This window comes from Mesorhizobium sp. M0184 (assembly GCF_040322215.1).
Taxonomy (GTDB): domain Bacteria; phylum Pseudomonadota; class Alphaproteobacteria; order Rhizobiales; family Rhizobiaceae; genus Mesorhizobium.
On record NZ_JAMYSZ010000011.1, the window covers coordinates 162,881 to 207,950 of the forward strand.

General features: G+C 60.2%; 43 protein-coding genes (1 of these 43 only partly in view). 8 read left to right on the forward strand and 35 right to left on the reverse strand.

Going from position 1 to position 45,070, the window contains the following annotated elements; translation table 11 throughout:
• The 4 genes in view from NKJ23_RS16205 to NKJ23_RS16220 are tightly spaced (at most 11 nt apart) and all read right to left on the reverse strand, a layout consistent with a single transcriptional unit that may run on beyond the window.
• Positions 1-1,748 carry the 5' portion of an SGNH/GDSL hydrolase family protein gene (locus NKJ23_RS16205; protein ID WP_352681046.1) on the reverse strand. Its footprint begins 1,003 nt before the window's first position, so only the first 1,748 of its 2,751 coding nucleotides appear in the window; its start codon is at positions 1,746-1,748; its stop codon lies off the left edge, out of view.
• A gap of 11 nt (positions 1,749-1,759) precedes the next feature.
• A complete protein-coding gene (locus NKJ23_RS16210; protein WP_352681048.1) occupies positions 1,760-2,449 on the reverse strand; it encodes a hypothetical protein in 690 nt (229 codons plus the stop codon).
• On the reverse strand, positions 2,446-2,724 hold the full coding sequence (locus tag NKJ23_RS16215; RefSeq protein WP_352633498.1) for a hypothetical protein: 279 nt from the start codon (positions 2,722-2,724) through the stop codon (positions 2,446-2,448). Before NKJ23_RS16215 ends, NKJ23_RS16210 begins: the two co-directional genes overlap by 4 nt.
• Positions 2,724-3,245, reverse strand: coding sequence for a peptidoglycan recognition protein family protein (locus NKJ23_RS16220; protein WP_352681050.1), 522 nt, complete (start codon positions 3,243-3,245; stop codon positions 2,724-2,726). Before NKJ23_RS16220 ends, NKJ23_RS16215 begins: the two co-directional genes overlap by 1 nt.
• A gap of 17 nt (positions 3,246-3,262) precedes the next feature.
• Here NKJ23_RS16220 and NKJ23_RS16225 point away from each other — a divergent pair, with 17 nt between their 5' ends.
• Positions 3,263-3,460, forward strand: coding sequence for a hypothetical protein (locus NKJ23_RS16225; protein ID WP_352681052.1), 198 nt, complete (start codon positions 3,263-3,265; stop codon positions 3,458-3,460).
• A 52-nt stretch (positions 3,461-3,512) separates the two neighbouring features.
• Here the strand turns inward: NKJ23_RS16225 and NKJ23_RS16230 are convergent, their stop codons facing one another.
• The 27 genes from NKJ23_RS16230 to NKJ23_RS16360 form a co-directional block, all read right to left on the reverse strand.
• Positions 3,513-4,172, reverse strand: a complete 660-nt coding sequence (locus NKJ23_RS16230; protein WP_352681054.1) for a hypothetical protein — start codon at positions 4,170-4,172, stop codon at positions 3,513-3,515.
• Entirely contained in the window at positions 4,172-5,104 is a 933-nt protein-coding gene (locus NKJ23_RS16235; protein ID WP_352681056.1) for a hypothetical protein, read from the reverse strand. Before NKJ23_RS16235 ends, NKJ23_RS16230 begins: the two co-directional genes overlap by 1 nt.
• Positions 5,105-5,109: 5 nt before the next feature.
• Entirely contained in the window at positions 5,110-5,493 is a 384-nt protein-coding gene (locus NKJ23_RS16240; protein ID WP_352681058.1) for a phage tail fiber protein, read from the reverse strand.
• 21 nt (positions 5,494-5,514) lie between these two features.
• Positions 5,515-7,779: a phage tail protein gene (locus tag NKJ23_RS16245; protein WP_352681061.1), complete on the reverse strand. Its 2,265-nt coding sequence runs from the start codon at positions 7,777-7,779 to the stop codon at positions 5,515-5,517.
• 160 nt (positions 7,780-7,939) lie between these two features.
• Positions 7,940-8,149, reverse strand: coding sequence for a hypothetical protein (locus tag NKJ23_RS16250; protein WP_352681063.1), 210 nt, complete (start codon positions 8,147-8,149; stop codon positions 7,940-7,942).
• Positions 8,146-8,388 (reverse strand): hypothetical protein, encoded by a 243-nt coding sequence (locus NKJ23_RS16255; protein ID WP_352681066.1) that lies wholly within the window; start codon positions 8,386-8,388, stop codon positions 8,146-8,148. The genes NKJ23_RS16250 and NKJ23_RS16255 overlap by 4 nt, the downstream gene beginning before the upstream one ends.
• Before the next feature lie 50 nt (positions 8,389-8,438).
• Positions 8,439-9,347: a phage BR0599 family protein gene (locus NKJ23_RS16260; RefSeq protein ID WP_352681068.1), complete on the reverse strand. Its 909-nt coding sequence runs from the start codon at positions 9,345-9,347 to the stop codon at positions 8,439-8,441.
• 14 nt (positions 9,348-9,361) lie between these two features.
• Positions 9,362-10,933: a hypothetical protein gene (locus NKJ23_RS16265; RefSeq protein ID WP_352681069.1), complete on the reverse strand. Its 1,572-nt coding sequence runs from the start codon at positions 10,931-10,933 to the stop codon at positions 9,362-9,364.
• Positions 10,933-12,852, reverse strand: coding sequence for a phage tail protein (locus NKJ23_RS16270; protein WP_352681071.1), 1,920 nt, complete (start codon positions 12,850-12,852; stop codon positions 10,933-10,935). Before NKJ23_RS16270 ends, NKJ23_RS16265 begins: the two co-directional genes overlap by 1 nt.
• A 1-nt stretch (position 12,853) precedes the next feature.
• Positions 12,854-14,155 carry a hypothetical protein gene (locus NKJ23_RS16275; protein ID WP_352681073.1) on the reverse strand — a complete coding sequence of 434 codons (1,302 nt, stop codon included), beginning with the start codon at positions 14,153-14,155 and terminating at the stop codon, positions 12,854-12,856.
• Between the two features lie 55 nt (positions 14,156-14,210).
• Positions 14,211-18,011, reverse strand: a complete 3,801-nt coding sequence (locus tag NKJ23_RS16280; RefSeq protein ID WP_352681075.1) for a phage tail length tape measure family protein — start codon at positions 18,009-18,011, stop codon at positions 14,211-14,213.
• Positions 18,001-18,234, reverse strand: coding sequence for a hypothetical protein (locus NKJ23_RS16285; protein ID WP_352633525.1), 234 nt, complete (start codon positions 18,232-18,234; stop codon positions 18,001-18,003). The genes NKJ23_RS16280 and NKJ23_RS16285 overlap by 11 nt, the downstream gene beginning before the upstream one ends.
• Positions 18,235-18,263: 29 nt before the next feature.
• A complete protein-coding gene (locus NKJ23_RS16290) occupies positions 18,264-18,680 on the reverse strand; it encodes a phage pre-tape measure protein (RefSeq protein ID WP_352681077.1) in 417 nt (138 codons plus the stop codon).
• A 9-nt stretch (positions 18,681-18,689) separates the two neighbouring features.
• The gene (locus NKJ23_RS16295) at positions 18,690-19,481 is read right to left on the reverse strand and encodes a phage tail tube protein (protein ID WP_352681079.1); all 792 of its coding nucleotides are present in this window, start codon (positions 19,479-19,481) and stop codon (positions 18,690-18,692) included.
• Between the two features lie 47 nt (positions 19,482-19,528).
• On the reverse strand, positions 19,529-20,056 hold the full coding sequence (locus tag NKJ23_RS16300; RefSeq protein WP_352681081.1) for a hypothetical protein: 528 nt from the start codon (positions 20,054-20,056) through the stop codon (positions 19,529-19,531).
• On the reverse strand, positions 20,049-20,663 hold the full coding sequence (locus tag NKJ23_RS16305) for a hypothetical protein (RefSeq protein ID WP_352681083.1): 615 nt from the start codon (positions 20,661-20,663) through the stop codon (positions 20,049-20,051). The genes NKJ23_RS16300 and NKJ23_RS16305 overlap by 8 nt, the downstream gene beginning before the upstream one ends.
• Positions 20,660-20,962, reverse strand: coding sequence for a hypothetical protein (locus tag NKJ23_RS16310; RefSeq protein ID WP_352681084.1), 303 nt, complete (start codon positions 20,960-20,962; stop codon positions 20,660-20,662). Before NKJ23_RS16310 ends, NKJ23_RS16305 begins: the two co-directional genes overlap by 4 nt.
• A 98-nt stretch (positions 20,963-21,060) precedes the next feature.
• Complete coding sequence (locus NKJ23_RS16315; RefSeq protein ID WP_352681086.1) at positions 21,061-21,441, reverse strand: hypothetical protein; 381 nt, start codon at positions 21,439-21,441, stop codon at positions 21,061-21,063.
• A 77-nt stretch (positions 21,442-21,518) separates the two neighbouring features.
• Complete coding sequence (locus NKJ23_RS16320; RefSeq protein WP_352681088.1) at positions 21,519-22,613, reverse strand: major capsid protein; 1,095 nt, start codon at positions 22,611-22,613, stop codon at positions 21,519-21,521.
• Between the two features lie 51 nt (positions 22,614-22,664).
• The gene (locus tag NKJ23_RS16325; RefSeq protein WP_352681090.1) at positions 22,665-23,093 is read right to left on the reverse strand and encodes a hypothetical protein; all 429 of its coding nucleotides are present in this window, start codon (positions 23,091-23,093) and stop codon (positions 22,665-22,667) included.
• Between the two features lie 43 nt (positions 23,094-23,136).
• Complete coding sequence (locus NKJ23_RS16330) at positions 23,137-24,405, reverse strand: S49 family peptidase (protein ID WP_352681092.1); 1,269 nt, start codon at positions 24,403-24,405, stop codon at positions 23,137-23,139.
• A complete protein-coding gene (locus NKJ23_RS16335; protein WP_352681094.1) occupies positions 24,402-26,078 on the reverse strand; it encodes a phage portal protein in 1,677 nt (558 codons plus the stop codon). The genes NKJ23_RS16330 and NKJ23_RS16335 overlap by 4 nt, the downstream gene beginning before the upstream one ends.
• Positions 26,075-26,293: a gpW family head-tail joining protein gene (gene gpW, locus NKJ23_RS16340; RefSeq protein ID WP_352681097.1), complete on the reverse strand. Its 219-nt coding sequence runs from the start codon at positions 26,291-26,293 to the stop codon at positions 26,075-26,077. The genes NKJ23_RS16335 and gpW overlap by 4 nt, the downstream gene beginning before the upstream one ends.
• Positions 26,294-26,379: 86 nt before the next feature.
• Entirely contained in the window at positions 26,380-28,521 is a 2,142-nt protein-coding gene (locus NKJ23_RS16345; RefSeq protein WP_352681099.1) for a terminase gpA endonuclease subunit, read from the reverse strand.
• A gap of 23 nt (positions 28,522-28,544) precedes the next feature.
• Positions 28,545-29,237, reverse strand: a complete 693-nt coding sequence (locus tag NKJ23_RS16350; RefSeq protein WP_352681101.1) for a DUF1441 family protein — start codon at positions 29,235-29,237, stop codon at positions 28,545-28,547.
• On the reverse strand, positions 29,234-29,407 hold the full coding sequence (locus tag NKJ23_RS16355) for a hypothetical protein (RefSeq protein WP_352681103.1): 174 nt from the start codon (positions 29,405-29,407) through the stop codon (positions 29,234-29,236). Before NKJ23_RS16355 ends, NKJ23_RS16350 begins: the two co-directional genes overlap by 4 nt.
• A gap of 4 nt (positions 29,408-29,411) precedes the next feature.
• Positions 29,412-29,594: a helix-turn-helix transcriptional regulator gene (locus NKJ23_RS16360; protein ID WP_352681105.1), complete on the reverse strand. Its 183-nt coding sequence runs from the start codon at positions 29,592-29,594 to the stop codon at positions 29,412-29,414.
• Positions 29,595-29,835: 241 nt separating this feature from the next.
• Between NKJ23_RS16360 and NKJ23_RS16365 the strand changes: the two genes are divergently transcribed.
• Positions 29,836-30,093, forward strand: a complete 258-nt coding sequence (locus tag NKJ23_RS16365; RefSeq protein WP_352681107.1) for a hypothetical protein — start codon at positions 29,836-29,838, stop codon at positions 30,091-30,093.
• Here NKJ23_RS16365 and NKJ23_RS16370 read toward each other — a convergent pair.
• Together NKJ23_RS16370 and NKJ23_RS16375 are read right to left on the reverse strand one after the other, a co-directional pair.
• Entirely contained in the window at positions 30,077-31,858 is a 1,782-nt protein-coding gene (locus NKJ23_RS16370; protein ID WP_352681109.1) for a recombinase family protein, read from the reverse strand. The two genes, NKJ23_RS16365 and NKJ23_RS16370, sit on opposite strands and share 17 nt — an antisense overlap.
• Positions 31,859-31,882: 24 nt before the next feature.
• Complete coding sequence (locus NKJ23_RS16375; protein ID WP_352681111.1) at positions 31,883-32,110, reverse strand: hypothetical protein; 228 nt, start codon at positions 32,108-32,110, stop codon at positions 31,883-31,885.
• Positions 32,111-32,152: 42 nt separating this feature from the next.
• Between NKJ23_RS16375 and NKJ23_RS16380 the strand changes: the two genes are divergently transcribed.
• Both NKJ23_RS16380 and NKJ23_RS16385 read left to right on the forward strand, forming a co-directional pair.
• Complete coding sequence (locus NKJ23_RS16380; protein ID WP_352681113.1) at positions 32,153-32,731, forward strand: putative toxin-antitoxin system toxin component, PIN family; 579 nt, start codon at positions 32,153-32,155, stop codon at positions 32,729-32,731.
• Complete coding sequence (locus tag NKJ23_RS16385; RefSeq protein ID WP_352681115.1) at positions 32,728-32,979, forward strand: toxin-antitoxin system HicB family antitoxin; 252 nt, start codon at positions 32,728-32,730, stop codon at positions 32,977-32,979. The genes NKJ23_RS16380 and NKJ23_RS16385 overlap by 4 nt, the downstream gene beginning before the upstream one ends.
• Positions 32,980-33,280: 301 nt before the next feature.
• Here the strand turns inward: NKJ23_RS16385 and NKJ23_RS34665 are convergent, their stop codons facing one another.
• Both NKJ23_RS34665 and NKJ23_RS16390 read right to left on the reverse strand, forming a co-directional pair.
• The gene (locus NKJ23_RS34665) at positions 33,281-33,616 is read right to left on the reverse strand and encodes a Y4oE-related protein (protein ID WP_502902540.1); all 336 of its coding nucleotides are present in this window, start codon (positions 33,614-33,616) and stop codon (positions 33,281-33,283) included.
• Positions 33,617-33,719: 103 nt separating this feature from the next.
• Positions 33,720-34,226, reverse strand: coding sequence for a hypothetical protein (locus NKJ23_RS16390; protein ID WP_352681117.1), 507 nt, complete (start codon positions 34,224-34,226; stop codon positions 33,720-33,722).
• 267 nt (positions 34,227-34,493) lie between these two features.
• Between NKJ23_RS16390 and NKJ23_RS16395 the strand changes: the two genes are divergently transcribed.
• The 4 genes from NKJ23_RS16395 to NKJ23_RS16410 all read left to right on the forward strand — a co-directional run bounded on the left by NKJ23_RS16395 (position 34,494) and on the right by NKJ23_RS16410 (position 44,493).
• The gene (locus NKJ23_RS16395) at positions 34,494-34,730 is read left to right on the forward strand and encodes a helix-turn-helix transcriptional regulator (RefSeq protein WP_352681119.1); all 237 of its coding nucleotides are present in this window, start codon (positions 34,494-34,496) and stop codon (positions 34,728-34,730) included.
• A 235-nt stretch (positions 34,731-34,965) separates the two neighbouring features.
• Positions 34,966-38,397: an adenylate/guanylate cyclase domain-containing protein gene (locus NKJ23_RS16400; RefSeq protein ID WP_352681121.1), complete on the forward strand. Its 3,432-nt coding sequence runs from the start codon at positions 34,966-34,968 to the stop codon at positions 38,395-38,397.
• Positions 38,398-38,489: 92 nt separating this feature from the next.
• Entirely contained in the window at positions 38,490-39,767 is a 1,278-nt protein-coding gene (locus tag NKJ23_RS16405; RefSeq protein WP_352681132.1) for an ABC transporter substrate-binding protein, read from the forward strand.
• A 211-nt stretch (positions 39,768-39,978) separates the two neighbouring features.
• Complete coding sequence (locus NKJ23_RS16410; RefSeq protein ID WP_352681123.1) at positions 39,979-44,493, forward strand: nSTAND1 domain-containing NTPase; 4,515 nt, start codon at positions 39,979-39,981, stop codon at positions 44,491-44,493.
• Positions 44,494-45,070 lie beyond the last annotated feature (577 nt).

Genomic DNA, 45,070 nt, shown 5'->3' on the forward strand with positions numbered 1-45,070 from the left:
TGCCAATTCGAGCGGTAAGCCGCGCTATTGAAGCCGCTCGAAAAGTCATTGACGTTGTGACAGAGAACGATATCCCGCGCGCTTGCCGCAAGCGGTGCAACGTCCGTATCAAAGCGGGCAAGGATAGTAGCCGAAGATTGACCGCCAATGGACGCGCAATAGATTGGGACGTTCAACAAGCCCTCGAACCAGCGCGGCCAGCCGCGACCAGAAGTCCACATGGCACCAATGCCAGCACCGCCGCCGCCGACGTCGATTGAAGTTCCAAGTGTGACGATGCCGGTTTTTTCGGTCTGGCTCGGCGCTTCCTCGATTTGCATTCCGCCGATGTAGATATCCATCGGGGCTGGTGTGATGCCGCCGAGCGGATAGTTTGCGTAATACCAGCCAAACGCAGTAGAGCTGGCAACCTGTGCTGAAAGACTAAGACGCGGATCGGCGACGACTTTAAACGTCGTTGACGTGTCTGCCTCGATCACAATTGAAATTCGGCGTGGAACCGGGCCAATCATTTTCGCGGCGCTGCCGAACGTGTTGCCGTTTGCGACAGATTGAAGCCACATGAAGCGGTTCCATGGACCCGCAATGCCTTCACTATCCGTTTCGATGAACGGTGCCCATGCCACGACAGACGCGATGTAGCGTTTGCCTGGGATCAAAGGATAATCGGATGCTCGCAAATCACGAATGCGGCAAGAGCCATAGCCACCCGTATTGGTGATGCGCTGGAGCGTGATTCCCTGCCATTTGACAGTATCACCCGCCACAAGGGTGAGCGTGTCCTTGGCATAGTGTACGTCGGTTAGGTCTTCCGACTTACTATTCCAATTGACCTGCCGCCCATAGTAAGGTGACCGAGGGACAATCGCGTTGAATGTATCGATGACTTCCGGGGGAGCTTCAAATGGCCTCTCGTTTAGTGCCTTATTGATTGCACTTTGTTCATTCGACGAGAGATTGACCCGCTTGTAGGCACCATTAACAGCTATATTGGGCGAGATATAAGTGTACTCTTCGGTGAGGTCTGCTTTTGACCTTTGGGTATCAACGGTGGCATCCCATTCGTAAAAGCCCTCTTTGCCGACATCGTTCCGATAGACGATTGGAAACGTTGCCGTGTTGAGTGCCTTAATAGCGGCGATCGCCGCAGACGGGATCGTCGACGCTGTATAGCCTCCCGCAAAGAGCGCCGCCGCCTGCGCCTGCCATTCCTTAGAGGACTTCGTGCCGGCCCCACCAGGAAGCGTTCCTTCAGCCCATGTCTGAGCAAGCAGGGCCTTGGTCCCTGCGTTGGTCTCGCTGACCCCGGCCGCGTTCTTGGAGGCGAGCGCAGCAGCGGCTGAGCTTCCTGCGTTGGTCTCGGAGGCGAGCCCAGCAGCGGCTGAGCTTGCTGCGTTGGTCTCGCTGACCCCGGCCGCGTTCTTGGAGGCGAGCGCAGCAGTGGCTGAGCTTCCTGCGTTGGTCTCGCTGACCCCGGCCGCGTTCTTGGAGGCGAGCGCAGCAGCGGCTGAGCTTCCTGCGTTGGTCTCGCTGACCCCAGCCGCGTTCTTGGAGGCGAGCGCAGCAGCGGCTGAGCTTCCTGCGTTGGTCTCGCTGACCCCAGCCGCGTTCTTGGCGTCATTGGCTTCGCCGGCAAAACCCTCTGCATCCGAAACGGCAGTATCGAGCGTCGCCTTCCGGACATCGACGGCACCCGTAAGGGTGTTCACTGCAGTCGTGAGAGCGGCGATTTCAGCTTCTACGGTCATGATTTCAAATCCTATGAGAACGCCATGGCGTTGATGTAGCGGGTTTGCGAGTCGGTGAAGGAAGTCGCCATCTGAAGCATGGCGGTCTGAATAGAAGTGAGGGGTCCAACGGCGTCCGCTATGGTGGTGATGTTCGCCCCAACCGTGATCACCATGTCGATGTGCTCGGCAACGGTTGTGACTGGTTCGATGATGGCCTCGATCGCAGCCCTATCTGCCGCCACCGCCACGCGGTCGAGACCGGTCTGCACACGATCCCCTCCGATCGCGAGACGATCTGCGGCAACTAATGCCGCATCATCGTGCGCCTCCAGGGCGGCAGCTTGCGCCAGGATGACGGCCGTTCTGGCATCATCGACCTTCGACGGTGCAACCAGTTCTGAGATGGCCGTCAGATCGGCAGTGGTAGCGTCGGGTACGGCGACGACAAACGTGGCGTACCGATCGCGGTTCCACAACTCGGGCCCGACCGCGATGCTGCACCAATAGACAGTCCCCGCCCGGCCATCCACGTTCGGCCAGAGAGGGATGCTTATGTGTCCGGCCGGGTCTGTATCGACGCTCACCGGCGCCGGCAGCACGATGTTTGAGTCGTCGTAGTCTCGTTGCGTCAGCTTGAACGTGACGGTCGCCGGATAGCTCGGCGTGCCGTCAGGATTGAGGATCGTACCGGTGACAAGGCAGGTGTCCAAGGCGCTCATTGCACGTCGTCTCCTTGCGCCGGATCGGCGGGAACATCTGAGATGAAGGTGGAAGCGGTGCCCGGCAGCATGGCTTTGAGCATCTGCCTCAAATCCATATGTCCGATGCCCATGTAGGCGCCGCTGATAGCGAGGATGAGACCGATCGCGGTTGCTGCCACGTAGGCGGCCTGCGCATAAAGGATGGAGAGGAACACCGCTGCCCAGGCCAACGCCGTGTTGGCGATGACCATGCGCTTGGTAAACCGGCGCGACGAAGACTTCGGCGGGCTCATCAAAGCTTCGCCTTGACCTCGGCACGGAAGCGATCACCGCACTCACGCGCCGTGTCGAAGGCCGGATCGAATGGCAGCATGGCGATGTCCCATTTGCCGCGCTGCTGGATACCGAGATTTGCCTGGACCTCGGCGTGGGACAGCACTGTCCTCGGCCCAACGGGGATCGTGTAGCGGCGACAGAGTTGCGCAACGACGGTGGATGCCATGTCCCATTGCGTCTTCGTCAGCGGCTGTGTGCCTGCCTGGAACGGCCGCTCGATAGCGCCGGCCATGGCGCACAGGGAAACGCCGATCGAGCCGGTGTTGCAGTTGAGCGTGTGCGCGGCGTAACCGCTTTTCGCCTTGGGCAAGGTGTTGAGGTCGATCGTCGGAATGCCACGGATCAGCCGACCGTCGTCCTCGATCAGGACGTGGTAGTGCTTGCGGTCAAAGTCCGTCGCCTTGTGGGAGCCGGCCGTCCAGTGCAACACGACTCTCTGTATTGTTGCGTTCGGGAGCCAGTCGCCTGGAAGGTTCATTCTGCGATCCTTTTCGCTTGGCGGCGCCGCCAGTTGACAAGCTCGATCATGCAGTGGTTCGGCTCGACCAATCGGTGCATGACTTGGCAGAACAGGCATTGGGTTCCGTAGCCTTCGGCCATTCGAGCGCACAAAGTCTGATCGGCACGCCCGCCGAACAGCCGGTTCAACAGACCCGAGAGACGATGGAAGTTCATGCTGTCGACGCCTTGTGAGTTCAGGCAATCAATCGCACGTTTTTGCGTGACTATCAAGTTAAACGTGATTTCAACCGATCGGTGAAATTGCGTAGGTAAAGGCGACGCATTTGACGGACGACCCGAGTGTGAGAACGCCGGGGTCTTCGACCGAGGCCGTGGCTGTTTTCTCGGCCGATGAAACTCTGTAAAGATTGGTGGTGCTGGCACCGGTAAGGCCGTTGGAATATCCGCTCGAATAGGCCGATGCCGTTGTCGTGGGATAGTCGGCGCCAGCGATCCACAGATACTTCTTCGAGCCGCCAGCTGGTGTCAGCGATGGAGGATCGGGGTTAAGAGTGGTCGCCACCGTCGGGGTGCCGAATTCAATCACTCCAGACGTGGCGGAAATCTCACGCATAATCGAGCAGGTGGCGTTGTTACCATGAACAATCGTGACGCCAGTCTCGCCGCCAGCCGCAACCTTGTAGAAAATACCAACCGTCTGCGCCCCGCCGTTTGAGAGGTTGCCCGAAGCCCATAGCGTGTAGCCTGCCGGCGTCGTTGGGGCCGCTGCGTTGGTCTCGCAAACGAACTCAATGACGATAAGGTTTCCGGCTGTCGCAGCGGCCCATGTCAGCACAGTGGAGGTAGCGCGCGCAGCCGATCCTGAAGCGACTCGCTGCACCACGTTCGGTGCCGCCGAGGCACCCATGGCGGCCAATAGCGCCATTTGGCTGACGGAAGCCATTACGTGAGTCCTACGCCAGAGATTCGCCAGCGGGTCGCGGAGACCTTGAGCGCGGTAGCCTGGCCTCCTGACGCCAGGGTTCGCGAGCCTGTGCTTCCGGCTGCCCCGACCAGCACCAAAGTGTCGGTGTCGATGGCGATCGTAATGACGCCTGCGCCGATATCGTTGTCGAAGGTCAGTGCTGTTCCGTTCGGGTAAGGAACAGCGGCATTCGAGGGGATTGTGAAAATGCGCGCCGTCGCGTCGGCAGGCGGGTGATAGATCGCCTTACCCCCGTCGCTGAGTACAAGTCCATAAGCTGCGCTTTGGCTGTTGATCCGAATCAGCGACGAAAGCTGCGCATCGTACGCTTGAACGTTGGTGCCGATCACCAGACCGAGAAGCGTCCGCATGGCCGCATAGTCGGCGGCAGAGACTAGCGAACGGCCGTTGGCAGAGGCGTCGGTGATGTCGGCCACGGCTATTGCCAGGGCCACCTTTAGTGCGGCCGCGCTGATCGCACCAGAAAGCGCCGCGACAGACAGCACCGCTTCGGTCGGCGTGCGAAGCTCGACCCAATTTGCCAGTGTCGTCGCAGGCGCGGTCTTGAGGATGTAGGACTTGTTCAGGTCCGAGCGAACGGCGATGTCGCCGCGCTGCGCAGTCAGCGCCAGCATAGCGGCCTGAGACGCGACCTCGAAAGTATCCGTGATCGCCAGCGCCGGCAGGATCGCTTCATCGAGCAAGCCGCCCGCATCGAGCACCGGCACGTTTCCGGCGCCAGTGCCGGTGTTCTTCGTCGCAGCCGTCCCGATGTCTTCCGCGAGCTTGGCACTGTCAGCGAGGTTCTTGGCGATGGTGCGAATATCGGCTGGCGAGATGTCGCCGGTCGTGTTGTCGTTGAGATTGGTGTCGGCATCGCTGTTAAGCTGAGCCCTGGTGCGCACGGCCATAGCGTTTAATCCTGTCCCATGATGATGCTGCCGATCGGGAAGCTGATCGTGTCACCGTCGTTGATGACAATCGAACTGATGGCCTTCCATGCGAGCAGGTTGCCCGCCGTCAAGGCATCGAAAACACCGACATGGGTGATGGTGCCGAAGTTCGCACCGGTCGCCAGGAAGTCGATCAGGTTCGTATTCGCCATTGCCCCACCGGCAGCGGCTCCGAACGTCACCGCCTTGCGTGCATAGCCGCCGCCAGTGACCTGCGTGCCGCCGCCCGCGTCGGTGGGCGCTGCTGTGTAGAGCGCCAGATAGATGGTCGCGGGCGGCGTATAGGCAGTGTTCCGAAACACGTGATCGAGGATTTTGTTTTCGAGATAGTCGGAGAAATCAGCCATGTGCGTTGATCCTGATGGGGTTTAGCGGAAGCCTGCCGAGAAGCCCGACGTGAAGGCTCGCGCGCGTGACGCGGAAAGTGAACCGCCGCCCTGGAAGGACACCGAGCGGAGGATTTTCTTCCTGGGCGAGATGGTCATCGAGCCGGCGCCGTTTATCGTGGCGTCGCTGAAGAAGCGCGTGATCAGGTAGACGAGCAGACTCATTGCCTGAAGCGATTGAAGCCCGTCCCGCTCTGCCGTTACTGAGATGCGGGCGCGCCTGATGCCTGCCACGTCCGTGAGCGGAATGACCTTGGATGATCCTGCCAGCATCGAGTAAGTGACGATCGGCGCACCGGCTTCGGTGGTCACCATGACTTTCGAGGTCTGGCCCACTTCGCCGGCAACGCCCGAATCGTTCCACTTCATCGCCTGCGTGGACTCGAGCACCCGGTTGCGGTTCGCCCACGTCACAGTCAGTTCGGTTGCCTCGTTCGCGTCGACGATCCCGAAGCCCACGCCGTTCACTTGGACGTTCGCAGGCCGGTTCGGCAGATAGGGACGCTCGGTCAACGAGACATTGACCTGCGGCGTGTCTTCCAGGTCGAGTTGCCCGGATGTGGTTTTGGTCTGAATCCAGTAGGCGGTGTCCTCGAAGGCGGAACGGATCGTATCGTCGACTACAGGCACCGCTGGCGGGATGACGAAGGCTCGCGTGCCTACCGGCCAGTTGCGCGGGATCGTATCGAGCATTCCACGGTTGAGATGATATCCGTCTACGTCGATCGCCTGCACGGTGGCGATCTCGGTGTATTCGTCTGGACCCAGGCCGATCAGGATGAAACTGCCGGCGATCGGCTCGGGGCCGCGCAATCCGGTGAGTTCGGGTATCACGGTTTCCGATTCAGCGATCAAGCCGCTAAGGATTGCCCAGGTGCCGCGATAGGGGCCGCTTCCAAGAGATTCCCGCGTCGTGGTGCCGTTGACGTCGGTCACATTCGACACCAGGTCGTAGCCAACATCATCATCGCTGTCGGCGCCCACGGTCACCGCGCTCAGGACTTCCGGGTAGACCAGTTCAGACGGATCGCTGAGCGACAGCGCTGCCGCCGTCATGAACGCTGGTGCGGTGCCCAACTGGTAATAGGTCGCCGCCGTTGGTGGTAGCGATGGATTGACCCATGCGGTATCGCCAGGGACCAGGTAGCTCGCGTGATCGAGACCGAATATGTCCTCGTAGAGGGTTAGGTCGACCGTGTTCTCGCCCTTGTTAACCTCGGAGACGCGAAACACGATCTCGTCGATGTTGAACTGCGGCCAGGATACCTTCACCACGTCGTTGGCAACCGTGTCCCAAAAAGCGCGGGTGACGGTTGCCTCGCAGGTGGCAATGGGATTGACCATAGTGGCCAAATCGCGATCGGCTAGTTTGATGGCCAATGCCTCGGAGGCCACGCCATAGTAGTTTTGCGATGACGAGACGACGCCACCCTCGGCCGCGATGCCGGCGAGGTCTTGCGACGAGACTGTTGCTTCCTTGCCGGTCTCGGGGTTCGTGTAGGTGACGACGATTTCGTTGGAAATTTCACCCCAAGCCTTGCGCTTGAACGACGACAGTTTCGCATTGCTCGGATCGATGACTGGCAGCGCCTCAACATCGTAGTCGCCGCGCAGAAGCTTGAGCGTGTGCTTGCCGGTCGAAGGGTTGACGAACAACGCGGCTTGGATATGCGTGAGAATTTCGCCGATGAACTTGCCGACTTCGCTTTGACGGGTCCAGATCATGTTGAGGCCGAAGCCTTCGTTGTAGAGCGTCTGCGCGGCGGCCTCGAACGTCGGCTTGTCGATCGCACTCGGCAGTTCGCCCATGCCCCAACCGGTGTTGGTGAGGCATTCGTAGATCATGTGCGCGGGGTTCGAGGCGTACTGCTGGTTGCCCTTCGAATCATCCGGAATGCGAAGCATGGCAATGGCGGGATTCAGACCGATGGAGGGTCGTCGCACACGCGCTGACAATGCCCGCAGATAGGGATTGTTGGCGCCTAAATAGAAGCCGCCCTTGTTGTTGCCAGGGTTACCGGCAAGGCTCGATATAATGCCCGGTATCCACCACGGCGGACTGCTCGGCTCAGATGCTGCTTTCGTGCCGGTCAGAAAGATGCTGGTCAGCCCCCGGAAGCCAGGGCACGTTGCACTGGTCAGCCCAAGTTTCGTGGCCAAGGTCTCGGGCATGGCCTGGTCCGACTTGCCCGGCAACCACCAGACGAGACCCTTGACGCCGCCCTCTTTCTTGAGGCCGCCGAACAAGCTCGGCTTGTTGATGGGGAACACAGCCTGATCGGCCGCATCGCCGCGCCAGAATTCCTTCTCGCCGTATTTTAGAGCTATCAGGCTGAGCCCTTCGCCAGCGGCGCAGATGCCCACGTGCAGGGACATCGTGTATTCGTGGATTTCGACCTTGCTGGATTTACCGCCCATCGGATGCGCCCTTGGCACGGATGGATTCAACCACGCGATCGATCACCGCGTCATACCCGTAGCCGCGCAATTCCGATGCTTTGGCGCCCTCGCGGATGAACTTGGTGAAGTCCAGCCCTGCGGTCTCGAAACCCTTCTTAGCGCCCTTGACGCAGTAGAGCACGCGGATATCAGCAATGGTGAGATGGGGATCGTTCACGCCTTGATCTTCCGCGTCGTCGTTGCCTTGTCGCCGAACCAGACGATGTTGACGCCGGTCACTTCGATCTCGCCGAACACCACCGGAATGGGCCGGCCGCCTTCTGCGGTCGGACTGTCCATGTCGGTGACTTCATCGGTCTTCTCGCTCTTGGACTTCGGCATCAGCAGATAGCCGAGTGCCTGCAAGGCAATGCCGATGATGAGGTTGATCAACAGAGGGATTAGGAAGAACGGCATGGGGCAGACCTATCGCACAATATCACGTGTTTGTCACGTTAAACGTGATTTTAATAGAACTGGCTTTTCTGCGACAGCGGGTTTTCCAGGGGTATGAACGGTTGACCGCCGTAGTTGCGGATATTTGAGCCACCGGCCACGCTGTCGATGTGCTGATTGCAGCCGCTCATCTGACGATTGCAGCCACGGATCACCGACAAGGTTGTGCCAGGCGCAAGCCCTCTGCCGGCGCCACGGACTGTGATCACCAGCCCTGCGGGATGCACGGCCGAAATTGTCCGCAGTTCCTTCTGGCCCGTGTCGGAATTCGCCCATTCGAGCAGCCCACCAACGTATTGTGCGTAGGTCGCGCCGAGGCTGACATCCATCGTGATCACGTTGCGAACGACTGAAACCGTTTCCCGCGTCACAGTTGCGGCGGCCTTGCTCGCACCGCAACTGGTCGCGTCGTAGAGCGCGTGCGGACAGCCGAGTTGGTAATTGCGACGCAACCCCGGCCGCTTGATCGACGTGGAGACCGGCACGCACGACAAATCGAGTTCGTTGTCCTTGTAGGCACCGCTGGTGATGCGACCGAGCCAGACAGCGGGGAAATTCCCCACGGTCACGGCATCGCCCACATGGCCTTCGAAGATCGTCAGGTTGACCACCTGAGACGGCGGATAGGCGAGGAACAGTGTATCCATCTCCGAGCCGAGCGCCATCGACACCGTGAGGTCGGATTTGTCCAGCGTGCCGTCATGCGACAGGTCGCTCTTTTTGATCGGCCAAGGGTGAAAGGTCGTATCGACCGAGTTTCCTTCGCTGTCGAGAATCGGTCGAACGATATCGGTCTCACCGTCGCAAAAGGCGAACGGGCCGAGCGGCACATCAGCGGTTTCGTTTTCAGCACCCCGGATAAGATAGAGGGTGATTGGCGCGCCGCTGTAGCGACTGGATTCTCGGGTGTCGAACGTCATTGTCGAATTGATCCTTAAAGACTGTTCGGGATGGCAAAGATGTAATATCGCAGCCCTAGTGCCGGGTCATCAGGGTAGACCGGATTGGTGCCGCCACCATCCATATCGTAGGGGTTGCTGCCCGCCATGTAGAAATCCACGCTCGTCTCATGGAGGTTAGCCCACGAGCTTCTGGCCGTGCATCGGCCGGTCCATGAGCCGGCGTCGACGAAGACCTGATGCATTCCGTTATCGCTATTGGACACGACCCTGTTGGTTTCCGGGAACACCACAATTTGCTTGACGTATGGTTTGAATTTCGGATCGGGGTTGGCAAAAGAAACGGTGGCCATTCGCTCACCCTTATGGCGTGCACCGCTGGCGACCACGGTCGGAAAGTCAGTAGGCCAAACAAGCCACCCTTCCGCGATGATCGGCATATAGGCCAGACGCGTGTCGATGATGATGTCATTCAGGCCCGGCGCGAGATCGGACGAGCCTGGGCGCTTGATCTGGATGAAGTCTTGCACCCCATCGTTGCCCTTCAGGAGCACCTTCTTTCCGCCTGTCGTGTGAGCCTGGTCGTCGGAGGCGTGAATGACATAACGAACTGTGATCGCAGATTCCGCGAGGTTTGTGATCAGAATGCTCTGTGCCTGTACCTTGTAGGTGAACCCCAACTCTTGGTCTTCGCCCGTGCCAATGAAATAAGGCGGGTTCCAGAATTCAGCATCGGCTTGCCGTTTGACATGGAAATCCATGGAAGTCAGGATGCTGAGTGGCAGCGGCGTATTGATTGTCACCGTCCCGCCGAGCGCGATGTTTACGTCCCCAGCCGCCATGATTTTGGCCGGGATTTTGTCCTCGTGGAAGATGTAGTGGTTGGGGTCCGTGTCACTAACGTCGCGCCCCGGCAATGCGAGGCGGGCCGTCGTGGGGCTCAGAAGCAGCACCTGCTGACCAGAAACAGGTGTCGTTGAGTAATCTGTCAGAGGAACGTCGCGTATGGGCAGACGCCACACGGTTTCGACATAACTTTTGCCACTGGAAGTGAAAATCCTGTAGCATTCCCTGCGATAGTCATTCCAGTTTACGTTCCTAAACCCTACCGTCCAATTGGCGATTTTGCCATTCATGCTTACTATTTTGCCGCTATAATTACCAAGTGTTTTGTCAAGCAGCGGTCCCTTAAAAGTATCGGTCGTTCCTGCTTCAAGTTGTTTATACTCGACCAGCGGCATATACCCAAAGTCCCAGAATTCTTTGAATAGATGCTTAGACCAATTACCAACCTCGCCCTCGTTGTAAATTTGGCCTCCACAAGTATTTCCCATGACACCACCGGGGTTTGTGGTGATTGGCGTGGTCCAGTGAAAATCACCTGGATTAAAGAACCAAACACTCATGCCGTTCCAGCCACTGCCGCCGTAGGTTATGTGCAATTCGGTGATCATATATTCGATATGACTGAGCTTCGTGTTCTCGCTGTCGAACTGAAACTTGCCGACGTTGGAGGACGGCTCGGCACGCAAATCGGTCCCATTATCCAGCGCAATGCGCAGCGCTGGGTTGCCGTTGGCAAGAATTCCATATCCGAGTTTTGGCATCAGGGCACCGCAATGGAGATGAAGCCGGCGTCCAGGTCGATGATCATTGTGCCGGCAACGTTCTGCAAAAGGCCCGTCGTTACAGTTCCGAGATCAGCGGAGATCGCCGACAGAGCAGTGACATCCAATCTATCCGCAGTGACAGCGCCAGCCGCGAGCAGAAGGGTCGTGATCGAATTCGCCTTCATCTGAGCGGTATCGACCGAGCCAGTTTTGATGTGCGAGCCGTCGATGATCGTGCGACCATAGTCTGTCACGAGGTCCAGGCCGCCCTTGTAGGTGGCCAGCACAACACGATCGGCCTGGAACGCGGTGGCCACTGTCGTCGTCGCGGCGAGTATCGTGCCGCCCTTGACGTAATAGACGTACAGGGTGCCGGTGGTCCAAATTGCCGATGAGCCCGAGGCGATGTTGAACGTAGCGATATTGCCATCGTCGCCGATGTACTTGATCGTGCCTGCGGACCACGCGACGCGGTTGGTGGCCGGCTTGTTCGACTCGAATTCCAAGCCTTCGATGGTGAGTCCGCGCTGGCCGAAGACCGCCTTCTCGGCCGTCACACTGCCCACGGACAGCATAGCGCCGTCAATGTATGTGCCGCCACCGGCAATCCAGTTCGACAGATCGACGCCCGTTGAGATCGAGATGCTACCAGGCAGAATTTTCGTCGAACCGAGGTTCACGCCGGCTGCCGGGTTGTCGATCCTGTATGCGCCATTGACCAGTATCTCCCCGGTCATCGTGGTCCCAGCGATCAGCTTGGCCGCGTCGAGGTCTGTGATGTGAGCGTCTTCAATGACCGCGTTGGCGATCTGCGCAGAACCGGTGATGACAGCATCATCCGCGACCAACTGGTTTGCGCCGATCGTCTGCGCCAGGATGAGGCCGCCGTCCGTGAACGCCTTGCCGAGGACAAGCTGCAAATCTGTCCCGCCTCGGTAGATGGCGAGAATGACGGAGTCGTCGGCGTAGAGTTGGGTGAGCGAGGTCGTCGTGGTGATTTCGGTGGCGCCCGGCACATAGCAGACGTAGACCGTACCGCTGATCCAATCCACTTGTCCGCTCGGCAGCGCCTGGATTGTCGGCTCGTCACCCGACAGACCGAAACTGATGTTGCCAGCGGTCCATTCCAGGCGGTTGCCGGTGTCCTGCCCTGGCGCGAACGTCACTCCGATGAGCGCAACCTTGATTTCACCGCGCAGTTCTCCGGTCGTGGCGTTGGCGACCGTTGACCACGGCGAAACGTTCCCCGACGTGTCGACGGCGCGAACCCAAAACTTCAGCGCTGTTCCCATGTCCAATCCGGCCCGAACGAAATTGTTCGCCAGCGTCGTGTGCGAAGGCGTGGCGCTTTCGAGTGGCGTGGCATTGCTGGCGCTCTCGTAAAGCTCGTAGCGCGCCAGGTCGCTTTCCGTATTGGCAATCCAGGTGATCCAGATCGATTCGAGGCCGGCGTTGATCTGGATGCCGATCGGCATGGCAGGCGGAATGTCATCGGCCGCCGTGGTGTGCGTCACCGGAGCGCAGTACAAGGACGGATTGCCCGATTTATCGACGGCTCGGAGCCACGCGCTATACGCGACGTTTGGCTTGGCCGCCATCGTGTAGATTTCGGCGGACGTCTGAAGTCCGATCCAACTGCCGTCACCCTCTTTGACTTGGAAATCGTAATAAAGGAAGTCACCTTCGCTGTTGAAATCCCAGGCGATCGTCAGGATTGTAACGCCATCGACGATCTCGGACGTGAGCGTCAGACCTTCAGGAACGGCCGGTGGCGTGGTATCGATCAGCGCGGCGATATCCTCTGGCGTAACCGATCCGAGGGCACCAGTGGCGGCGCCTGCGATCAGCAGGTTCAACTTCTCCCTGATGCTGAGACCAGATTCGCCGTTCTCGATGGGGTTGATTACGACCGGCATCTCAATCCTGCCAAACCGAACCGTCTTGCCACTGGCCGTTGTCGCGCCACTGGCCGGTTGCAAGAATCCAGTTGTTGCCGAAACTATCCTCGGAGGCGAGGTTGGCCAGCGTGACAAAGGACAGCGAAATGTTGGCCACGCCGTTGCTGATCCACTGAATGGTGAACGCGTCCTGCGCGAAGCGCGCCACGAACATCCACGAGATCGACGCAATCTGATCTGCGGTGGTGCCGATCAGGTCGGTGGTGGCGATCAGCGTGTCACCGCTGTCGGTGGTCATGCCGGTAATTTCGTGAGGGATCAGGTCGCCGCTCTTGGTTCGGATCAACAGGGATCGGTGAGCGTTGTCCGCACCGTAGGCGTCGAAGAACTCTGTCCCGGTGACCCTGATGTTGTGGCCGGTCACGATTTCCACTGGCGGGAAGTCTTTGCCCCAAGTCGAGACGAAGATTTCGCCGGCCCGGCCTTTGGCGCGCATAAAGACATCGAGCATAGCCATGGCGTCTGCATGGGAGACTGCCAGGTAATTGGCCGTCAGCGTCCGCGAGATTGCCGGAACCGGGGTGAAGGTCTTCGTGACGCCACGGCCGTAGTCGACGGTCTCGAAGGCGAGGTTGAAGACCATTTGCGGCTGCTGCAGATAGTTCGGTTTCCGCAGAAGCACGTAGCGGCCATAGAAGATCGCGGCAGGGCCGAAAAACTGCGTGGTCTCGGCATTAGGACCGTCGTCGATCGGCAGCGGGTCCGGTGTGCGGACGACTGTGCCGGGCTCGACATCGAGCTTGAGAGCCGACGTGGCAGCGAGCGTAGTATAGATCGATAGCGTGGTGCTCTTGCCAAGCGACGCCGGCAGCAGCGGCAGAAGTTGCGCGCCATGGCCGACAGAGCCGACGACACCAGTGGTCAAGACAACCTGGTTGCCGGAGACGAAATCAACGATGATCTTGCGAGCCTGTCGGCCAGACAGAAGGGCGCAAGTCATGCTGCCCGTAAGCCAGGCAGGAACGCGATCCACGGTCAGAACTGTCCCGCCGTTTGCGACCGTTTCTATCAGGATCGCGCTGTCAGCCGAGAAGTCACTGATCTCAACTTTGCCGTCTCTTGCCAGGTGAAGCGCGTCGGAGAAGCCCCGAAGCCGGTCACCATCGAGCAGCACTGCGGCTTCGATCGAGCGGCGAGGCTGCACGCGCAAAGACCGACGTTGTTCACTGCCATCGCGGGTCGTGAAAACGTCGGTCTTGAACTCGTAGGTGTCCCGCACACCGTTCTGCCAGTTGGGGACGATGGGAAGAAATACGGCCATGCGTGTCTTTCACGTATATGCGTGAAAATACCCTCTAGCGTGATTTTTGCAAGCGCTAAGTGTTGTTGATCGCGGCCGCCACTTTCCGCGAATTCCTGGTGAGGAAATTCAGGAAGATGCGTTCACCGGCCACGTTCGAAAGAGCGTGTTCGAGCAAGTCGGCAGGATCGAAGAGGTTGATGTTTTTCAGGTTCACAGCCTGCCCTTGTCCTTGGCCTCTGCCGCCGCCACCAGCAACAGCGCCTCCATTGCTGACGTGGCGCGGATCGTCCCTCGTGATCACTTCTTCATCCTTGAGAGCGATAATCGGAACCTCGTTTGGCCCGAGGCCGGCGATGCCACCACCGTGGAAGCGTTGGGCGCCAGCAAAGATCATCGGATTGACGGCCTTGCTGCCCGAGCCTGACGAACTGCCGACGACACCGCCCCCGTGGAACAACGAAGTAATGAAGCCGCCAATCCCGCCGCTGCCGCCAGCGCCTGAGATGGCATTGAACAGCGCCTGCTTGATGATCGCCTTGCCGATCTCGATCAGGAATTCCGCTATCCCCTGAAGGAGCGCATTGAAGAATGCCTGTACTGCGTTCTCGCCATCGGCAATCGCCTGCGCGAACGCGCCGAATGCATTGGCGCCGATGTCCGCCAGTTCCTCGTTGATCTGTTGCGCCTGCGGCAGAAACTGCTTATCGAGCTTCTGCAGCATCTGGCCGATGCCGTCGTTGATAGCCCGTAGCTTTGCGATTTCCTGCTCGGCACCGCTGCCGCCGATCGCCTGCCAAAAGGCAATGGCGAGCGGAATGGCTTCTTTCAGCTTTTCTTCGACGCTGCCGATCTGGCCGATAACGTCCTGCACCTTGCCTTGATCACCGGCCGTTTGCGCAATCTGCAAGCTTTCGAACAGCGCTGTGCGCTGCGCGACCAGGCGATTCACCGCATCGTTCGCATGTTGAAGATCGAACTGCGCGGCGGCCTGTTGCTTTACCAGGTTGATCTGCTGCTGCGTAAGTTCGACACCGGCCTTTTTGGCGCGGACTTCTTCGTCGGTGAGAGCCTTCGCAATGAACGCTTCCCGATTTTCCTTCGTCTTGAAATCCAGTTCCGCTGCGGCAGCTTCGGCACGAGCGTTGAAATCCCTCTCGTATTCCTGCGTCTTCTTGGCCTGTTCAGCGATACCTGCATAGGCGGCAAGGACACCCTCGGCTTTCGCCTTGTGGGCATCCATCTGCTCGCTGACTTTATCGAGCACAGTGCCCGGCGTGCCACCGTTCCTTTCATCCGAAGCATTGATCTTGGATGCGCTGCCGGCGTTGATCGCTGCGTAAATCTGCAACAAGCTGTCGCCGGCTTTGACACCGGCATCACTGAGATACTTGCCAGCGGCTTCGACCTGAGCCTCGATTGACGAATTCTGGTTGACACCATACCTCGCCTGATTCTCGGGACTCATCTGGATAAGCCCAGCGTATTTGCCGCCCGCGCCACCCATGATAGCGGGGTTGAACGTGCCTTTTGTCTCGAAGGAAATCGCGGTCAGCAGGTCTTTGGCGCTGAGTTGCATCTTCTCGGCGAGCGCCGAAACGGCGGCCACCAGCGCAGCCATCTGCGCGCCCTGCGGCGTCCCGCGTTGCGCGGTGTATTGTGCCTCATAGTTGACGTGGGTTGCGTCAAATGCCATCCCCGCCTGATTGCGGATTTGCTTCGTCTGCTCGGCCGTGAGATCGAGTACGTCCTGGTTGAGCGCCTTGGCCTTTTCGAGCGCGGCATTCTTCGCCTTCAGCAATTCGGCTTCGATGTAACGCTCGCGATTCGTAAGCTCGGCCTGCTTGGTTTCGAGCAGAAGCGATTCACCCTGCTTGTCGATGACTTCCTGTATGTCCAGGCGAGCCTTCTTGTCGGCCTCGGTGAGCGCGCCTGCTTCTTGCTGCGCAAGGCTGCCATCCTTGATGGCCTCAAGCTCGGCGCGGCGCGCATCGACGATCTCCGCGAGCGCGGCGCGCTGCGCTTCCAATGCGCCGATATCGGCGTAGACGGTATGACCCTCCTCCAGGAGTGCTTTTTGCTCGGCAAGCGTCGCGTTGATCTCGACGAGCTTTGCGCGTGCAGCCTCTAGGTCGGGCGTACCACCCACCGCATTGGCGACATTGTTGGCGACATCCGCCACGGCCTTCACGTCTTGGGCAAACAGTTTCAGTTGCCGTGCCGCGAAGCCAAGGACGCCGGAACGCTCGATCGCGGTGACGAGATTATCCCAGGCTTCGGCCATCGCATCGGTCGCCTGAGTCCATTCGGACGCTTCCCCGGCAGATGCGGCCAGCTTGCCAGCCAGTGCTGCCTGCGCGAAGCTCATCGCACCCGTGGTGTCGCCGGCCTTTTCCATGGCCCGGATCGTTTCAAGCTGCGATGCGGTGAGGAAGTTGAGTTCCTTGTCGAGGTCCCTGACATCCTCGACCGTGCCAGAGAATGCGGTGGAGAGGCGTTTGCCGGCCTCACCAACGCCCTCGCCGGTTACGTCATCCAGTTGCTTCGCCAGCTTAGCAAGAGGCTCGAAATCCTTCTGCGAAATGCCGTCTTTGACAAACTGCTTGATGATGGTTCGGGCAGCATCGGTCGCAATGCCGAATTCACCCATCCTCTGAGTCGCGTTCGCCAGTTCCTCGGCGCTGTAACGGCTGCCGTCCGCCGAGAGCGCGAGTTCCCTTGAGAAAATCTGGATCGACTCGGACAACGCGTGCATCCGCATCGCAGCGGCGATGAACGGCGACAGCACAGCGGTCACGCCGGTTAGGATAGGGATCGAACGGGCGAGCGCCACCATGACGCCCGGCCAGATTTGCGCGAACTGTCCCGCCTGCTGGGCGAGAATCTGCAACGGCGCCTGGCCCATGGCGAGACCGGACACAACGTCGTTGACCTGGTAGCCGAGGTTGGTCAACTGCCACGGCTTGAGGCCGAAGACTTCAACGTCTTGCGCATCGCCCTTGGCACCGCCCTTGGCACCGCCCTTGGCACCGCCTCTGCCGCGTTGGCGGGTGAGCGATTCAGTTGCCGCGTCAGTCTTGGCCTTGAGCGCGCCCTGCGCGGTGGCCGCCGTTTTCGAGGCTGCCGTCAACTTGTTCAACTGTGTTGCAGCGTCCGCAACCGCCACGGCTTCCCTGTCTGCCGCTTCTGCGTTTCGGATGAACGCTGCGAAACCCGATTGCGTCGGATTATTCAGCCGCTCCTGAATCTGCGCCTTCAGCGCAGCGACTGCCGCTGCTTTTTCGTCGGCAGCCCGAACCCTGTTTATGGCATCGACATAGCGTGACCAGTGGGCGAAGCCAGACTGGACAACGGTGTTGAGTCGCTGCTGTATTTCCACCTTCCGTGCGGCGACCGCAGCAGCTCGTTCCTCGGCAGCAGCACTCGCAACCAGTGCGGTCTTAGCGGCGTCCGCAGCACCTGCCTCTCGCTGCATGGCGGTGGCGAGACGATCGAACGCGGCATAGCCGGTTGTTGCCGCACTGTTGATCTGGCCGAGCGCTGCGCGCTTCGTCTGAATGGCGGCAGCCGCCTCGCGCGAGCGGTCGCGGACAAGCTTGATGGTCTCGCCAAGCTCGCGCATCTCGGCCGCGCTCAGCGAGCCGGCCTTGGATGCATTGGCCTGGACGGCGCGGTAGCGTTCGACTTCGGAGGTCAGTCGCTTGTAATTGGCAACTGCGGCGTTGAGTTCGCCTTCTGCCACGCCGAGGACCGCCCGGCGACCCGAAGCCTTGGCAGCGGCGGACAGTCTGGTCTGCTGCTGCTCAAGGTTCTTCAGGACTTTGGAATATTCGTCGCGCGCCTTGACGGCGAATTCTACGACTCTTTCACGTGCCATCAATCATGCCCTTCAGGTGCTTGGTCAGTTCCTTGGCGGCTTTCTTGGTAGCGGCAGGCTTCACGCTCATGTTCGGGATGCTGGAGAGCGCCATCTGCAAGAGCGAGATTTCCGAGGCCATTTGAGCGTTGATGCGTCTGACCACGTAGCTCGCTTCTGCAAAAACCATCCACACTGGATAGGTGAGTGCGGTAGGGTGTCCGTGATCGAGCAATAGGCTCACTTGGCGGCGGACACCCTCTATCCAGAGACTCAGGTTTTCGGGAATGTCAGGCTTACCGCCCCCTGCATTGCCCCGGCGACGATCTCCATCAGTTTTTCCAGCCCACCCTCACCCACAAGCGTGAGCTTGAAGATTTTTTCGAGTGCTTCGGCCTGAACACGCAGCGGAAGCTTCGCGGCCGTCGCCGCGCTTTGCGGTGCGTCCATTCCGCAGGCGATGACCAGCGAAGCCAGCGGCACAAAATCACCGACCATCCTGATGGCGATGTCTTCGACGCTGCCTTGGAGCGTCCCAGCAATGGCCTGACTGTAGAGTTCGGCCAGCACTTGCTGATGCCCACGGACGATGAGGGCAATGTCGGGGAGGCAGAGGCCGCGAACCGCAATGGATTGCCCATTGAAGTCCACGGTCTCTGTCGGGAAAATCAGCGTCTCCAACTGATTCATGTTCGTGCCTTACGCCAGCACCCGGCCGTCGCGATAGGCGAGCGCCAGGATACCTTTCTTGAGGACGGTGATCGACAGCGGCAGTGTCTGGAAAGCCGTCGACTCGGGGTCGTTCAACATCGACATGTCACCGTTCGGCGCAAGGATCGCGCGCGGGATGGTGATGTCAGCCTGGGCGCCGATCGGATTGAAGGAGATAAACTTCAACTCACCTTCGATCTGCTGTTCGCCAGCAACCACCTGCTCGCGCGACGATGCCGCGACGTTGTATGTGACCTTGAGGGTGCCACCGATCGCAGCGCTGCCCACCGGAATCTCGACGATCCCGAGATCGGTGTCGATCAGGTAGTCGGTGCCGAGCACGCGAGGAACAGGCGTGCCTGCACCATCGGTCACGGCGGTCGTCGTCACCTTGCGATAACCGGACGGATTGGTGTCGCTGCGGCCGAGTTGGAAGGTGTCGCCGGCCTTGACCAGGAGGAACGTCTCGATGAGACCCGTCTGAATGGTCGTCGAGAGGGTCGTCGTATTGCCCAGGTACCAGTACGCCAGGTTCTCTGTCTTGATGTCGTCGGTGAGCACCGAACCGTTCATGGTCGAGGAAATGACAAGCTGCTTGTCCAGCACCTTGAGGCCCTGCTGTGAGCAATAGTGTTGCAAGGTCTCGGATTCGCGCGTCAGCGTGAATTCCGGGCAGTTGCCGAACTCACGGAAAGGGCCGGGCGTCTGCGTGCCGGCCAGGTACTTCGCGAAAAAAATCTTTCCGCGCGGGACCAAGAGGTTGTTGGAATTGAAGTCCATGCTGAAGCTCCTTCTTTGGTGATTATCACGTATAACGTGATTTTGTGTTAAGCGAAAGGTGTCTCCAAATTTTCTGCGAGCGTGAGCGTCACGGGCACCAGAAAATACGCGACGGCGGAAACATCGTCGTCAGGCGGACGATGCACTGGTTGCCCGATCGAGAGCCCCATAACGCAGGGGCCAGTGCCACCGAGGCCAAGCAGGTTGAAGCGCTCCTTTTTTCCGTCCACCAGGGCCTTGATGACCTCGGCGGAAAGATTGTAGGCAGGGTCCAGCGGATGAGTTTTGTCATCCTTCACGAAGCCCTGAATCAGGATGCGAAACTGATTGACGGCCGCGACCGAATTGCTGGTGCCATTCAGCGCGTCGGCTGGCCGAGGGTCTTCCAACACTGCCAGCATTGGGAGCGGGTCGTTGTCGCCGTAGATCGTGCGGCCTCGGAATACCCGCTCGGCAACGCGGCCCGCGCTGTCCGTGTAGTCGGACAGATCGCCGATGTAGCCGGCTGCCGGTGTGATCGACTTGAGGCGAGTGCAAACCGCCTTCATGACGCGCAGGCGGAAAGGGTCAGCCATTGTCCAGCAACTCCAGTTGGCGGTTGAATTCGTCTTCGAGAAAGTCCAGCATTTCGGGGGTCATATCTTCGAAAATGCCGCCGTCCACTGATGCCGCGCTCAGCGCCTGGTCAACGGACGGGCCGTAGAGCAGCCATAGGTTCTTGCCGATCGACTTCGGTTTATAGGCGCCGGCCGGCGCCGCGCCGTTGGTGCGAACGGCTAGGCCGATGTTGTTGTTTCGAAGGCGCAGCAAGAAGGCGCGGCTGATCGATTTGCGCTGGCCGGGCTTCACCATCACATTGACCTTGCCGCCCGTGTGACGCGCGCCACCTTGAAGCACCGTCTGCCGGCTGAACCGCGCGAGCGACGTCGGTGATCCACGCCCTTCGATGATCGTTGTGAACGCGCCCTTGCGAGCGCGGGTCTTCACCCACAGGCGCTTGCTCGATGGGGAGACGTAGGAGGCAGGGAAAGCGATCTGCTCGCGGGCAGCGCGGGCGGCGCGTGTGCGGCCACGGTCTGCGGCGCGGTTGAGCGCGCGTGTCAGCGCCATTTCAACCGTGTTGCTCATTTCAGGGATGAAAGAGAACTGGTCGAACTCGACCACGATCAGCGCCGCGCTCACAGCAAGATGCCTTCGAAGGCGGCAGAGGCAGTGTCGCTTTGGGCGAGCAGCGCAACAAGATCAGCTTTGGGAACCTTGGAGACTTCCACCGACAAGTAACCCTCACGCTCTATGCTCGGGCCGGTGATGTATGCTTCGGAGTTGCCAAAAATGACGTAGGCGTTGGCCAGAACTTCGCTCAGTTCATCTGTAATCTGGAAAACGATTCGAGTGGCAGTGTCGATCTGCGACGCTGACCAATCAGCACCTTGAACGTCGGAAACGATCGGGCGGCCATGCAGGCGCACATCGACGCGCATGGGAGTTCCGGCAGTGTGTGTGAGATACACTGCCGGAATCTCGAAGGTCCGGTGAATGGCACCGAAAGCCTTCCGCTTCTGATCGCGCCAACCGGCCATTAGACGAGTGCGTCCGCCTTCGCAGCTTCCTCGGCGGCCAGTTTCGCAGCTTCCGCCTCGGCCAGTTTCGCAGCTTCCGCCTCGGCGAGCTTGGCGAGCTTGGCGGCTTCCGCCTGGGCGAGCTTGGCGGCTTCCGCCTCGGCCTTCGCAGCGGCTTTCGCCTCGGCCTTGGTCTTTTCGGGTTTGCCCTGGACAATCGGAGCGGCTTCCTTCTTGAAGCCGGCGAGTGTGATTTCGTCGTCGGTGGCCTCGACCACCGCGCGGAGCGCGAGCATGGATTCCAATTCCTCGCCTTCCAGTTCGGCGATGCCGTTCGGATAGACAACAGGCGGCTTCGCGTCGTTGGCGCGCATGATCGTGTGAATTGCCTTGATGAACATCTATGTCTCCATCGTGTTTTGAGAAATCGGCCCGGCAGTGATTTGCCGGGCCGTGGGCCTTATTTCAGGGTCGTGGCCTAGGCCAGGACGCGGGCCTTGAACGTCCGGTTCGGGTAGAGCGGAACCGGAAGCGGCGAGGACTGGTGCATCAGGAACTGTTCGCCGGGGTCCTGGGTCGTGAACATCTTGGCGAACACGCGCTCGTTTTCGAGACCGTTCTTGATCGCTTCCACGTCGTAGATCGCGCCGTAACAACGAACGCCGTTGGCGCCCGGAGCAACGAGCAGCACGTCCTTCTCGTTGAACAGGTCGATCTTGGTCTTGCCGCCCGAACCGTTCGGGATGTCCACCGTGTCCTTGTAGGTCAGGACTTCCAGGCCGTTCGTCAATTGACCGATGCGGGTCAGCGGACGCTCGGTGCGCATGATGCCAAGGTCCATCTGCACCGAAGTGTTGCCACGGTAGTTCGTGTCCAACGCGGCCTTGATGCCGGTGTTCTTCCGGAAGACCGGGGCGACCTTCGCGCCCACGATAAGCTGCGCCGCAGAGCCGCCACCGTTGGCGAGATACATGGTGCTCATCCAGCCTTCGACATCGCCGAGAATGTCGGTTGCCGGATCGTCCCAGAAGTTCGCCGACTTGACGACGGTGTGACCCGCGTCACGGCCGAAATCGAGCAGGACGGATGGATGGTCGGTGCCCTGATCGCGGTCGTAGTTGATCTGCACTTTGCCGTCGATGAGCGCGCGAGCGGCCATCCAGGCTTCGCGGGTGTCGATCATGCGCAGGTGCCGCTGGGTGATCTCGGTCGTGCGCATGTCGAAGCGTTCCGCGATGGTTGGCTTGCGGCCGGCGTTGCGGAAAACCTCGGACGGACGGATGTTCTTCACATCGGTCGGACGCACCGCGTCCTTGAGCTTGATGTAAGGAACGGTGATGGCGTTGATCTTCTCGCCCCTGGTGCCCTGCGTCGGCTTGCCCTGCTCATAAGGCAGCACAAACGGCGCGAGGAAGCGATCCGCTTCGGGCAAGTCGCCGAAGCGGATTTCGCCGTCTTCGGAGTAGTGCGACAGTGTGAAGTACGTGTCGAGGAAGTATGACGGGATCGCCGCCATACGCGTGTCTTCGCGCAGAGCGAAAAGGTCTTTCGGAGTCCAGAGTTCGATGGCCATGGCAGTCTATCCTTGTTGATGTCGCGGTCGGATGCGAACGTGTTGTCGGGGTTACGGGGTTGCCACGGTCGCGCCGAAGTAGACTTCGCGAACGACAATGTTGGTGGGGGTGGCTGCGCCGTTGAACGCGTTGAGCTTCAGCGCATCCGTGTTGTAGGCGGCCGGCCAGGTGATCCGGTGCTTGGCGAGGCAACCCGCGCGCAGCACCGGGATGCCGATGTTGGCGGTCAAGCCGTCGATCGGATACAGGGTGATGCCGATAGCGGGAGTGCCCGGAGCAGCCACGACGAGCTTGCCGGCACCGTCGAGCATGACCGGGGAGTATGCGGCCAGGGCCGCGCCGTTAAGCGCGATCATGTCCACGGTCACGACCAGCGGGGATTCGCCGACGATGAGCCCTTCGAGCGCCGCGTCGATGGTGTCGTTCCACTGCGACGGAACACCGGCAGTGTGAGCGAGGTTTGGGGTAACAATAGCCACGTTGATGGCTCCTTCTGGGTTTGAGGTTTAGACGCGGGGCTTTTTAGTGGGCCGGGCCTTTGGTCATCAGAAGCGCCTTTTCGGCGCGGCTCATTTCGGACCCGTTGCCACTGGCATCGGCGTCGGCGCCGCCGCTGATTCCCGCGCCGCCGTTCTGCATGGCGGCCTTGAGCATCCCTTCGGGAGCGCCAACGTCAGCGACCGGAGCAACTTCGGCATTGAGATTGCCGAGGAACTTGCCGGCCTGTTCCGCTGACAAATCGGTTTCGAGGGCAGCCGCAAGAGCCGCCTTCGGGCGGTCCTTGGCGTTATCGTGGCCTAGGATGGCGACGACGCGGGCACGCTCGCCCGAGGCGCCTTCCTTGACGCCTTCGGCTTTGCCCTGCTCCTTGCCGGCAACCAAAGCGGCGGCCACGGCAGTATCGAAATCGGCCTGAGAAATTTCGGCCATCTGTTCATCTCCTTCTGAGAATGTGGCCTCAAAGGCCGTTATCGCGTCGTCCAGGGCGCCAACCTCGTCGGCCAACCCATTTTCGATCGCCTGTTGAGCCATGAACGTGTGGGCACCAGTCGCATCGACCGCCTTCACGTCCATTGACCGGTTTCTCGCCACCATTGCGACGAACTGCTTGTGGAACTCATCCACGCGCTCTTGAATCCGCTCGCGTGCCCCCTCGGACAGTTTCTCGTAGGGGTTGCCCTCCATCTTGCCGGGCTTGGAGCGGATGATATTGATTGCGATGCCCGCCTCATCGAACATCTTCGAATATTCGAAATGGGTGACAACCACGCCGATCGAGCCGACGCCGCCAGTGCGAGCCACGGTGCCGTGATCGGTTGCCGCAAAGATGTTGTAGGCCGCCGAGTACGCGTGCTCGGCGGCGAACGCACGGATCGGCTTGATGCCTCGAACCGAGAACATGCGGTCCACCAGGTCGAAGTTGCCGGCCACCATGCCGCCGCCCGAATTCACGATCAGAGCGATACCCTTGACCGTGGAGTCATCGACGCCGCGCTTGATCGCCTGCCAGATGTATTCGTAGCCTGTGGCGTAGCCGCCGAGGGCATAGGGGAAGTCGTTCAGCAGCACGCCCTTGACCGGAACATGCAGGATGCCGTTCTTCACGACATACGGACGATAGCGCGAACGATAGTCGTCATCGGAAAACCAGAAGCCGTCCGAGTCGCTACCGGCCTTCTCGATCTCACCGAGGCGTTCGGCCACGGCCGACAAGCAGCCTTCGAGCCAGGCACTGTGCCCTTCGTCGATGAGCGCCGGCTGGTCCTGAAAACGTGCGAGGATGGGGTTCATTCTTTACCTCCATCGCGCGGCGAGGCCGTCAGCGAATTTTCCATGTCCTTGGTGTCGGTGTCGTAGATCGACGGATTGCCGTAACTCTCGTCGAGATCGCGTTCGCGCTTGACCTGACGCGCGATCTTGCGCCAGTCGCCGCCCGAGCTTTTCGCGATTTCAATTTCCTTGGTGGACAGGCCATTCTTGACCTTCAACACCGAAGCCTGTGTCTCCTTGAGCGGATCAATTTGACCCTGACCGGCGCCGATCCAGTCGCACGCGCTGAATGCTTCCGCGTTCATGCCATCGTAGAAACGTGGCAGCCCGCGACGCTTGAAGCACTCCAAGTCCTTGTAGTTGATGGCTTCTTCGAGCCACAGCCGATAGATGAAGTTGGCGATTTTGTCGGCGACGGTGCGCTTCAAGGACATCATGGTCTTGAAGGTTTCACCTGACGATGCACGCGCGCTTGAATAGTTCGTCTGCGTGTAATCGCGCGACAACTGCTCATAAGAGACGCCGAGGGCCGCCGCGATGTAACGCAGCAGACTCTGCTCATACTTGTCGGATGCCGGTCCCTGCGTACCTGGGTTTTGGAGCCTCAGTTTGGTTCCAGGGGCAAAGATCGGAATCTTCGCGCCATCCATGTGCAGGTTCTTGGCCCCGCTGGAATACTCGTTGATGGCACCGAGATACGCGCTCATCCATGTCGTCGTAGCGTTGCCGTCACCGGCCGCGCTGCCGAGCGCTGCAGCCACGTCGTTGGGAATCTCGGACTCGATCGACGCTGCGTAAGTCGCGGCGACCACCGCCTGTTGAAGGAGCGTTTGACGGAAATGCTTCGTCATGCGCATTTCCGAGAGCGCCGCGACCATCTCTGACACGCCGCGACTCTGATTCGGCCGCATCTGCTCGTAGATGTGGTTGATCATCATTCGCCCCCACGGCTTCCGAGCCGGGATGCGCTTCCAGACCATTGAAGCGGGGAGCGCTGCGGTACTAGAGCGATAGTCGCTCGGGTGCGCGTTGCGGATGTAGTAGGCGACTGGCGCGTCGTACGCGTCGATTTCAACGCCCTTGCGCACTCGATTCGGCGAGCCGATCAGTCTGTCGCGCGGATCGGATAGACGCGCCGTGTCAATCATCTGCACGGCAGATGCGTACGGGCGGCCGTCGTCGAACCATTCGGCTGACAGCAAGGCTTCGCCACCGGCCAGGTGAACGCCGATGCCCAGCCGAACGATGTCCGTCAGCGTCTTGCGCCTGGCGGCATCCGGCCAGCACTGGTCACTTTCGGCCCACAGCGTGAACTTGGTTTCGATTTCTTCCTGGGCTTCGGATTCCCACTTTTCGTCTTCTTTGCCGAAAAGAATCTTGGTCTCCGGCTTGGCGTTAAGCAGAAAGCGCGTGCCGACGATGGAGTCCTTGCGGATGGCTGAGCCGCCTGCGATGTAGGCGTCGTTGCGCACCGTGTCGTAGCCACGGGCGTCTAGACCGTCCTTCAGCGGGAGCAGATCGGCGTCGGCGGAACGAAGCGCCGGCTGCCACATCGCGAGACGGTCCATCTTGTCCGCGCCATCATAGGCAACGCCGCCCGCTGCCACCGCCGAGGCAACGGGCGGCACCGCATGGGTCGCCGGGGAGACGACGGCATGTGACCCAAGCAGGTCGGAAAGATCGAGGTTGCTCATCCCCACACCGGCCTCAACGGGCGACGGGCACAAGCCGTCGTCCCGGCCAGTTGCTGTTCGAGTTCGGCGATGTAGGCTTTGAGGCGGGAGGCGTTGGCGCTGGTGTAGCGAATCGTTTGACCGTCGCTGTCGCGAACCTCGACGGCCGCCTCACCGATCATTAGACGGTGATAGGCCGCTTTCGCTTCACTTAGGAGTACGGCGACATGCACCATTGGTCATCCAACGTTAATTTCACGTATCAATACCTTAAACGTGAAACTAGTGCAATATATTATTGTTTTTCAATTTAAAAGTGAATTTAGGCGAGGTTCTTACCAAGCTCTGCGAACGAGGGAGTCTTAGGTGCGACTGCCTCTTGCTGCACATCCCCTCCGAACACCAATTCATTCCCGTCCCAATCGGCAGCCCACACTGGCGGCTCGTCGTAATTGAGACGATCGATATTGAAGATCACGTAGGGGACATTCTGCTCGACCGGGCGGATGGCTACACCAAGCGCATAGTAGGCCAAATCGAACGCCTCGTTACGGCGCTTGCGGGGGTTTTCCCAGCCCTTGTCAGTGCGAACTTCGGTCGTCATCTGATTGTAGAACCAGGGCGCAGTCCAATCAGGGTAGCGCAACATGCCGCCCACGGTATTATCCTCGCCGCTGTCCTCGACGCGCCGCGCCATCATGACTGACACTCGATCCTTCATCAGGTTTGAGTTGAGCAGGATGACGGGGACGTCGCCTTTGGCGATTGCGAGCTTGCCCTTCTGACTGGAATCCGGCCAGGTGGTGCGCGCGTGCGGCGCTGTCTTGGATGGCTCGCCCTTCACCAGGCAGAAGCGACGGTGCATTCCCTCGCCGGCCTTGCGGAGCTTGCGCCACTGATTATAGGCATGGCCGGTGACACCCTCGGCACCACCTGAGTCGCTGCCCAGGGCACGGATGCGCATCCGCCTTCCACTGCCATCAGCAAGCGGGTAGGTCTTCTTCAGGACTTCGGTCAGAACATCCCAATCCTCCCCGAAGGCGGCCGGGTCTATCGGCAGACGCTCGCCAGCCGAATTCAGTCGGTTGGATAGCCGCAGCTTAAAGCCGTCGACCACCACCATGTCGCCGGTCGCTGTGAAGCCGTGAACCTGGACTACGAACGCGCTCTTCTGAACGTCGGCCGTGACGATCAGGAACCGGACGCCTTGCGGCACCGAAGGCTCTTCCTCGGTCGAGCCCCAATCCTCGGCCTTGTTCTTCAGGTCTTCTGGCGACCGCTCGGACAGCCGCGACTGCGGAATGTAGTAGGAGCCCTGATCGGTCGTTACGGTCTTGCGCAGTGGCGCATCGTCGCTGGTGTCCTCAAGCGCCTTCATGGCGCGCAGGTACTTCTCGACCAGTTGCCCCCAATCCTGATAGGCGGCGGCTGGCCCCTTCATCCAGAATGACGCGATACTCGACCGAGCGGCTTTCATACCGTTGCGCTCGACGATTTTCTTTTCAACCGGCACCCATATCATGCCGTCCTTCACCCATTTGCCGACTTCGTTCATTTCCTCCTTCATGCCGGGTTCGAGGATGCCGCCGCAGACCGGACATGCCATGAAGGTTTGCTCTCGGGCCTCCATGATATCGACGCTTTCAGGGTAGCGCAGCAGTTTGAAGTCGGGTTCGAACGCCTCCTGACAATGCGGACAACACCAATACCAGCGGCGGCGATCACCACGGTTGTAAAGCTCGAAAATACCACGGATCGGCGGCGCCTCGTGCGGTGTCGAGGGCATCCACTTCGGGTCCTGGATTTCCTTATTCGGGTTCGGCGACGCTTCGGCGAAGGTCATACCAAATCGTTTGAACGTGGTCGTGCGCATCTGCGCCAAGTCGAAGGGGTTACCTTCGCCCTCAATATTGTCGTCCATGCGTTCGTAGTCGATCAGACCGACGCGTGGCATGGTGATGCCGGAAAGATTGCTCGCCGTTGGGTAGGTCAGCAGCAATCGCATTCCTGTATCGAATTCCTTGTCGAAGGTGTTGTCGTCCTTGCGGTGCGTAAGCTGGTGTTGTCGAACCAAAGTCGAGGCTTGCAGATACCGCTCAAGGTCGCCTTTCGACCATTTGCGCGCATTCTCGCGATCCATGTGGACAAGCATCATGTCAGCCGGATCGGTCATCACCGTATGTGACGTCCAATTCAGATGGATCATCGTTTTGCCTGTGCGGGCAGGCCCGACAAAGATGCACCCCTGAAAATCCAGACTAGTGAGCGTGTCTTGCGGCTCTTGGATGTACGGCGTGCGCTTGAGCGACCAGGGTGTGCTGTGGCCGCCGCCACTGCCGATGCGCGTGTACTTCTCACCGGCCTCGGTGACAGTCAGGCGCTGCTGCGGTTGCAGGCTCTCGAAGCCTCGGACGACGATGCTCTCAAGGGTCTGGTGCCGGGCTTCGCTGATCAGTTCCGCCACGGATGGCGGGCGCATTCTCGCGGTCATTCGTCACCCGGAGTCGGCCGCGTGTCAGTGTCCGCAAGTTCCTTCTCGATCTCGCGGGAATGCGCGTTCGTCTGGAACTCGCGCGGCAGCAGTTCGAGCTTGTCCCTGATCTGCGTGTTCATGTCGTTCACGCGGTCAACCAAGAAGTTGTACTGCTCGTCGGTGAGGTTCTGCCGCCCAGGCATGTCCTCGATCCACATCTTGCTTTCCTGCCGGATCAACATCGACACGCGAGCGAAGGTCATCAGCACGTCTTCGTCGTGCCAAAGCTGCCCAGCCGCCATCAGAGCGCGGATGCGGGCGTTGGTCATCTCCCAATACGCCTTCGACACGATCGGCGGCAGTGAGGCTTGGTTCTGCTGCGACAGCCAGTCTTCAATGCTGCCCTGCGGCGGGATCAAATACGACATGCCGGTGAGGAAATCATACATCGGCTGCGGCTTGCCGGCGTGCGTGGTCCACGAATCGACCGGGCACCGCTCAAGACGCTTCTGGATTTGCTTGGGCTGCACGCCGAGGATATTCGAGAAGAACGTCACGCCCACGGGGCGCCGGAACTCGGTGTAGTGGGGAAGGTTCTTCGTCGCGTCCCTTTGGAGCCTGGCTGCGGCTTCTTCCTTGGTCGGCCGTCCGCGCTTCGGACGCGGTGCCTCATCATCGCCGAGCAGGTCTGAGAGGTCATCGCTCACGCCGAGTCCCCATCCAGTTCATCGAGAAATGGCGCGCGGCATATCTCGCCGCCGCAGCCGCAGGTGTCGGGGTGAAATCTCACCTGCTCGGGGATAAACGTCTTCGGCTGAACGGTTGGCAGCCGCGTGACGCGCCCCTCGGCCACGGCCTGCCTGATGAGGTCTGCCACGGTGTCATGCACCGAAAATGGCCTCGTGCCACGCCTTGATTTCGCTCGCGCGCCATACGGCGACTTTGTGCGAAACGCGTTTCTGTGATGGGAAAAGGCCGGCTTTGATGCGGCGGTAAATTTCCGTTCGAGATAGCGTGGTGATCTCGATCACCTGCTCGATCCGAAGGTTGCGGTCCAATTCCATTTCACGTCTCCAAGGTCTTGGCTCCTTAATATCACTTTTAACGTGACTTTCAAGCTCAAAGGGACTAGACGTGAATTATTGATCCGGGCTCACGGATCGACTGACGCTTAGTTGGGGTGGTGCGCCGCCTCGAATTTCAGTCGCAACATGGGGAGGCTGTCATGACTTAGGCGGGTAATTCCGCCAGTGGCCGAGCCGGGGCGGATTCCCCCGGCGACCCCTCAACTGGAGAAACCCCCACATGCCCGAAATGCGCGCTAAGGTGAAGATCACCAACATCGCCAGTTATCCCACGGTCGGAACCCCGACCCAAGAAGCGCTAACCTTCGATTTCCCATCGAAGGATGGCGCATATCCCGCAGACGGCAGCGACGAGGACCAGCAGTTCGCCAAGTTCAGCCCTTGTGGCTCGCTCTCGCTGACGGTCACCAATCCGGCGCTGATCGGCAAATTCAAGGTCGACGACAAGTTCTATCTGGACTTCACCAGAGTCGACTGATCACGTCCGCTTTCGATGTGAGACTACCCAACCCCGCCCATCGTGGCGGGGTTTTTCTTTGCCGAGAAGCCAGGAAATCGACTGTATCGCATTTACCCTGCGGACTCTTTTTTCCCGGAATGCTGACTGACATCACGTAAACGTTTGATATTGCTGGTAATTCAAGTCCCTCTCCCGCTACCATCACTGCAGCGTTAGGCGCCTCTCCCGGCTTGCGATTTGGCAGGTTGAGAAGCTCCGCCAGCGCACCGCGGACTTTCAGCTCAACCTGTCCCCTACCCTCTGTCGGAATGATCTCGATCCCCGTGACCAGTGAGCGGATGATCCTCGCCGCCTCGTGACGCTCACACTCATCGGATTGCAATGCGTCCTGGAGCTCGGATACTTGCCGACGGTAAACCGTCACCGCTGCCGGATGAAACTCTACAATGCTTTCTGCGGCCGCCATCGCCTGAAGCTCTCGGGCTAGATTCTCCTTTTCGCGCTCGAGGTCCAGTAGCTTCGATTTCATGCTGGTCGTCGCGACACCGTCAGCGATAGCATCGACGATGTTGGCGATCTGCCTGTCGATGCCGGCATGCCGCCTTTCGACTTCCCTTTGCCGTTCGCGGTTCATTGCGTTCAGTCGCTTATGCTCAGCATGATATTCAGCAAGGAAGCCCGCAATGGCATCTGGCGCCAGCAAGCGCCGCTGGATGCCTTCAAGCACACGCTTCTCAAGCTCGCCAACACGGATCGTCCTGTTATTGGTACAAGTGCCTTTCTCACGGTGCGCGGCACAAGCAAGCTGGTCTCTGTTCTTCACCGTATAGGAAGCGCCACAGCAGCCGCACCGCACAAGCCCCGAGAACATGTGCTTCGGCCGTCGGCGGTGATGGAGTTTCATGCCTCCATAAAGCTTCTTGCGGGCTTGCACCGCATCCCACAGCTCATCGTCGATGATACGCAGATGCGGCACTTCAACGACCTGCCAGGTTTCCGGCAGATTCGGCCGCGAGATGCGCTTCCCAGTCTCGGGATCCTTGCGCATTTGGATACGGTTGAAGATGAGCAGTCCGATATAGGCTTCGTTGTAGAGAAAGCCGCTTCTCCGCTTGAGATTGCCATTGATGGTCGAGGCGCCCCACGCACCCCCAAAGGGTGATGGAATACCTTCCTTGTTGAGGCTTGCAGCTATCGTACGTGCCGATTGACCAGCCGCGAACTCCCGAAAAATCCGACGCACGACCTCGGCTTGATTCCCATCGATCTCGCGCAGACCGCGGATCGGTTCGCCGCGTTCATCGAGCTTTTTGACCACGCGATAGCCATAGGAGAGGCCGCCGGCGTTGTAGCCGTTCAATATGCGGCCGCTTTGGCCCCGCCTGATCTTGGCGGCAAGATCGCGCAGGAACAACGCGTTCATCGTTCCTTTGAGGCCCACGTGCAGTTCGTCTACGGCGCCCTCAGAGAGAGTGACGATCCTGACGCCGGCAAAGCGCAGTCGCTTGAAGAGGCCGGCTACGTTCTCCTGGTCGCGTGACAAGCGATCTAGTGCCTCGGCTAGAACGATCTCGAATTGGCCGCTTTGAGCATCGGCTAGAAGCCGCTGGATGTCTGGTCGACGGATGATGCTTGCACCGGATATCGCGGCATCGGCATAGGTCCCAACGACAGTCCACTTCTCCCTGGCCGCGAGCTCTCGGCAAAGCCGCAGCTGATCCTCGATAGAGGCTTCGCGCTGGTTGTCGGATGAGTAACGAGCATACAGCGCGACACGGGTCATGAACCGCTCCTCTTCCTCTCGTTGCTATTGTCCGCCGCCGTCCCCACCCTCGCCTTCTGACGGTGTTTTCTCAAGAGGATGAACTTTGTTGTTGTTGGCTGCCTGCAATTCTTCGAAATGCTCCCGAGCAACCCGCCGACCCAACAGACGGGCGATCGACAGGACGGCTCGTTCAGCCATGTCTCGTGCCGACATGTCAGCCCTGTAATCATGGCTTGCGCTGTCGCTCCCAGGTTTGGCCTCGTCCACCATGACATGCCCGCTCTTCTGTGTAGATCAAGGGCATTGAGCGGCGTGACGATCAGCAAGACAAGTTCAGTTGCGCCGCGGTCGTACGGTGGCGTGCAAATACTTGCGCGCTGCGGTTTGGAATTCCGAACCCAGGCCAAATTACCAAAAGCTCGGTCCTCTTGCAATATCGCACGCGATATCCAATATGCCTGCATGAGACTGCTTCTTGATACGGCGACGATGGTGGCGGCAATCCGAAGTGACGCAGGCGCCTCGCGCCAACTGTTGGTGGCGGCTTTGGAGCGCCGGCTGACGCTCATCGCTTCGGTGCCGTTGATGATCGAGTACGAGGCGGTCATGACAAGGCCTGAGCACCTTGAGGCTTCCGGCCTGTCGGCTGAGGATGTGAACGCGTTGCTAGATGCCGTGGCGGCCGTCTCCGAGCCGGTTCGCCTTCTCTTCCTCTGGCGACCCGCCGTTCGCGACCCGGACGACGACATGGTGCTGGAAGCTGCGGTAAACGGACGGGCGGATGCTATAGTGACGTTCAACCTACGCGACTTCGGCAAGGTGGCCGAGCGCTTCGGCATAATGGCCCTGGCGCCGGGTGAGGCGCTGAGACGATTGGAGAGAAAGACATGAGGAGAAGCAATTTCGCACTGCGGCTTCAGCTCTCGCTTCTCGATGAGGCGCGCAAGGTGGCGGAGAGCGAGGGCGTGCCGCTCAACCAGTTTATTAACGTGGCAGTCGCTGAGAAGCTTTCGGCACTGCGCACGGAAAGTTACTTTCAGGAACGCGCTGCCCGTGCCGACATCCCCAAGGCGCTGGACATCCTGAAGCGGGCCGGCAAAGGGAAGGCGCCGACCAAGGGCGACGAATTGCCGGAGTAACGCACCCTGATGGGTGAGCGGTATCGCTCGTACCGAAGCCTTGCCTACGTCCGAAGCGTCCGCCAAGCCGAAGACTGCCCGTCGAGGCTGGCGCGCACGCGCCACTGCGAAGCGGCTCTGGCCTTGACGGGCTAACTTCGGTCCGGCTTCGTCTCGACAAGCAGGCAGGTTCCTCGCCGGACATAATCTCGCCTATCGGGAAGAGCTTGGATGCGCCTTCCCCGACGCTGCCTCGTCCGCCTCCGGCGAGGGCTTCACCGGATGCGTACGCTGCTTCCGCTTCGGTATCGGGCGAACCCGCTTAAAGACAGGCGAATACCCGAAACCAGAAGCGGTACTCCTGTGTGCGCCCGTCGCAACGCGTCGACACGGCGCACCAGGTGATGGCGGTCGCGGCTATCTTTCCCCACAGGGCTTTCGCTGCCTCTGCAGCTTCAGGCGCGGTCCATCTTTCCAAGGCGGCGTCGTGGTTGAAGGCGTCCAGCAGATCGGGATCGCTCGCCGCCGGATGGTGAGATGCCGCAAGAGTGTCCGGTGCCGCCAACTCCCTGGCGGTTGAAGAGTGACGGGAAGCAGACGCTTCGCTGCAAGTCGAGGGTTCTCCGCTGAAGCCGGAGTTGGGTTGGACGGCCTCCATATCTCGCCTCGATCTTCGTCTGTCAGGTTCGGATACAGCAGCCAAACCGCCGCCTGCGGAGCTTGGCACCCCGCTCGCCGTGAAGGAACTGTTCCGGCATCATCTACCGGGCGATGCGCACCAGATCGCTGAGCGCCGAGCGAATTTGCGGCCAGGGGAAGTCTGAGCATTCCTCCCACGCCTCGCCCTCGCGCAACACGGCATCGAGCTTGCCTGCCACACCGGCGAGAGTCGTGGCTCGCGTCGTTGAGAGCGCTTCCAGCAGATCCGCCGCCCGTTCGCCAGCCTCGCGCTCGGCTCTGAGCGCGGCGATGTAACCGGTCGCCTCGGCAGCCGCATCCCAGCGTGCCTGATACCCTGCGAAATCAGCCTCGGCGTTCTCGCGGAGAGCCGCCATATCCGGCCCTTTGCCGAGCACTTCGTTGAGCACCTCGATCGAGTGGATCGTTACGTCCTCACCTTCGGGCAGGCGGACGGTTACACAAGGAAAGCCGACGCTCTGGACAAGCCTCGTCTCCAGGCGCTGCTGCCTGCGGCAAAGCCGCTGTGTCAGCTTATGGGCTGCGCACCATTCGCGCCAAAGCGCCAGCGCTGGGTCGGAGGGGGGCATGTTAGTCGCCGCAGCGTCGCCGGCAAGCGCACTTTTCTCAAGCACCAAAGCGGTGGACGTAATCATCCCTCCCGCAAGCACTCGCCTGCGAGTGACGAAAGGCAGAGTCATGCTATTGTCGGAATCAGCCATGATCCGAGCTCCAAACAGCTTGGGTTGTGGTCAGGCCGGATTGGTGTTGCATCACCCTTCCGGCCGCTTGCCGTACTCAAGCTTACAGTTAGAGCAGCATATGAGCAACAAGAATCATCATAATATGGTGATTGTATGACCCCGGTGCAGTCCCGGATGGCTCGGGCCGCGCTGGATTGGGGTGTTTTGGATCTCGCTAAAGAAGCAGGAGTTTCAACGCAAACGATCGTGCGTCTCGAACGAGGTGAGGCACTAAAACAACCCACTCTCGATCGAATACGCTGCGCCTTCGAAACGGCCGGCGTTGAATTCATCCCGGAGAACGGTGGGGGTCCCGGCGTGCGGCTGGTACGACGATCCAACAACGTCTAGTCCATCCCCGAGTGTCAGGAACGCGCCGCCTTTTCGCCCGACAGCCTTGGGTGCCGGGAGCAGTAGGTCCGCTTGTGTCAGGGAAGAACGATAGCGGACCTTCAACCTCCAAGGTCCGATGTCGTGACTTGGACCAAAGTTGCCATTCGCCTGGTTCCTGTAGGTATGACGACTCCCCTTCCAATTTGGGATATGGTTCGACAGAGCGCCTTTGGTGCTTGGTTGGGAGAAGGACGTGGACATCGCGGTATGGCTAAGTAGCCTCGGACTGGAGCGATACGCTCCGGCCTTCCGCGACAATGACATTGAAGCCGAGATGCTTCCCCAGCTAACGGCCGAAGATCTGCTCGCGCTCGGGGTCAAATCGGTAGGTCACCGTCGTCGGCTGCTCACTGCAATGGCTTCACTCGATGAGACATCAATCCCGGCAGCCATCGCCATTGCGTCGGGTGACGAACGCGCGCCGAAAAGCGCGCCCGATCTGGGAGCATTATTTCCTTCAGAGGTGGCGTCGCCAAGCGCCGAACGGAGGCAACTCACCGTCATGTTCGTCGATCTCGTGGGTTCGACCGAGTTGTCGCAGCGGCTCGACCCCGAGGATATGCGCGACCTTATTCGCGCTTATCAGATCGCCGTGGCGGAAGAGATCACCCGTTACGACGGGCGAGTCGCCAAGCTCATGGGTGACGGGGTGCTGGCCTATTTCGGTTGGCCGCGCGCGCACGAGGACGATGCGGAACGAGCGGTTCGCTCGGGCTTGGCCGCCGCGACGGCAACGGCCCGACTTACCGCGCCGGGAGGCGAACCGCTGGCTGCCCGCATTGGCATCGCGACGGGGCTGGTCGTTGTCGGCGATATCGTCGGTGAAGGATCAGCACAGGAGGAGGCTGTTGTAGGCGATACGCCTAACCTGGCTGCGAGGCTGCAAGCGCTCGCCGAACCGGGTAGCGTTGTTGTAGCTGACGGCACCCATCGGCTACTGGCCGGTCTATTCGATATGGTCGATCTGGGTCGCGGGAAGCTCAAGGGCTTCGCAAAGCCGGTCCGCACTTGGCGGATTGTCGGCGAGACAGCGGCAGAGAGTCGTTTCGAGGCGCGGCAAGGCATTGTGACGCCGATTGTTGGGCGGAAGCAGGAACTTGAGTTTCTGCTTGACCAGTGGCACCTCGCCTGCGCGGGGGATGGTCGAGTGGTGCTGTTGTCTGGAGAGCCGGGCATTGGCAAATCCCGGTTGATCGCGGCGATGATTGATCGATTGAGCGCCGAGCCGCCTCTGCGGCTACGCTATTTTTGCTCGCCCTATCACATCAACAGCGCGCTCCATCCCGTGACCACGCACGTCGAGCGAGCCGCCGGACTGGATCGCGACGACACCACGGACGTCAAGCTTGACAAGCTTGAGGCCCTGCTCCGCAGCATCGTCCCGGACGTTGGGGAAGCAATGCCTCTTTTGGCGACGCTGCTATCGATCGACACGACTGGCCGCTACCCGCCCACCAGGCTGCCGCCGTCAGCCCAAAAGGCCCGTACTTTGGCTGCCCTTGTCCAACAAGTCGAGGCGCTGGCCGCGCGCGAGCCCATCATCGTCCTCGTCGAGGATGCGCACTGGATCGATCCCACGACCAGCGAATGGCTGGATATGCTGATTGATCGCTTGCGGGACATGCGGGTGCTCCTGATCGTAACCTTTCGACCCGAATTTCCGGCGGGTTGGAATCAATTTTCGCATGTAACCGCGCTGTCGCTCGATCGCCTCGCGCCCGATCAAGGAGCAGCGATCATGGATCGCGTGGCGGGTGGAAAGGCGCTGCCGCCGGAGGTAGCCAGCCAGATTTTGGCCAAAACCGAAGGCGTTCCGCTGTTCGTTGAGGAGCTGACCAAGACCGTGCTCGACTCCGGTCTCCTTGTCGACGCGGGCGACCATTACACGCTCTCAGGTCCTCTTCCTCCTCTTGCGATTCCTTCGACGCTCCAGGATTCTTTGATGTCTCGCCTCGACCGGCTGGGGACGGTTAAGGAGCTGGCTCAGATCGGCGCCTGCATTGGCCGCGTCTTCCATCACCGGCTGCTGGCTGCCGTGACGGGCCCCGGCGGAGTCCGTCTACAAGACGTCATGCCACAGTTGGAAGAATCCGAGCTCGTTTTTCGGCGAGGCGTTCCTCCGGAAGCGACCTATACGTTCAAGCATGCGCTGGTGCGGGATGCAGCCTATCAGAGCCTGCTAAAAAGCCGTCGGCAACAGATCCACGCCAAGATCGCCGCGACGCTGGATGCGCAATTCCAGGAAATTGTCGCGACAGAACCTGAAACGTTAGCGCATCACTATACCGTCGCTGGCGTGAATTATCAGGCAGCCGCTTATTGGCTCAAGGCAGGGCAGCTCGCGCTGAAGCGATCTGCTAATCTCGAGGCGGCATCACACCTCCATAAAGGGCTCGAGTTGGTCGGATCATTGCCCGGATCTGAGGACCGCCTGCGACTGGAGCTTTCACTTCAAACCGCAACGGGAACGGCAATGATTGCAGCCAAGGGCTGGGGAGCACCAGAGGTCCTTCAGGCATTTTCCAGTGCGCGAAGGCTTGCCGATACCCTGGGCGACAAGCCGCAAATATTCGCCGCCATGCGCGGTGAGAGCTCCTACCAGACCATTTCAGGCAACCTGCGCGCTGCCAAGATCCTCGGCCACCAATGCCAATCGCTCGGATTGGAACTCGCGCAAGCGTCCGATGATTCAGGGTATATCCTCGAAGCACATCACCAGCTCTGGGGGATCAACTATTACCTCGGCGACTATGACGCAAGCGAACTTCATGCAAGCCATGGCCTAGCCACCTATGATTACGAGCGACATCGTCACCTTGCCTGGGGCTATGCCGGACACGATCCCGGCGTATGCTGTAGGGCGTTTTCCGCTCAGATGCTCCACATGCGTGGCCGCGCGGACCAGGCTCTCGTACGGTCACGCGATGCCATAGCGCTAGCCGAGCGAGACTCGCATCCGGTCAGCACGGCACAAGCGCAGCTAAGTTTCTGCTTGGTCCACCTGATGCGGCGCGAACCCGCCGAGGCCCTTCATTGGGCGAAGAAAGCTGTCGCGCTGTGTACCGAATTCGTCATGCCCTTGCTGCTCGGCCAGGCTCGTGTGTATCTCGGCTGGGCGCTCGCCGGTCTCGGACAGTTGGAGGAAGGCATTCGCCAAATGCGCCTCGGAATTGCAGGCATCGCCGCGACTGGTGCGGATATGGGAATGGCCTACTACCTTTGCATTCTCGCCCGTAACTGCGGCGAGCGCGGCGATGCGATCGAGGGACTTGCCCTCTTGGAGCAGGCTTTCGACACTCTAGGAAAATCGACCTCGAAGTATCAGCTACCAGAGTTGCTGCGCACAAGGGGTGAGTTGCTTTCGGCGCTGGACCCAGCCAACGAAGCCGCCGAAAACTTGTTCCAGCAATCGCTGACTGCGGCGCGCGATCAGGGCGCAAAATCCTCCGAACTGCGAGCCGCGCTTGGCCTCGGCCGCCTCTATGTCGGCCAAAGCCGCGACGAGAAGGCGCGACGCATTCTTGCGCCGGTCTATGCCGGGTTCACCGAGGGTTTTGATACGCTCGATCTTGTAGAGGCCAAAGGCTTGCTCCAAACGCTTTCGCATTCGACGGCACAAGAATGAAACACTGCATCTGACATCACCGTTGCGCTGTTTCCTTTGCGGATGGCGCTGTTGGGAGGAAAATGGACATGCAAACGTGGCTTGGCCTGCTGATGAGCGCCGCAATTGCATTCGGGAGCGGACCTGTTTCGGCCGCGGAGCTCACTATCTTTTGGGCGGAGTGGGACCCGGCGAACTACCTTCAAGAACTCGTCAACGAGTATGAGAAGGAAACCGGCACCAAGGTAACTATTGAAACGACGGCCTGGCCAGGGTTCGAAACCAAGGCTTTCGCCGAGTTTAATGCCAGGGGCGACGCTTACGACATGGTCGTCGGCGACTCGCAGTGGCTCGGCGCCGGCTCAACAGGCGGCCACTATGTCGACCTGACGGATTTCTTCGCCAAGCACGACGTAGCCAAGCTGATGGCCCCGGCCGCGATAAGATTCTACGCCGAATATCCCGGCAACAGCGGCAAGTACTGGGCAATCCCGCTCGAAGGCGACGCCATGGGCTGGTCCTACCGCAAGGACTGGTTCGAAGACCCGAAGGAAATGGAAGCCTTCAAGGCCAAGTACGGCTACGATCTCGGCGTGCCGAAGGATTTCAAGGCGCTGCGCGACATCGCCGAGTTCTTCTACCGTCCCGATCAGAAGAAATACGGCGTCGCAATCTACACCGACAATGTCCACGACGGGCTGGCAGGCGGCTTCGAAAGCTTGCTCTTCTCCTACGGCGGCGAGCTCGGCGACTATGCGACCTACAAGGTCGACGGCATCATCAACTCCGACAAGGCGATCGCCGCGCTCGATGCCTACAAGGAGCTCTACAAGTTCACGCCTCCGGGCTGGGCCAACGCCAATTTCATCGACGACAACCAGGCGATCACGGAAAACCTCGCGGCAATGAGCATGAACTTCTTTGCGTTCTTCCCGTCGCTGGTCAACGAGGCGAGCAATCCCAACGCCAGGAACACAGGCTTCTTTGCCAACCCGCCCGGCCCCGGCGGCGAAAAGTTCGCCGCACTCGGCGGGCAGGGCATCTCGATCGTCTCCTATTCGCAGAAGCAGGCCGAATCCCTGAAGTTCCTGGAATGGTTCATCAAGGACGAGACCCAGAAGAAATGGGCAGCCCTCGGCGGCTATACCTGCAGTGCCGCCGTGCTGAAGTCGGATGAGTTCCAGAACGCCACGCCGTACAACAAGGCCTTCTATGAGACCATGTTCAAGGTGAAGGACTTCTGGGCGGTTCCCGAGAATGCGGAACTGCTGCTGCAATTCAACGAGCGCGTCTATCCTTACGTGACGGGCAGCAGCGGCACGGCCAAGGAAACGCTCGATGCGCTGGCTGCCGACTGGAACGCGACGTTCAAGAAATACGGCCGCCAGTAGCTCATCTCCCTAGGAGGGCTGGAGACCAAGTCCGGTTCGTCGCGTTGTCGCTCTCCTGTAGGCCGCAAGTTCCGGAGTTGTCTCAAAACAGACCTTCGTTGCCTGGCTGGCTCCCTTGAGGCCAATTCGGTGCCTCTCCCCACAGGGCGCCATTTCCGTTAGGATGCTCCGAGATGGCGGGAGGTATGACCTGGATCGCGTTCACCGTAGAATGGCTACCATCCTTGCTGCCGACGCAGTTGGCTACAGCCGGCTGATTGGCAGAGACGAGGAAGGGACACTTGCCACCCTGCGGACGCATCGTCAGATCATTGACCGACTGATAGAGGAACATCAGGGACGGGTGTTCGGGAGCGCTGGGGACAGCGTCATCGCCGAGTTCGCAAGCCCCGTCGAGGCGCTTCGATGCGCCACTGAAATCCAGTTCCAAGTCGGCAGACAAAATGCTGAGCTGCCCGAGTCGAGCCGCCTGCGCTTTCGCATCGGCATCAATCTCGGCGATGTTGTCGTAGAGGGCGACAATCTCATGGGCGACGGTGTGAACGTCGCCGCCCGTCTGGAGGCGCTGTCACCTCCAGGTGGAATATGCATTTCGGAAGCGGTCTACACGCAGGCCCGCGATCGGCTCTCGCTCGAATTCGTCGATCTTGGCGAACAAAGGATGAAGAACATCGCCCGGCCTGTGCACGCGTACCGCGTGCCTCTCGCTTCAGAGGAGCAGGTCACGTCGCCTTTTCGAGGTCTCAACCCCTTCGAGTTCGAAAACGCCGACCTCTTCTTTGGCCGAGCTCGGGCGACTGCTGCCTGCATCGAACGCCTGGAGCAGCAGGCCGCCAACGGCAAGGCATTCCTGCTCATCTATGGTATGAGCGGTTCCGGCAAGTCTTCTCTCCTTCGAGCAGGGCTGCTGCCTTCCATCACTCGAACCGGTGCAGCGGCTGGCATCAAGTTTTGGCGCCGCTGCCTAATCCGCCCTTCCGACGCCCCTGATGCGGTCGCCTCGCTGGCCGCTGGGCTGCTTCGCGAAGGCGCCCTGCCGGAGCTGGCTTGCGAACCGGCAGCGCTGGCTCAACTCTGTTGGAGTTCGCCTGATCGAGCTCTGGCGCTCGTCCGCCAGGCTCACGCCAAAGCGGCGGCCGCCGCAGGTTCAGCCTCCTCACAAGTGCGATTGGTAGTGGCGATCGATCAGATGGAGGAGCTGTTCACGACGGAGCCGGCATCGCGCGAAGTGCTAGTACGGCTCCTCGCGGCACTCGCCAGCAGCGGACTGGTCTGGGTGATCGCGACGATCCGATCGGATTTCTTTCATCGTTGCGGCGAGGTCCCCGGTTTCTGGGCACTCAAGGATGGCCTCGGCAGCTATGAACTCCTGCCGCCGACCGGCGCTGAGATCGCCCAGATCATCCGCGAGCCGGCACGCACCGCCAGGCTGCGCTACGAGGAGACAGCCGAACGGGGCCGGCTGGATGATGTCCTGCAGGAGGCAGCAGCTGCTGATCCTAGATCTTTGCCGCTTCTCGAATTTGTGCTCGACGCTCTGTACGATGCGGGGCGAGAGCGCCGGATCCTCACCTTTGCTGCGTATCAGGCACTTGGCGGCTTGGAAGGGGCGATCGCGCGCCGCGCTGACGAAGTCGTAGACGCTCTCCCGCCGGACATCCAGGAGGAGCTACCAGTCGTATTGCGTGCCCTCACCACGGTGCGCCCAAGCGATGAGGCAGTTGCGGCGCGTCCGGCCTTGCGCGCGGAAGTCACGGGCACGCCTCAACGATTGGCTCTCGTTGAGGCGTTGGTCGCCGCTCGCCTTCTCGTCAGTGATGAGGATGCCGCAGGCCACGTCTACGTGCGCGTGGCACACGAAGCTTTGTTGAGCCGCTGGCCGCGCGCTAGCGACATTGTCAATGCGAACCGGAGCTTCCTCGAGACCCGCGCTCGGGTCGCGGCTGACGCCAACCGCTGGCATGCCGACAACCGGAACCGGGAGCTTCTCCTGCCGTCCGGCAAGCGGCTCGCCGAGGGCGAGGAATTGCTGCAGTCGAGACGGGTAGAAGTCGACGATCAGATCGTCGACTACATTGAGACGTCTTCGCGTGCTGAGGCGGATAGAGAGGAGAAGGACAGGCAGGCAGAGCGGGCACTCATCGAGGCGGCTGAAGCAGCAAAGCGCGAGCGCCTGGAGCGCGAGGCCGAGCGCCGCAGTCTTGCGGCCGCGGCTGCGAGCCGGCTCGCGCGACGCACGCGCTATGCGGCCATCGTCGCCACGGCGTTGGCCCTTATGGCCAGCGCAGGCGCGTTCTTCGGGTTCAGAGCACAACAGGCAGCAACACGGCAAGCCGAGTTGGCGATGGCCGCCAAAAAGGGGGCCCTTGAGGCGCGCGATCAGGCGCTGCGCAATCAGTCTCTTTCGCTTTCGTTTCTTTCGCAGCAGATCGCGGCGAGCGGCGATACGGAGGCCGCGATCCTGTTGGCGCTGGAGGCGCTGCCGAAGAGCGGATCGGGAGCCGCGCGGCCAAATCTCTTTGAAGCAGAGGCCGCACTTTTCAACGCTCTGTTGGCACACCGCCAAACGGCGGTGTTCAAACACGACGCCGGAGTGACGCAGGCAGCCTTCAATCGAACCGGCGATCGCATCGTCACTGCATCCTACGATAAGACCGCGCGCATTTGGGATGTCGCGAATGGTAAAGAGATTGCAATCCTGAAGGGCCACAAGGGACCTGTGGAGAGAGCCGGATTCAGTCCGGACGGACGCCGGGTCATTACAGCGGCAAGGGACGGGACCGCGCGCATCTGGGATGCCGACTCTGGAGCGCAGCTTTTTGTTCTTCAGCCGGTAGGCGGCTCCTTTCCTACAGCAGTCTTTGACCCAAGCGGCGAGCGCGTGCTGACCGCGGCCGGAAACAATCAGGCTTCGCTTTGGGACCCGCGAACTGGAACGAAGATTCTGAGCGTAGACAGCCGTGGAGACGGATTGGCTGGCTTCAGCCCGGATGGTCGCAGCTTTGCGACCTCAGAAGGACAGACCGTTTTCATCTGGAATGCGAAAGATGGCGCGCTGATCCATCAATGTTTTATTGGCAGCTTTGCATCCAAGCTCACATTCAGCCCGGATGGAAGTCGGCTGTTGGTAGGCACGTGGTACACAGTTTCATTTGACAGTGTCCCCGCGCTTTGGGACCCATCGAACGGAACCGAAATCGCAAGGCTCCTTGGCCACAAGAGCGACACCCAATTGCAAGGCGCAACGTTCAGTCACGACGGCCGCCGAATTGCAACGGTATCACTCGATGGTAGCGCGCGTCTCTGGGACGGAAACTCTGGAGGGCTAATTGACGTGCTCGGCCAAGAGTCCCCGAACTTGAAACAGAGTGACGCCGGGGACGACCGTGATCAGGAAATGAACAGCGCTTTCAGCCCCGACGATCGCCTCCTGGCCACCGCTTCCATAAACGGTCCATTACGCATTTGGGACGTCGGTCGAGCGTCGCTGTTCGCCACCATCGCTGGCCATCGTGCCTTGATCGAGCACCTTGAGTTCGACCCAGTCGGTCGCAATATTCTTCTCACGGCTTCACATGATGGCACCGCTCGCCTCTGGGACGTCGACGGAATTCTGACGACTACCCTGTCCAACGCAAATCGTCCCACCTTCGCGGTGTTCAGTCCCGACAATATGCATCTTCTGACTGGAGGCGGGGACAGCGCTGTGCACCTTTGGGATGTGGTAACCGGTCGCAAGCTGGCCGACCTCGATACGCGCGAAATCGTCCAGAACGCAATGTTCAGCCCCGATGGAAGTCGCATTGCAACTGCATCCCTCGCGGGCCGAGTCCTCATCTTGGACGTCGCGAGCAGGAGCGAGATCGCACGGCTCAAATTTCCAGGCGGGCTGTTTCAAATTCAGTTCAGTCCGAAAGGAGACCTCCTGGAGGCGAGTTCGACCGACGGCACCGCGCGGTTGTGGAACGCGGCGACTGGCGCCGAGGTCTCCACTATCCAAACAAGTGCGCAGGTTGTTTTCGACCCGGACGGCGATCTCGTCCTCGCCGCGACCAGCGACAACGCCGCGCACCTGTTGAAAACGGACGGGACCGAACTGGAGAAACTGGTCGGGCATGAGGGTCGAATAACCGGGGCAACGTTCAGTCCGGACGGCCAACTGGTCGCCACGGCCTCGCTCGACCACAGCGCGCGGATCTGGACAGTCAAGGACGGGAGCACCCTCGCCATCCTGAGTGGTCACCGCGATGAGCTCACCGAAGTCGAGTTCAGCTCGGATGGTCAGTCGCTTCTGACTGCCTCACGCGACGGCACCGCACGAATCTGGAGCGTCCTGGACAGAAAGGAAAGGGTCGTTCTCAGGGGGCACACCGGCGCAGCGACCAGTGCGCAATTCAGTCCTAACGGGCACTATGTCCTGACAGCCTCAACTCAGGACGGCACGGCCCGGCTCTGGGACGCGCGGACAGGACGCGAGATGGCAGTGCTTGCCAGTTCGAAGGATGAGCACAAGCGGCCGGCACCGATACGCGCGGCCTTCAATTCAGATGGAACGAGGGTCGTGATCGTGCCCTATGATGAAGACGTTCGCCTCATACGGGTTTTTCAGACACCCCAAGATCTCATCGATTTCGCGAAGCAAACTGTTCCACGCGAACTGACCGCGTGCGAACGGCGTCGCTTCTTCCTTCCCGTCGAAAGCGACCTTGGTGATTGTCCAAGCTGATGTCGCCCAAAGTCCATGGCCGGTGACGCTATCTCGACTGCTACGCCGTAGCCGCCGCAATCGCACTGCTTCCATAGTTTTGCGGGGGGAGCAGTACGCGAGTGGCCGCGCTACTTCCCTCGCTTTTCGATCTTTAGGTTTGGGAGGTCGGGTCGCTTGGATTCCACCCCGGTCTCCTTCAAGGCCGTGTATTCCACTTTTTGAGTAGCTTCTCTGTTTTGGCGCGCTCCTTGTTGAGAGCGTTCTGACCTTTGACCTTGGGCATCCGTCCTCCATTTGGTTCGCTGTCGTTCGCCAGAAAATATGATTGCCAGCGATATCGCGCGAGATGTCAGCTCTGAGGCCGCGGCAGAGGCCTCCGAGGGCGTTATGGGGGGAAAGAAATGCGCCCTTCCCTGCCCCACAATGCGACGCCGATTTCACGCCCCTGCCTGCGATCGCGACGACTGAAATGGGGCCGAAAGCCGTCGGTCCACTTTGGGTAACTACAGGGTAAGCGCTATTTTCGCTGCACGTTGACGCGAGCGCTTTCGACGGATGGCCTTCGAATCGGGAACGGTATCTGGTCTGATCAGGC

Excerpts from the sequence above, each read along its gene's own strand:
- NKJ23_RS16210 (WP_352681048.1), bottom strand. The coding sequence starts at position 2,449 with ATGAGCGCCTTGGACACCTGCCTTGTCACCGGTACGATCCTCAATCCT.
- NKJ23_RS16215 (WP_352633498.1), bottom strand. The coding sequence starts at position 2,724 with ATGAGCCCGCCGAAGTCTTCGTCGCGCCGGTTTACCAAGCGCATGGTC.
- NKJ23_RS16220 (WP_352681050.1), bottom strand. The coding sequence starts at position 3,245 with ATGAACCTTCCAGGCGACTGGCTCCCGAACGCAACAATACAGAGAGTC.
- NKJ23_RS16230 (WP_352681054.1), bottom strand. The coding sequence starts at position 4,172 with ATGGCTTCCGTCAGCCAAATGGCGCTATTGGCCGCCATGGGTGCCTCG.
- NKJ23_RS16235 (WP_352681056.1), bottom strand. The coding sequence starts at position 5,104 with ATGGCCGTGCGCACCAGGGCTCAGCTTAACAGCGATGCCGACACCAAT.
- NKJ23_RS16240 (WP_352681058.1), bottom strand. The coding sequence starts at position 5,493 with ATGGCTGATTTCTCCGACTATCTCGAAAACAAAATCCTCGATCACGTG.
- NKJ23_RS16255 (WP_352681066.1), bottom strand. The coding sequence starts at position 8,388 with ATGCCGTTCTTCCTAATCCCTCTGTTGATCAACCTCATCATCGGCATT.
- NKJ23_RS16260 (WP_352681068.1), bottom strand. The coding sequence starts at position 9,347 with ATGACGTTCGACACCCGAGAATCCAGTCGCTACAGCGGCGCGCCAATC.
- NKJ23_RS16265 (WP_352681069.1), bottom strand. The coding sequence starts at position 10,933 with ATGCCAAAACTCGGATATGGAATTCTTGCCAACGGCAACCCAGCGCTG.
- NKJ23_RS16270 (WP_352681071.1), bottom strand. The coding sequence starts at position 12,852 with ATGCCGGTCGTAATCAACCCCATCGAGAACGGCGAATCTGGTCTCAGC.
- NKJ23_RS16275 (WP_352681073.1), bottom strand. The coding sequence starts at position 14,155 with ATGGCCGTATTTCTTCCCATCGTCCCCAACTGGCAGAACGGTGTGCGG.
- NKJ23_RS16280 (WP_352681075.1), bottom strand. The coding sequence starts at position 18,011 with ATGGCACGTGAAAGAGTCGTAGAATTCGCCGTCAAGGCGCGCGACGAA.
- NKJ23_RS16290 (WP_352681077.1), bottom strand. The coding sequence starts at position 18,680 with ATGAATCAGTTGGAGACGCTGATTTTCCCGACAGAGACCGTGGACTTC.
- NKJ23_RS16295 (WP_352681079.1), bottom strand. The coding sequence starts at position 19,481 with ATGGACTTCAATTCCAACAACCTCTTGGTCCCGCGCGGAAAGATTTTT.
- NKJ23_RS16300 (WP_352681081.1), bottom strand. The coding sequence starts at position 20,056 with ATGGCTGACCCTTTCCGCCTGCGCGTCATGAAGGCGGTTTGCACTCGC.
- NKJ23_RS16310 (WP_352681084.1), bottom strand. The coding sequence starts at position 20,962 with ATGCGCGTCGATGTGCGCCTGCATGGCCGCCCGATCGTTTCCGACGTT.
- NKJ23_RS16315 (WP_352681086.1), bottom strand. The coding sequence starts at position 21,441 with ATGTTCATCAAGGCAATTCACACGATCATGCGCGCCAACGACGCGAAG.
- NKJ23_RS16320 (WP_352681088.1), bottom strand. The coding sequence starts at position 22,613 with ATGGCCATCGAACTCTGGACTCCGAAAGACCTTTTCGCTCTGCGCGAA.
- NKJ23_RS16330 (WP_352681092.1), bottom strand. The coding sequence starts at position 24,405 with ATGAACCCCATCCTCGCACGTTTTCAGGACCAGCCGGCGCTCATCGAC.
- NKJ23_RS16335 (WP_352681094.1), bottom strand. The coding sequence starts at position 26,078 with ATGAGCAACCTCGATCTTTCCGACCTGCTTGGGTCACATGCCGTCGTC.
- gpW (WP_352681097.1), bottom strand. The coding sequence starts at position 26,293 with ATGGTGCATGTCGCCGTACTCCTAAGTGAAGCGAAAGCGGCCTATCAC.
- NKJ23_RS16360 (WP_352681105.1), bottom strand. The coding sequence starts at position 29,594 with ATGGAATTGGACCGCAACCTTCGGATCGAGCAGGTGATCGAGATCACC.
- NKJ23_RS16365 (WP_352681107.1), top strand. The coding sequence starts at position 29,836 with ATGCCCGAAATGCGCGCTAAGGTGAAGATCACCAACATCGCCAGTTAT.
- NKJ23_RS16370 (WP_352681109.1), bottom strand. The coding sequence starts at position 31,858 with ATGACCCGTGTCGCGCTGTATGCTCGTTACTCATCCGACAACCAGCGC.
- NKJ23_RS16375 (WP_352681111.1), bottom strand. The coding sequence starts at position 32,110 with ATGGTGGACGAGGCCAAACCTGGGAGCGACAGCGCAAGCCATGATTAC.
- NKJ23_RS16385 (WP_352681115.1), top strand. The coding sequence starts at position 32,728 with ATGAGGAGAAGCAATTTCGCACTGCGGCTTCAGCTCTCGCTTCTCGAT.
- NKJ23_RS34665 (WP_502902540.1), bottom strand. The coding sequence starts at position 33,616 with ATGGAGGCCGTCCAACCCAACTCCGGCTTCAGCGGAGAACCCTCGACT.
- NKJ23_RS16390 (WP_352681117.1), bottom strand. The coding sequence starts at position 34,226 with ATGCCCCCCTCCGACCCAGCGCTGGCGCTTTGGCGCGAATGGTGCGCA.
- NKJ23_RS16395 (WP_352681119.1), top strand. The coding sequence starts at position 34,494 with ATGACCCCGGTGCAGTCCCGGATGGCTCGGGCCGCGCTGGATTGGGGT.
- NKJ23_RS16405 (WP_352681132.1), top strand. The coding sequence starts at position 38,490 with ATGAGCGCCGCAATTGCATTCGGGAGCGGACCTGTTTCGGCCGCGGAG.
- NKJ23_RS16410 (WP_352681123.1), top strand. The coding sequence starts at position 39,979 with ATGGCTACCATCCTTGCTGCCGACGCAGTTGGCTACAGCCGGCTGATT.